The 57,482-nt window shown below is 67.5% G+C and carries 52 protein-coding genes, 1 tRNA gene and 1 pseudogene (2 of these 54 running past the window's edge); 32 read left to right on the top strand and 22 right to left on the bottom strand.

Going from position 1 to position 57,482, the window contains the following annotated elements:
- Positions 1-1,057, top strand: partial view of a dephospho-CoA kinase gene (gene coaE / locus N4S67_RS16065; RefSeq protein WP_260993945.1) — the 3' portion only. Its footprint begins 155 nt before the window's first position; the window shows 1,057 of its 1,212 coding nt (coding positions 156-1,212); the start codon falls outside the window, past its left edge; the stop codon is at positions 1,055-1,057.
- Between the two features lie 3 nt (positions 1,058-1,060).
- Here the strand turns inward: coaE and N4S67_RS16070 are convergent, their stop codons facing one another.
- The 3 genes from N4S67_RS16070 to N4S67_RS16080 form a co-directional block, all read right to left on the bottom strand.
- Positions 1,061-1,624 carry a hypothetical protein gene (locus tag N4S67_RS16070; protein WP_260993946.1) on the bottom strand — a complete coding sequence of 188 codons (564 nt, stop codon included), beginning with the start codon at positions 1,622-1,624 and terminating at the stop codon, positions 1,061-1,063.
- 86 nt (positions 1,625-1,710) lie between these two features.
- A complete protein-coding gene (locus tag N4S67_RS16075; protein ID WP_260994066.1) occupies positions 1,711-2,214 on the bottom strand; it encodes a DUF402 domain-containing protein in 504 nt (167 codons plus the stop codon).
- A gap of 26 nt (positions 2,215-2,240) precedes the next feature.
- Positions 2,241-2,543, bottom strand: a complete 303-nt coding sequence (locus tag N4S67_RS16080) for a hypothetical protein (RefSeq protein ID WP_260993947.1) — start codon at positions 2,541-2,543, stop codon at positions 2,241-2,243.
- A 71-nt stretch (positions 2,544-2,614) separates the two neighbouring features.
- Here N4S67_RS16080 and uvrB point away from each other — a divergent pair, with 71 nt between their 5' ends.
- Both uvrB and N4S67_RS16090 read left to right on the top strand, forming a co-directional pair.
- On the top strand, positions 2,615-4,765 hold the full coding sequence (uvrB, locus tag N4S67_RS16085; RefSeq protein WP_260993948.1) for an excinuclease ABC subunit UvrB: 2,151 nt from the start codon (positions 2,615-2,617) through the stop codon (positions 4,763-4,765).
- A 43-nt stretch (positions 4,766-4,808) separates the two neighbouring features.
- Positions 4,809-6,212 carry an MFS transporter gene (locus N4S67_RS16090; protein WP_260993949.1) on the top strand — a complete coding sequence of 468 codons (1,404 nt, stop codon included), beginning with the start codon at positions 4,809-4,811 and terminating at the stop codon, positions 6,210-6,212.
- Here the strand turns inward: N4S67_RS16090 and N4S67_RS16095 are convergent.
- Complete coding sequence (locus tag N4S67_RS16095; RefSeq protein ID WP_260993950.1) at positions 6,209-6,940, bottom strand: MgtC/SapB family protein; 732 nt, start codon at positions 6,938-6,940, stop codon at positions 6,209-6,211. The genes N4S67_RS16090 and N4S67_RS16095 overlap by 4 nt on opposite strands.
- Positions 6,941-7,043: 103 nt before the next feature.
- Between N4S67_RS16095 and N4S67_RS16100 the strand changes: the two genes are divergently transcribed.
- The 3 genes from N4S67_RS16100 to N4S67_RS16110 all read left to right on the top strand — a co-directional run bounded on the left by N4S67_RS16100 (position 7,044) and on the right by N4S67_RS16110 (position 8,483).
- On the top strand, positions 7,044-7,802 hold the full coding sequence (locus N4S67_RS16100; RefSeq protein ID WP_260993951.1) for a DUF899 domain-containing protein: 759 nt from the start codon (positions 7,044-7,046) through the stop codon (positions 7,800-7,802).
- A 69-nt stretch (positions 7,803-7,871) separates the two neighbouring features.
- Positions 7,872-7,942, top strand: a tRNA-Cys gene (locus tag N4S67_RS16105).
- A 268-nt stretch (positions 7,943-8,210) separates the two neighbouring features.
- The gene (locus N4S67_RS16110) at positions 8,211-8,483 is read left to right on the top strand and encodes a hypothetical protein (RefSeq protein ID WP_260993952.1); all 273 of its coding nucleotides are present in this window, start codon (positions 8,211-8,213) and stop codon (positions 8,481-8,483) included.
- Here the strand turns inward: N4S67_RS16110 and N4S67_RS16115 are convergent.
- A complete protein-coding gene (locus N4S67_RS16115; RefSeq protein ID WP_260993953.1) occupies positions 8,480-9,133 on the bottom strand; it encodes a UdgX family uracil-DNA binding protein in 654 nt (217 codons plus the stop codon). The two genes, N4S67_RS16110 and N4S67_RS16115, sit on opposite strands and share 4 nt — an antisense overlap.
- 297 nt (positions 9,134-9,430) lie before the next feature.
- On the opposite strand from N4S67_RS16115, the gene N4S67_RS16120 reads away from it, so the two are divergent.
- Positions 9,431-9,874 carry a universal stress protein gene (locus tag N4S67_RS16120; RefSeq protein ID WP_260993954.1) on the top strand — a complete coding sequence of 148 codons (444 nt, stop codon included), beginning with the start codon at positions 9,431-9,433 and terminating at the stop codon, positions 9,872-9,874.
- Here the strand turns inward: N4S67_RS16120 and lnt are convergent.
- The 4 genes and pseudogenes from lnt to N4S67_RS16140 all read right to left on the bottom strand — a co-directional run.
- A pseudogene (gene lnt / locus N4S67_RS16125) lies at positions 9,843-11,279 on the bottom strand (apolipoprotein N-acyltransferase); the annotation flags it as partial. The gene N4S67_RS16120 and the pseudogene lnt overlap by 32 nt on opposite strands.
- The gene (locus N4S67_RS16130; protein WP_260993955.1) at positions 11,276-12,160 is read right to left on the bottom strand and encodes a fructose bisphosphate aldolase; all 885 of its coding nucleotides are present in this window, start codon (positions 12,158-12,160) and stop codon (positions 11,276-11,278) included. The gene N4S67_RS16130 and the pseudogene lnt, both read right to left, overlap by 4 nt.
- An 88-nt stretch (positions 12,161-12,248) precedes the next feature.
- Positions 12,249-13,118, bottom strand: coding sequence for an SDR family NAD(P)-dependent oxidoreductase (locus N4S67_RS16135; protein ID WP_260993956.1), 870 nt, complete (start codon positions 13,116-13,118; stop codon positions 12,249-12,251).
- Positions 13,112-13,783, bottom strand: coding sequence for an MBL fold metallo-hydrolase (locus N4S67_RS16140; RefSeq protein WP_260993957.1), 672 nt, complete (start codon positions 13,781-13,783; stop codon positions 13,112-13,114). The genes N4S67_RS16135 and N4S67_RS16140 overlap by 7 nt, the downstream gene beginning before the upstream one ends.
- An 87-nt stretch (positions 13,784-13,870) precedes the next feature.
- Here N4S67_RS16140 and uvrA point away from each other — a divergent pair, with 87 nt between their 5' ends.
- Positions 13,871-16,780: an excinuclease ABC subunit UvrA gene (uvrA, locus tag N4S67_RS16145; RefSeq protein ID WP_260993958.1), complete on the top strand. Its 2,910-nt coding sequence runs from the start codon at positions 13,871-13,873 to the stop codon at positions 16,778-16,780.
- Here uvrA and N4S67_RS16150 read toward each other — a convergent pair.
- Positions 16,777-17,637 carry a GNAT family N-acetyltransferase gene (locus N4S67_RS16150; RefSeq protein ID WP_260993959.1) on the bottom strand — a complete coding sequence of 287 codons (861 nt, stop codon included), beginning with the start codon at positions 17,635-17,637 and terminating at the stop codon, positions 16,777-16,779. The genes uvrA and N4S67_RS16150 overlap by 4 nt on opposite strands.
- A gap of 25 nt (positions 17,638-17,662) precedes the next feature.
- Positions 17,663-18,835, bottom strand: coding sequence for a winged helix DNA-binding domain-containing protein (locus tag N4S67_RS16155; protein ID WP_260993960.1), 1,173 nt, complete (start codon positions 18,833-18,835; stop codon positions 17,663-17,665).
- 115 nt (positions 18,836-18,950) lie between these two features.
- Between N4S67_RS16155 and N4S67_RS16160 the strand changes: the two genes are divergently transcribed.
- The 3 genes from N4S67_RS16160 (at position 18,951) to N4S67_RS16170 (ending at position 22,304) form a co-directional block, all read left to right on the top strand.
- A complete protein-coding gene (locus N4S67_RS16160; RefSeq protein WP_260993961.1) occupies positions 18,951-19,433 on the top strand; it encodes a lipoprotein LpqH in 483 nt (160 codons plus the stop codon).
- A 61-nt stretch (positions 19,434-19,494) separates the two neighbouring features.
- Entirely contained in the window at positions 19,495-21,114 is a 1,620-nt protein-coding gene (locus N4S67_RS16165; RefSeq protein WP_260993962.1) for a hypothetical protein, read from the top strand.
- Complete coding sequence (locus N4S67_RS16170) at positions 21,096-22,304, top strand: CHAT domain-containing protein (RefSeq protein ID WP_260993963.1); 1,209 nt, start codon at positions 21,096-21,098, stop codon at positions 22,302-22,304. The genes N4S67_RS16165 and N4S67_RS16170 overlap by 19 nt, the downstream gene beginning before the upstream one ends.
- A gap of 4 nt (positions 22,305-22,308) precedes the next feature.
- Here the strand turns inward: N4S67_RS16170 and N4S67_RS16175 are convergent, their stop codons facing one another.
- Complete coding sequence (locus tag N4S67_RS16175; protein WP_260993964.1) at positions 22,309-22,767, bottom strand: hypothetical protein; 459 nt, start codon at positions 22,765-22,767, stop codon at positions 22,309-22,311.
- 84 nt (positions 22,768-22,851) lie between these two features.
- On the opposite strand from N4S67_RS16175, the gene N4S67_RS16180 reads away from it, so the two are divergent.
- Complete coding sequence (locus N4S67_RS16180) at positions 22,852-24,159, top strand: hypothetical protein (RefSeq protein ID WP_260993965.1); 1,308 nt, start codon at positions 22,852-22,854, stop codon at positions 24,157-24,159.
- Positions 24,156-25,244, top strand: a complete 1,089-nt coding sequence (locus tag N4S67_RS16185; protein ID WP_260993966.1) for a hypothetical protein — start codon at positions 24,156-24,158, stop codon at positions 25,242-25,244. Before N4S67_RS16180 ends, N4S67_RS16185 begins: the two co-directional genes overlap by 4 nt.
- On the opposite strand, the gene N4S67_RS16190 is transcribed toward N4S67_RS16185, so the two are convergent.
- The 4 genes from N4S67_RS16190 to N4S67_RS16205 all read right to left on the bottom strand — a co-directional run bounded on the left by N4S67_RS16190 (position 25,238) and on the right by N4S67_RS16205 (position 30,734).
- A complete protein-coding gene (locus N4S67_RS16190; protein ID WP_260993967.1) occupies positions 25,238-25,549 on the bottom strand; it encodes a hypothetical protein in 312 nt (103 codons plus the stop codon). The genes N4S67_RS16185 and N4S67_RS16190 overlap by 7 nt on opposite strands.
- A gap of 5 nt (positions 25,550-25,554) precedes the next feature.
- Positions 25,555-26,832 (bottom strand): alpha/beta hydrolase, encoded by a 1,278-nt coding sequence (locus N4S67_RS16195; protein WP_260994067.1) that lies wholly within the window; start codon positions 26,830-26,832, stop codon positions 25,555-25,557.
- A 167-nt stretch (positions 26,833-26,999) separates the two neighbouring features.
- The gene (gene lysX, locus N4S67_RS16200) at positions 27,000-30,329 is read right to left on the bottom strand and encodes a bifunctional lysylphosphatidylglycerol synthetase/lysine--tRNA ligase LysX (RefSeq protein WP_260993968.1); all 3,330 of its coding nucleotides are present in this window, start codon (positions 30,327-30,329) and stop codon (positions 27,000-27,002) included.
- Between the two features lie 42 nt (positions 30,330-30,371).
- Positions 30,372-30,734, bottom strand: a complete 363-nt coding sequence (locus N4S67_RS16205) for a DUF1844 domain-containing protein (RefSeq protein WP_260993969.1) — start codon at positions 30,732-30,734, stop codon at positions 30,372-30,374.
- A gap of 218 nt (positions 30,735-30,952) precedes the next feature.
- Here N4S67_RS16205 and infC point away from each other — a divergent pair, with 218 nt between their 5' ends.
- From infC to N4S67_RS16225, 4 genes are read left to right on the top strand one after another with little or no spacing between them, the layout of a single operon-like run.
- Positions 30,953-31,564, top strand: a complete 612-nt coding sequence (gene infC / locus N4S67_RS16210) for a translation initiation factor IF-3 (RefSeq protein WP_260994068.1) — start codon at positions 30,953-30,955, stop codon at positions 31,562-31,564.
- Positions 31,565-31,572: 8 nt separating this feature from the next.
- A complete protein-coding gene (gene rpmI / locus N4S67_RS16215; protein ID WP_260993970.1) occupies positions 31,573-31,767 on the top strand; it encodes a 50S ribosomal protein L35 in 195 nt (64 codons plus the stop codon).
- A gap of 43 nt (positions 31,768-31,810) precedes the next feature.
- A complete protein-coding gene (rplT, locus tag N4S67_RS16220; protein WP_260993971.1) occupies positions 31,811-32,200 on the top strand; it encodes a 50S ribosomal protein L20 in 390 nt (129 codons plus the stop codon).
- Between the two features lie 23 nt (positions 32,201-32,223).
- Entirely contained in the window at positions 32,224-32,973 is a 750-nt protein-coding gene (locus tag N4S67_RS16225) for a TrmH family RNA methyltransferase (protein ID WP_260993972.1), read from the top strand.
- 78 nt (positions 32,974-33,051) lie between these two features.
- Here N4S67_RS16225 and N4S67_RS16230 read toward each other — a convergent pair whose 3' ends face one another.
- Together N4S67_RS16230 and N4S67_RS16235 are read right to left on the bottom strand one after the other, a co-directional pair.
- Positions 33,052-34,287, bottom strand: coding sequence for an acyl-CoA dehydrogenase family protein (locus N4S67_RS16230; protein WP_260993973.1), 1,236 nt, complete (start codon positions 34,285-34,287; stop codon positions 33,052-33,054).
- 4 nt (positions 34,288-34,291) lie between these two features.
- Positions 34,292-35,320 (bottom strand): oxygenase MpaB family protein, encoded by a 1,029-nt coding sequence (locus tag N4S67_RS16235; protein ID WP_260993974.1) that lies wholly within the window; start codon positions 35,318-35,320, stop codon positions 34,292-34,294.
- Positions 35,321-35,592: 272 nt separating this feature from the next.
- Between N4S67_RS16235 and N4S67_RS16240 the strand changes: the two genes are divergently transcribed.
- The 12 genes from N4S67_RS16240 to N4S67_RS16295 all read left to right on the top strand — a co-directional run bounded on the left by N4S67_RS16240 (position 35,593) and on the right by N4S67_RS16295 (position 49,715).
- The gene (locus N4S67_RS16240; protein ID WP_313959951.1) at positions 35,593-36,504 is read left to right on the top strand and encodes an adenylate/guanylate cyclase domain-containing protein; all 912 of its coding nucleotides are present in this window, start codon (positions 35,593-35,595) and stop codon (positions 36,502-36,504) included.
- Positions 36,505-36,527: 23 nt separating this feature from the next.
- On the top strand, positions 36,528-37,571 hold the full coding sequence (gene pheS / locus N4S67_RS16245) for a phenylalanine--tRNA ligase subunit alpha (RefSeq protein ID WP_260993975.1): 1,044 nt from the start codon (positions 36,528-36,530) through the stop codon (positions 37,569-37,571).
- The gene (gene pheT, locus N4S67_RS16250; protein WP_260993976.1) at positions 37,571-40,057 is read left to right on the top strand and encodes a phenylalanine--tRNA ligase subunit beta; all 2,487 of its coding nucleotides are present in this window, start codon (positions 37,571-37,573) and stop codon (positions 40,055-40,057) included. Before pheS ends, pheT begins: the two co-directional genes overlap by 1 nt.
- 36 nt (positions 40,058-40,093) lie before the next feature.
- Positions 40,094-41,143: an N-acetyl-gamma-glutamyl-phosphate reductase gene (gene argC / locus N4S67_RS16255; RefSeq protein ID WP_260993977.1), complete on the top strand. Its 1,050-nt coding sequence runs from the start codon at positions 40,094-40,096 to the stop codon at positions 41,141-41,143.
- On the top strand, positions 41,140-42,354 hold the full coding sequence (argJ, locus tag N4S67_RS16260; protein WP_260993978.1) for a bifunctional glutamate N-acetyltransferase/amino-acid acetyltransferase ArgJ: 1,215 nt from the start codon (positions 41,140-41,142) through the stop codon (positions 42,352-42,354). Before argC ends, argJ begins: the two co-directional genes overlap by 4 nt.
- Positions 42,351-43,283, top strand: a complete 933-nt coding sequence (argB, locus tag N4S67_RS16265) for an acetylglutamate kinase (protein ID WP_260993979.1) — start codon at positions 42,351-42,353, stop codon at positions 43,281-43,283. The genes argJ and argB overlap by 4 nt, the downstream gene beginning before the upstream one ends.
- 26 nt (positions 43,284-43,309) lie before the next feature.
- Positions 43,310-44,470 (top strand): acetylornithine transaminase, encoded by a 1,161-nt coding sequence (locus tag N4S67_RS16270; protein WP_260994070.1) that lies wholly within the window; start codon positions 43,310-43,312, stop codon positions 44,468-44,470.
- Positions 44,467-45,390: an ornithine carbamoyltransferase gene (gene argF / locus N4S67_RS16275; RefSeq protein WP_260993980.1), complete on the top strand. Its 924-nt coding sequence runs from the start codon at positions 44,467-44,469 to the stop codon at positions 45,388-45,390. The genes N4S67_RS16270 and argF overlap by 4 nt, the downstream gene beginning before the upstream one ends.
- Complete coding sequence (locus N4S67_RS16280) at positions 45,387-45,881, top strand: arginine repressor (protein WP_260993981.1); 495 nt, start codon at positions 45,387-45,389, stop codon at positions 45,879-45,881. Before argF ends, N4S67_RS16280 begins: the two co-directional genes overlap by 4 nt.
- A complete protein-coding gene (locus N4S67_RS16285; protein ID WP_260993982.1) occupies positions 45,882-47,084 on the top strand; it encodes an argininosuccinate synthase in 1,203 nt (400 codons plus the stop codon). It abuts the gene before it with no gap.
- A complete protein-coding gene (gene argH / locus N4S67_RS16290; RefSeq protein ID WP_260993983.1) occupies positions 47,081-48,493 on the top strand; it encodes an argininosuccinate lyase in 1,413 nt (470 codons plus the stop codon). Before N4S67_RS16285 ends, argH begins: the two co-directional genes overlap by 4 nt.
- Before the next feature lie 625 nt (positions 48,494-49,118).
- Positions 49,119-49,715, top strand: coding sequence for a TetR/AcrR family transcriptional regulator (locus N4S67_RS16295; protein WP_260993984.1), 597 nt, complete (start codon positions 49,119-49,121; stop codon positions 49,713-49,715).
- Here N4S67_RS16295 and N4S67_RS16300 read toward each other — a convergent pair.
- Positions 49,712-51,457 carry an ABC-F family ATP-binding cassette domain-containing protein gene (locus N4S67_RS16300; protein ID WP_260993985.1) on the bottom strand — a complete coding sequence of 582 codons (1,746 nt, stop codon included), beginning with the start codon at positions 51,455-51,457 and terminating at the stop codon, positions 49,712-49,714. The genes N4S67_RS16295 and N4S67_RS16300 overlap by 4 nt on opposite strands.
- A gap of 83 nt (positions 51,458-51,540) precedes the next feature.
- Here N4S67_RS16300 and N4S67_RS16305 point away from each other — a divergent pair, with 83 nt between their 5' ends.
- From N4S67_RS16305 to N4S67_RS16315, 3 genes are all read left to right on the top strand, one after another.
- Complete coding sequence (locus tag N4S67_RS16305; protein WP_390893379.1) at positions 51,541-54,513, top strand: acyl-CoA synthetase; 2,973 nt, start codon at positions 51,541-51,543, stop codon at positions 54,511-54,513.
- Positions 54,514-54,614: 101 nt separating this feature from the next.
- Positions 54,615-55,205, top strand: coding sequence for a hypothetical protein (locus N4S67_RS16310; protein WP_260993986.1), 591 nt, complete (start codon positions 54,615-54,617; stop codon positions 55,203-55,205).
- Between the two features lie 5 nt (positions 55,206-55,210).
- Entirely contained in the window at positions 55,211-55,426 is a 216-nt protein-coding gene (locus tag N4S67_RS16315; RefSeq protein WP_260993987.1) for a Trm112 family protein, read from the top strand.
- On the opposite strand, the gene N4S67_RS16320 is transcribed toward N4S67_RS16315, so the two are convergent.
- The 3 genes in view from N4S67_RS16320 to N4S67_RS16330 are tightly spaced (at most 5 nt apart) and all read right to left on the bottom strand, a layout consistent with a single transcriptional unit that may run on beyond the window.
- Positions 55,409-56,023 (bottom strand): TetR/AcrR family transcriptional regulator, encoded by a 615-nt coding sequence (locus tag N4S67_RS16320; protein WP_260993988.1) that lies wholly within the window; start codon positions 56,021-56,023, stop codon positions 55,409-55,411. The genes N4S67_RS16315 and N4S67_RS16320 overlap by 18 nt on opposite strands.
- A 5-nt stretch (positions 56,024-56,028) precedes the next feature.
- Entirely contained in the window at positions 56,029-56,847 is an 819-nt protein-coding gene (locus N4S67_RS16325; RefSeq protein ID WP_260993989.1) for an ABC transporter permease, read from the bottom strand.
- Positions 56,781-57,482: the 3' portion of an ABC transporter ATP-binding protein gene (locus N4S67_RS16330; protein WP_260993990.1), read on the bottom strand. 63 nt of this gene lie beyond the right edge of the window; 702 of the gene's 765 nt are visible here — the last part of the coding sequence; its start codon lies beyond the right edge, outside the window — the gene reads right to left on this strand; it ends in the stop codon at positions 56,781-56,783. The genes N4S67_RS16325 and N4S67_RS16330 overlap by 67 nt, the downstream gene beginning before the upstream one ends.

Here is a 57,482-nt window from a genome sequence, read left to right on the forward strand (position 1 = left end):
GTTCGGCAAGGACATTCTGCAGGACGACGGGACGCTCAACCGGCCTGCGCTGGCCGCGATCGCTTTCAGCGACGAGGAAAAGCGAAAGACGTTGAACGGCATCGTGCACCCGCTGGTCGGCAGGCGGCGCGAGGAACTGATCGCCGCGGCCGCCGCCGACGCCGTGATCGTCGAGGACATCCCTCTGCTCGTCGAATCCGGTATGGCGCCGATGTTCCCATTGGTGGTGATCGTCCACGCCGAGGAAGACTTGCGGGTACAGCGTCTGATCGAGTACCGCGGGTTCAGCGAGGAAGACGCCCGTGCCCGGATCGCGACGCAAGCCACCGAGGAGCAGCGGCGCGCCGTCGCCGACGTGTGGCTGGACAATGCAGGCAGCCCGGAGGAACTCGTCGAGAAGGCTCGCGAGTTGTGGCACGAGCGGATCCTGCCCTTTGCGCACAACGTGCACGACGGGCGGCCCGCGCGCCCGGAACCGGTTCTGGTGCCTTATGACTCGACGTGGCCCGACCAGGCTCGGCGCGCCGTCGCACGGCTCAACACGGCGTGCCGGCACCGCGCCAAGCGCATCGACCACATCGGATCGACTGCGGTGCCGGGCATGGACGCCAAGGACGTCATCGACATCCAGGTGACGGTCGGCTCACTGGAGGTGGCCGACGAACTCCGCGATGCGTTGACCGGCGCCGGTTATGTGCACCGGCAGCACACCGCTGACGTGGGTAAGTCCGACGCGCGCAGCACCGTCGCGGAGTTCGACCGCACCAACGGTGAACACATGTGGCACAAGCGGCTTCACTGCTCGGCTGATCCCGGACGGCCGACGAATGTGCATCTTCGGGTCGAGGGCCGGCCGAACCAGCAGTTCGCGTTGCTGTTCGTCGACTGGCTCCGCGCCAACCCGTCCGCGCACAGCGACTACCTGGCTTTGAAGCGCCGGGTCGCGCAGCAGGGCCACGAGTCGACGGACAGTTACGCGGAGGCGAAGGAGCCCTGGTTCCTGGACAACTACCGGCGCGCCTGGGAGTGGGCCGACGAGACCGACTGGGCCCCCTAGACCTCAGGCTTGCGGAGGCGCCGGCTCCACCGGCGGCGCATTCGGATCGGCCGGCGGCACCACGTTCGGGTCCTCGGCCGGAATCAGACCGGCACTTGTGTCCAACGGCGCCCCGCACTGCAGCGTCCCGTACCTCGGATCGTCCTTGACGCGGAAGAATCTCGGAGCGATGAACTGGTCGGCCTGCGCGACGATCTGGTCGTCGACGAGGATCTCGCAGTGCAGGTTCGACCCGTACGGCCATTGGATGGTCACTTCCATCCCCGCCAGCTTGGGATCGTCGATGACCGTGTTGACCTCGAACGTTTGTCCGGGCAGCAGCGTGGGTTGCTCGCTGTTGACGTTCGTGTCGTCGATCTTGTACGCGACCACCGCTCCTCTGGACGTCCCGTCCGCGCGGGCGCGGTAGATCACGTTGTGCAGCACGTCGGACTCAGGCGCAGGCTGCTGCTCGATCTGTGGCTCGGCCGCCGGATCCGCGACGGCCGGCGCCGGAACCGCCGAGGAACCCGCAAGCACAGCCACGGTGGCCGCTACGGCGGTCCACCCGCGCTTGCTGGGACTCATGGAACCAGAGAGTACCGCCACCGGCGCGCGCCTCAAACTCACTATTGTTCTCATCACAATCAAGATCGATGGCGAACGGACGGCCGTTACGCGCGCCAGGTGAGGGTCATTCCTTCGGTGTCCAGCCACCGTTGGAGGTCATATCCGTGCCGCGACAGGCCGTCAATGGCCGAGACCGCCGTCTGAACCGCTTGTTCGCCGGTTTCGGGGGTGAGCAGACCGTGCCGGACGGCGGTGAGTAACTCGTCGACATCGCAGATCTCGACCTCGACGCCCGTGCGGATCACGAGGTCGAGGTAGTGGTCCTCGGCATGCCACTCGGTCGGACCCGGCGTGAAGCGTCCGACGTCGAGGTAGAAGTCCTGGTCCCGTTCGTGGCCCGGGTTGAAATGAAACACCGTCGCGCGCAACCCCAGTGATGGCAGCAGCCACGACTCTAGATAGTGGAACTGGGCGCGTCCGGGCGTCGGCCGAGCCATGTAGAGGCCCCACGGCTCGACGGAGTAGACGTCGACGGCCCGCACGATGCCTTTGGGGTCGGTGTTGGTGCGGGCGACCAGGTCGAATGTTTCGTGCTTGGGAGCGTGAATGGCCCCAGGATAGGCCGCGTCACGGTTCACCGCTGGCGGCGACGGCGCAGGTCGATGGTGAGCGGGCCCCGGCCCCTGGGGCGGGTGACGACCCGCAGGACCGCACCGACGATCAGCGACACCCAGACGCCGCTCCACAGCAGGCTCGCCGCGTCCCACCACGTGCACTGCTCGCTGGGCCCGAGACCGCTGTTATGCGCGCATGCGGCGCCCATGGCCTCGGCGACGGCCTGGGGACCCGGCTTGATCAGCAGCACCAGGCAGACGGCGCCGAGAACCAGCAGAACGAGGCCGAGCAGTCGCAGCGCGATCCGGAGAACTTCGGGCACCGCGCCAAGGTAACGCGCTCATCGTTCCGACGGGAATGAACTTGTCGGTGTCCGCGCTTAACCTGGTGAATATGGCTTTCGCTACCGAACACCCCGTACTGGCGCACTCGGAGTACCGCCCTGTCGACGCCATGGTGCGGACCGGGAACCGCTTCGAGGTGGTCAGCCCGTACGACCCCGCGGGTGATCAGCCGGCCGCCATCGACGAACTCGAGCGACGCATCCGGGCGGGAAAGCGCGACGTGGTGCTGCTCGGCGCCACCGGCACCGGCAAGTCCGCGACCACGGCGTGGCTGATCGAGCGGGTGCAGCGGCCCACTCTGATCATGGAGCCGAACAAGACGCTGGCCGCTCAGATGGCCAACGAGTTGCGAGAGATGTTGCCGCACAACTCGGTTGAATACTTCGTCTCCTACTACGACTACTACCAGCCCGAGGCGTACATCGCGCAGACCGACACCTATATCGAGAAGGACAGCTCGATCAACGACGACGTCGAGCGGCTGCGGCACTCGGCGACCTCGAGCCTGCTGTCGCGCCGTGACGTGGTCGTGGTCGCGTCGGTGTCGTGCATCTACGGCCTCGGCACGCCGCAGTCGTACCTGGACCGCTCGGTCGAGTTGAAGATCGGGGACGAGGTGCCGCGCGATGCGCTGCTGCGACTGCTGGTCGACGTGCAGTACACCCGCAACGACATGGCCTTCACCCGCGGCTCGTTCCGGGTGCGGGGCGACACCGTGGAGATCATTCCCTCCTATGAAGAGCTGGCGGTGCGTATCGAGTTCTTCGGCGACGAGATCGAGGAGTTGTACTACCTGCACCCGTTGACCGGCGACGTGGTCCGCAAGGTGGACTCGCTGCGGATCTTCCCGGCCACCCATTACGTGGCCGGTCCGGAGCGCATGGCGCAGGCGATCTCGAGCATCGAGAAGGAACTCGAGGAGCGGCTGGCCGAGCTCGAGGGGCAGGGCAAGTTGCTCGAAGCGCAACGGCTGCGGATGCGGACCAACTACGACGTCGAGATGATGCGTCAGGTCGGGTTCTGCTCGGGCATCGAGAACTACTCGCGGCACATCGACGGCCGGGGGCCCGGAACCGCACCTGCGACGCTCATCGATTACTTCCCGGAGGACTTCCTGCTCGTCATCGACGAGTCACACGTGACGGTGCCGCAGATCGGCGGCATGTACGAGGGCGACATGTCGCGTAAGCGCAACCTGGTGGACTTCGGCTTCAGGCTGCCCTCGGCGGTCGACAACCGACCACTGACCTGGGAAGAGTTCGCCGACCGGATCGGTCAGACGGTGTACCTGTCGGCGACCCCGGGCCCCTACGAGCTCAGCCAGTCCAGCGGCGAGTTCGTCGAGCAGGTCATCCGCCCGACCGGTCTGCTCGACCCGCACGTCGTGGTGAAACCGACGAAGGGCCAGATCGACGACCTGATCGGCGAGATCCGCAAACGCACCGAGCGCGACGAACGGGTGCTGGTCACGACACTCACCAAGAAGATGTCCGAGGACCTGACCGACTATCTGCTCGAGATGGGTATCCGGGTGCGGTACCTGCATTCGGAGGTCGACACGCTGCGGCGGGTGGAGCTGCTGCGGCAGCTGCGGCTGGGGGAGTACGACGTCCTGGTCGGCATCAACCTGCTGAGGGAGGGCCTCGACCTGCCCGAGGTCTCGCTGGTGGCCATTCTCGACGCCGACAAGGAAGGCTTCCTGCGGTCGCCCCGCAGCCTCATCCAGACCATCGGCCGCGCCGCCCGCAACGTGTCCGGTGAGGTGCACATGTACGCCGACACAATCACCGACTCGATGAAGGAAGCCATCGACGAAACCGAACGGCGCCGGGCCAAGCAGATCGCCTACAACGAGGCCCACGGCCTCGATCCGCAACCGCTGCGCAAGAAGATCGCCGACATCCTCGACCAGGTGTACCGGGAAGCCGACGATGTCGAGGTGGGTGGATCCGGCCGCAACGCGTCGCGCGGTCGGCGCGCCCAAGGCGAACCGGGGCGGGCGGTCAGCGCGGGGATCATCGAAGGGCGCGACACGTCCAACATGCCGCGCGCCGAGCTGGCCGACCTGATCAAGGACCTGACCGAGCAGATGATGACTGCGGCGCGGGATCTGCAGTTCGAGCTGGCGGCCCGGATCCGAGACGAGATCCACGATCTCAAGAAGGAACTTCGCGGCATGGACGCCGCCGGGCTGAAGTAAGCGGGCTTGACCTCAACGGAGGTTGAGCTCCTACCGTGACTGCGTGACCGACACCGTGACGACGCGCGCGGGCAGCTGGCGCGAACTGTTGGGCCCGAAGAACCTCGGCGCCTGCACCGTTCTGGCGGGCGGTGTCGCGCTGTATGCGACCAACGAGTTCCTCACCATCAGCCTGATGCCCAGCGCCGTCGCCGAGATCGGTGGCCAACGGCTGTATGTGTGGGTGACGTCGGTGTACCTGGTCGCGTCGGTGATGGCCGCGACGACGGTGCACTCCACACTGATGCGGCTCGGCCCGCGCATCGCCTATCTGTTGGGGCTCAGCGTGTTCGGCCTCGGAAGCCTGGTATGCGCGCTCGCGCCGACGATGGAGGCGCTGCTGATCGGTCGCACAGTCCAGGGCCTGGCGGGTGGACTGTTGGCGGGGCTGGGTTATGCGGTCATCAACACCGCTCTGCCGAACACGTTGTGGACCAAGGCATCCGCGCTGGTTTCCGCAATGTGGGGAGTCGGCACCCTGATCGGTCCGGCCGCGGGCGGCTTGTTCTCCCAATACAGTTCGTGGCGTTGGGCTTTCGGCATGCTCGTCATCCTCACCGTGGTGATGGTGGTAATGGTGCCGATCGCGCTGCCCGGACGCGGCGATGCCGGAGTCGACGTCGCCAGGACGCCGATCCCGGGGTGGTCCCTGGTTCTGCTGGGGTCAGCGGCGCTGGCCGTCAGCATGGCGGGGGTACCCCACGATGCCCGCTTCACCGCCGCACTGCTCGTGCTGGGCGCCGTGCTTGTCGCTCTGTTCCTTTTCGCTGACCGGCGACTGCCGACAACGGTGTTGCCGCCCACCGCGTTTCGGCCCGGCCCGTTGAAGTGGATCTACCTGAGCATCGGCGTGCTGATGGTCGCCACGATGGTCGAGATGTATGTGCCGTTGTTCGGTCAGCGGCTGGCCCACCTCACTCCGGTGGCAGCCGGCTTCCTGGGTGCGGGGCTCGCCATCGGTTGGACGGCCAGCGAGATCAGCAGTGCGTCACTGCGCGGGAATCGGGCGATCACGCGCACGGTGGCGGTGGCCCCGCTGGTGATGGCCACCGGCCTGGCGTTGGCTGCAGCGACGCAATTCAGCGATGCGCCAGTTGGTCTGGTCGCCGTATGGGCCGCCGGGCTCTTCCTTACCGGGACGGGAGTCGGATTGGCATGGCCGCACCTCTCGGCGTGGGCGATGAGCCGCGTCGACGACCCGGCGGAGGGTCCGGCCGCTGCCGCAGCCATCAACACGGTGCAACTGATCTGCGGGGCGTTCGGCGCCGGTCTTGCCGGCGTGGTCGTCAATCTCACGGAAACCGGCGGTGCGTCACCGGCGCGCTGGCTGTACGCCACCTTCGCCACCCTGGCCGCGGTCGGCGCCATCGCGTCGTTTCGCGCGCGGGCGGCGGGCGAACCGGGTTAGTCGGGGTCGTCGTCGAGCTGGCGGATGGCGGTGACGCCATCGATGCCGGCGATCACCGTTGGCGCGGTGAGGACGGCTCGACCCGCCAGGGTCAGCAGAACACCCGAGACGCCGGAGCCGGCGTGCTCACCGGGCGCGTCAACGGCCAGATCGGTGAGCTGCCACTGCCGTCGGTCACACGCCTGCAGAAGCCGACTCATCACGCCGCGGCCTTCTTCGTAGGTGACGTGCATGGTGACCGACCCACTGAGCCGTGACGCCAACCACTTCGCCAGCGGCATGAACCCGACGACGATGATGAAGTGCATCGCGGTCACCGTGACGGCGAGCAGGAGCAGGCCAGAGCCAGCGGCCATCCCGATGGCGGCCGATTCCCATACGGCAGCTGCTGTGGTCAGCCCGTGCACGGAACCGCGGCGGAAGATAATGATTCCGGCGCCGAGAAACCCGATGCCCGAGACGATTTGGGCCGCGACGCGAGACGGGTCGACAACGACGAGACCGTCCTGCAGTACGTCGGTGAAGCCGTACTTGCTGACCAGGAGTATCAGCGCAGCCGCCGTTCCGACAATGGTCTGGGTGCGCAGCCCCGCGCTCTTGCCCTGGATTTCCCGCTCGAGTCCGATCAGTGCCGTCAGCCCGAAGGCGACGAACAGCTCAACGAGTTGACGGGTGCCTTGCCCAGGCCCGCCGAAGAACGGCGGGTCGGCGGCCAGCCAGACGACCATGGCAACAAATTATCCCGGGACGACACGACGATGACTTTCGCCGCGCCGCGTGGTCCATACCTACGAGGCCATAATCCCGATCGAGTACGAGGAGTGACACCCAATGACCACGACTCTAGGCGCGTACCCCCCGGTCGCCACGCGCGACGACTGGCTGGCGGCCCGCAAGAAACTGCTTGCCCGCGAACGGGAAGCCACGCATCTGAAAGACGCCGTGAACGCCGAGCGGCGCCGGCTGCCGATGGTGAAGGTGGAGAAGGACTACGTCTTCGAGGGGCCGGGCGGCGAGCTGCGGTTGATCGACATGTTCGAAGGTCGACCGCAGCTCTACATCCACCACTTCATGTGGGTCGACTCGACCGACGAGGGTTGCCCGAGCTGCACGATGGCAGCCGATCTCTGCTTCACAGAAAGGGACCGTGCGCTGTTGCACGCCAAGGGTGTGACGTTCGCTGCCGTCTCGCGAGCGCCGTACGCCAGCATCGCGCGCTACAAAGGCAAGCATCCGGCGTGGACGTTCCCGTGGTACTCGTCGCGCGACAACGACTTCACCTACGACTACCACGTGACGTTGGATCCTCAGCGCGCGCCGGTCGAGTACAACTACATGACACTCGAGGAGTTGCATGCGGCCGGATTCGCCGACGACGTTCTGCGCGGTGACTGGCCGGGCGCCAGCGTCTTCGTACGACGCGGTGACGAGGTGTTCCACACCTATTCGACCTATGCACGCGGCCTCGACCACTCGTCGCCGGGATATCCATTTCTGGACCTGACGCCGTTCGGCCGTCAGGAGCCGTGGGAGGACTCACCGGCGGGATGGCCGCAGGGCAGCGATGCCGTCGGCGTACCGATGGAGTAGCGAGACCAGCGATCACGACGATTCGAAGGCTGGACCGGTGTCGGCCCCTGCGGCATAGTCGGCCGTGTCGCGGGTGTGGCTGAATGGCTAGGCACCGGCCTGCAAAGCCGTCTACGCGGGTTCGATTCCCGCCACTCGCTCGCTTTTCGTGGCGACTGGGGCGTCGTGCCTTTGCGCGACTGGACCACTGGGGCGACGGCGATGTCGGTTCGCAAATCGCGATACGCCGATTACGCTGCAAGGCAAAGCTATTCAGCGCATCTGGGCGCAATCGAGCGCGACGTTTGCCGGGCTGCACGGCGGCACGCCGACGATGGCGCTCCTCGAATCAACCTTGCGCTCGGAGATAAGATCTACTCGGGTCGGATGATTGAAATTGCTGCATTAGTAGGGGTTTTCATCGTGAACATGAAGAAGATCGGCGAAGCGGCGATCGTCGGCGCGTTAGCCGTGACGGCACTGGGCGTGGGCGCGGGTGTTGCCAATGCAGATGAGGCGATCGCCAGTTCTGCGGGTAACGCGTGGGCAATCGACCGCCCGGACTGGGACGACGACTGGCGCGGCCCGAAGTGGGACGACCGGCGTTGGGACGGTCCGCGGTACTGGAACGGGCCGCAGTACGGCAACTGCGCGTGGGTGCCGCCCGCGGTGTCGATGTGGGTCCCGCCGGCCGTCTGCTAGCGGCTCACCAGGCCCGCGGCGAAGCGTAAATCCGCGACCAGCCCGTCGAACGCCTTCTCTCGATCCTCCGGCGGACCGCGGAGAACCGACGACGGGTGGACGGTGACCGCGACCGCGGGATCGACGTCGAGGTCGGTGAAGTCGGACGGGATTCGGAGCGCCTCGCCGCGGTGGGCGGTGAGCCGGAATGTGCCGCCCATCAGAGCCTGTGCCGCGGTCGCGCCCATCAACACCACGACATCCGGTCGCACGGAGTCCAATTCGGACAACAGCCACGGCCTGCAGGCCACGACCTCGGTACGGCCGGGCGTCTTGTGGATGCGGCGCGTTCCGCGCTCGGGCAGGGTGAACTTGAAGTGCTTCACCGCGTTGGTGACGTAGGCGCGGCTGCGGTCGATTTCCGCGGCGGCGAGTGCCTTGTCGAGCAGCTTGCCCGCAGGGCCTACGAATGGCTTTCCGGCCTTGTCCTCCTGATCGCCGGGTTGCTCACCCACGAGCATGATGTCGGCCTTCGGTGTGCCCTCGCCGAACACGGTCTGGGTCGCGTTGAGGTACAGGTCGCAGCCCTTGCAGGACTGCGCGGCGTCCGCCAACGCGGCGAGATCTGCTGTGTCGGGGACGTGCTCCGCGGCGCTGCTTTTCGCGGCCATGACGAGCGAGTACCCGCCTCAGCCGCGCTCACGCATCGGGCGTTTAATTGACGTCCTTTGAATTTCACCGCGGGCCCGCTGAACGGTGACGCGGCATACCTTCTGCGCCAACGATTTTGTCGCCGGATCGCCGCGCCGCCACAATCCGGAATTCGTCGTGCGCCGCCCGGTGTAGGCGAGGTCACGTACTGCGGGTCCAGGTGACGTTGCCTGTAGAAGTCCACGAAATAGCAGGCAAATGGGGTCTGACGGGTTACTGTCTCGGGTGGTGTTGAAAAAGACTCTGGGAGGATATGAATGAGTGCCTACAAGACCGTCTTGGTTGGCACGGACGGATCGGATTCATCGCTGCGCGCGGTGGAAAAGGCTGGTCATATCGCCGGAGAGGACGCCACGCTGATCGTTGCGACGGCCTACTTCCCCCAGTCCGAAGACCAGCGAGCCGCTGACGTGCTCAAGGACGAGGGCTACAAGATGGCCGGCAACGCCCCCATTTACGCGATCCTTCGCGAGGCCAGGGATCGCGCGCACCAGGCGGGTGCCAAGAACGTGGAGGAGAAGGCGATCGTCGGGGCGCCGGTCGACGCGCTTGTGGAACTGGCCGAGGAAGTCAAGGCCGACCTTCTGGTGGTCGGAAACGTCGGGCTGTCCACCATCGCAGGGCGCCTGCTCGGTTCGGTGCCGGCGAATGTGGCGCGGCGGTCCAAGTCCGATGTGCTGATCGTGCACACCACGCCGTAAAGCTCAGCACCGCCGCCAGGACCACCCAGTCGCCGAGGCGCTGATAGACGGTTGCTTGCGACCCCAACGGGATGTCGACGATCATCACGCCGCGCTGCGCGGCGGGCAGCCACCCGAGTTCGCGTCCGCGCGCGTCGAAAGCCGAACTGACGCCGGATATCCCGGCATGTACCACCGGGCGGCCGACTTCGACCGCGTGCACCGCTGTCATGCCGGCCAATTGCGGCTGCGCCCAACTGCCCTGGTACGACGACGTCGCACTCTGGTAGGCCAGCAGGGCGGCGCCGCGGTCCACGACGCGGCGAGGGAGGTCCGAGAACGTCGCCTCGAAGCTGATCAGGGGTCCCACGGCCCCCGCGTCGGTGTCCAGCACGACCGGTCCGTCACCACGACGGCGGTCCTCGCCGGCGGCCGGAGTGTGCCGGGTGACCCAGCCGAGCAGCCTCCGCAACGGCACATATTCGCCGAACGGCACCAACCGGCTCTTCGCATACGCGCCGCGCGCACCGTTCTCACCGATGAGCACCGACGACTTGTAGATACCGCCGTCAGCGGCCCGCGCGTCGACGTTGACCAGTAAGTCGGCGCCGACCCGTCGTCGCAGGGCCACCAGGTCGGTCATCACGTCCGGCCGGGTGGCCAGGTCGACGCCCACGCTGCTCTCGCCCCAAACCACCAGGTCGACCCGGTTGCCGGTCAACCCGGCAGTGAGCGCCTCGCCGGCGGCTTGACGAGCGGTCGCGTCGACGATGTCACCCGGTTGCACCAGCGCGACCCGCACGGTCGGGCCGGCCGACGGCGCTGGCCCGATCCAGTACCAGAGCGGACCGATCGCGGCCAGCACGACGGGTAGCGCGATCGCCAGCGCCGAGCGCAGCAGAAGGGCGCCGACGACGGCGGTGTTGACTGCGACGACCAGGAAACTGACCAACCACACCCCGCCGATCGACGCCGGCGACAGCGTCGCCGACTGGTTCCACTGCGACGCACCGAGCAGCGCCCACGGCCCGCCGAGGCGGTGCCACGACCGCACGGTTTCGGCGATCACCCAGGCCGACGGAAGGACCAGCACCGCGACCGATACCCGGGCCGGCGTGAGGTTCCCGGCAAGCAACCGCTGCGCCGCCCAACCCCACGGCAGCCAGAGCACCCCGACCGCGAACGCGAACACGACCAGCAGCGGACCCGCGCTCGGCCACAGCCAGTATTGGGTGACCAGGACGAAACCGGCCATCCCGGCCCACGCCCGGACCGCACCCTGCGCACCGGTCGGCGCGGCGCGGACCACGAACAACAGCGGGACGAGCCCGGCCCACGCCAGCCACCACCACGATGGCGCGGGAAAGGCCAGCGCGGGCAGCGTGCCAGCAGCGGCTGCCGCCGCGACGCCCCGGAAGGAGATCAGGTAGCCGACGCCTTGGCGATGCCGGCGATCGCCGCATCGAGGGTCGCGTTGAACTCCTCGTCGCTCTGCTGCGCGGTGAGACCCTCCGTCAGCGCACGGGAGAAGCTCGCGATCACGCCGTTGTTGCGCGAAAGCTTCTCGTTGGCGTCGTCGCGGCTGTAGCCGCCGGAAAGCGCGACCACACGCAGCACCTTCGGGTGATCGACGAGCTGCTTGTAGAGGTTGTCGGTGTCGGGCAGCGTCAGCTTGAGCATGACGACCTGGTCGTCCGGAAGGTTGTTGACGCCCTCGAGCAGTGCGTCGTTCAGCTGGTCTTCGGCCTCGGCCTTCTTGGGGCTCTTGATGTCGACCTCGGGCTCGATGATCGGCACGAGGCCTTTGGCGAGCACCTGCTGCGCGATCTCGAACTGCTGCGCCACCACTGCGTCCAGGCCGGCGCCGGGCAACTTGATGACCGACCGCTCCTTGGTGCCGAAGATGCCCTTGGCGACCGCACGGTCCAACAGGTCATCGAGGCCGGGCATCGGCTTCATCACCTGCGCGCCGTCCTTCTCCTCGGCGAGGCCCTTGTCGATCTTCAGGAAGGGCACGACGTTCTTGACGTTCCACAGGTACTCGGCGGCTGGACGGCCGTCGAACTCACGGTCCATGGTCATCTCGAAAAGGATCGCGCCGAGGATGCGGTCGCCGTCGAAGGCGGGGCTCGTCACGATGCGGGTGCGCATCTCGTGCACGAGATCGAACATCTTGTCGTCGCCGGAGTACGCGTCCTCTTCGATGCCGTACAGCTTGAGCGCCTTAGGGGTGCTTCCACCGCTCTGATCGAGCGCCGCGATGAAGCCTGCGCCGCTCTTGGCCTTCTTTAACTGGTCCTCATTCATCCCTGTCTCCTCAACGACTTCCCGCGATCAGATTAGGACAGTGAAGTCATGGCGTTGCCCGTGCCCACTGCATATGTCACTGGAGAACCTAGCGAAGTACTCGGGTGAACTGCCTGATCGGGTGGACGCCGTGCAAGTCGCGGTAGGACGGCGGCTGACGGTCCCCGTCGTCCTTGATGCCGTACTCGACCGCCAATTCCGCCCCGATCAGCGTCTGTCCGCTCTTGTCCATCAACCCGGGGTCGTTGAACAGCGCCCAGATGAGGTGTCCGGTCAACTCCGGGGTCTCGGAGTTCGCCAGCAGGTGGTCGAACTTCTCCGGGGCGGCGGCGACGAGATTCTTGAATCGCTCGGTCAGAAGCACGCCCATCCAGATTGACAGCGCCGCGATGCCGTGGTCCCTGAAGTCGACGGCCATGTCCGCGGCCATCTTGTCCATACCGGCCTTGTGCACGCCGTACGCCGGGCCGAAGACGTAATGCGCTGCGCCGGGTGCCGAGGTGAAGACGACGAGTCCGCGGCGTTGCGGAACCATCAGCGGAGCGGCGTGCACCGTCGCGACGTATCCGCTGCGCAGACCGACGTCGAGCGTGTCGATGACGTTGACCGGCTTCTCCCAGAACGGCCTTCGAGCCATCACCTCGTCGCGGATGATCGCGGCGTTGTTCACCAGGATGTCGAGCCGGCCCTGTTCGCGCCCTACCCGTTCGAACAGCGCTTTGGTCTGGGCGTCGTCAGAGTGGTCGACGCGCACGGCGATGCCGGTGCCACCGGCCGATGTCACCAGCTCCGCGGTCTCGTGGATGGTGCCGCCCAGCGGCGACTCACCGGCGCTCTGCGTGCGGCCGGTGACGTACACCGTGCACCCGTGGCTGCCGAGGGCGTGCGCGATCCCGAGCCCCGCGCCGCGGCTGGCGCCCGTGACAACGGCGACCGGGGTGCCGGTGTCGTCTACCAACCGCGTTCTCTCCACTCGCTCAGATGCGGACGTTCGGCGCCCAGCGTCGTGTCGTCGCCGTGGCCCGGGTACACCGCCGTCGCGTCCCCGTAGACGTCGAACACCCGGCTGGTCACGTCGTCGAGCAGCTTGTCGAAGTCGCCCTCTTCCCACGTCTTGCCGACGCCGCCGGGAAACAGGCAGTCGCCGGTGAACAGGTGGGTCGTGTCGTCCGCGCCGTCGAGCGCCAGCGCCACCGACCCGGGGGTGTGGCCCCGCAGGTGGATGACGTCCAACGACAGCTCGCCGATCTCGACGGTGTCGCCGTGGGCGAGCGTGCGGTCCGGTTTCACCGGCAACGGATCGCTATCCAACTGATGTGCGGCGGTCGGGACGCCGGTGGCCTTGGCCACCTGCTCCAACGCCAGCCAGTGGTCGGGGTGCTGGTGACTGGTGACGATCAACGACAGCGTGGGCGCGTACTTGTCGATCAGCTCGAGGAGGATCTCGGCGTCGTTGGCGGCGTCGATGAGTAGCGTCTGGCCGGTCTGGGAACACGTGACCAGGTAGGCGTTGTTGTCCATCGGGCCCACTGAAGCCTTGACGATCGACGCGCCGGGAAGGGTTCGCCGAGCTGCGTTTCCGGGTTCGACGTGGCCGGTGTAGTTGTCGTCGACGACGGTCATGGTCCTCACCGTATCGGGCTTGGCTGAGGCTTGTCGGTGGGTCGACATAGCATGGGCCTCAACTATGTCTTCGGAGGGAATTACCGGGTGGCTGACCGCCTGATCGTCAAAGGTGCGCGCGAGCACAACCTGCGTGGAGTTGATCTTGACCTGCCCCGCGATGCGCTGATCGTCTTCACCGGCTTGTCCGGTTCGGGTAAGTCGTCGCTGGCGTTCGACACGATCTTCGCCGAGGGGCAACGTCGCTACGTCGAGTCGCTGTCGGCCTACGCCCGCCAGTTCCTGGGGCAGATGGACAAACCCGACGTCGACTTCATCGAAGGCCTCTCGCCGGCGGTCTCCATCGACCAGAAGTCGACCAACCGCAACCCGCGGTCGACGGTGGGCACCATCACCGAGGTCTACGACTACCTGCGTCTGCTGTACGCCCGCGCGGGCACCCCGCACTGCCCGGTGTGCGGTGAGCGCATCGCTCGCCAGACCCCGCAGCAGATCGTCGACCAGGTGCTCGCCATGGACGAGGGGCTGCGTTTCCAGGTGCTCGCACCGGTCGTGCGAACCCGCAAGGGCGAATTCGTGGACCTGTTCGACAAGCTCAACACGCAGGGCTACAGCCGCGTGCGGGTCGACGGCGTGGTCTATCCGCTGACCGAACCGCCGGTTCTGAAGAAGCAGGAGAAGCACGACATCGAGGTGGTCGTCGACCGGCTCACCGTCAAGGCCAGCGCCAAGCAGCGGCTGACCGACTCGGTCGAGACCGCGTTGAATCTCGCCGACGGCATCGTCGTGCTGGAATTCGTCGACCGCGAAGACGACCATCCGCACCGCGAACAGCGGTTCTCCGAGAAGCTGGCCTGCCCCAACGGCCATCCCCTGGCGGTCGACGACCTCGAACCGCGCTCGTTCTCGTTCAACTCGCCCTACGGCGCCTGCCCGGAGTGCACCGGGTTGGGCATCCGCAAGGAGGTCGACCCCGAACTCGTCGTCCCGGATCCCGATCTGACGCTTGCCGAGGGCGCGATCGCGCCGTGGTCGATGGGACAGACGGCCGAGTACTTCACCCGGATGCTGTCGGGGCTGGGCGATGCGCTCGGTTTCGACGTCGACACCCCATGGCGGAAGCTGCCCGCGAAGGCGCGCAGGGCGATCCTCGAGGGCTGCGACGAGCAGGTGCACGTGCGGTACAAGAACCGCTACGGCCGAACTCGTTCGTACTACGCCGATTTCGAAGGCGTGATGGCGTTCCTGCAGCGCCGTATGGATCAGACCGACTCGGAGCAGATGAAGGAGCGCTACGAGGGCTTCATGCGCGACGTGCCGTGCCCCGAATGCGAGGGCACGCGGCTCAAGCCGGAGATCCTCGCGGTCTCGCTGACGGCAGGCAAGTTCGGTCCGAAGTCCATCGCGGACGTCTCCGAGTTGTCGATCGCCGACTGCTCGGAGTTCCTGAACGCCCTGACGTTGGGTACCCGCGAGCAGGCCATCGCGGGGCAGGTGCTCAAGGAGATCCAGTCACGGCTGGGCTTCCTGCTCGACGTCGGTCTCGACTACCTGTCGCTGTCGCGCGCGGCGGCGACGCTGTCCGGCGGTGAGGCACAACGTATTCGACTGGCGACGCAAATCGGGTCGGGCCTCGTCGGCGTGCTCTACGTGCTTGACGAGCCGTCGATCGGACTGCACCAACGCGACAACCGCCGACTGATCGACACGCTGGTCCGGCTGCGGGACCTGGGCAACACGCTGATCGTCGTCGAACACGACCTCGACACCATCGCGCACGCCGACTGGGTGGTCGACATCGGCCCGGCGGCGGGCGAGCACGGCGGCCAGATCGTGCACAGCGGACCGTACGACGAACTGCTGAAAAACCCGGAATCGTTGACCGGCGCCTATCTTTCGGGCAAGGAGGAGATCGAGGTCCCGGCGATCCGCCGGCCCGTCGACAAGAAGCGCCAGCTCACCGTGGTCGGCGCGCGCGAGCACAACCTGCACGAGATCGACGTGTCATTCCCGCTCGGGGTGCTGACGTCGGTCACCGGGGTATCCGGATCCGGGAAGTCGACGCTGGTGAACGACATCCTGGCGTCCGTGTTGGCCAACAAGCTCAACGGGGCTCGCCAGGTGCCAGGGCGGCACACCCGGGTGACGGGCCTGGACAAGCTCGACAAGCTGGTTCGGGTCGACCAGTCGCCGATCGGCAGGACACCGCGCTCGAACCCGGCGACCTACACCGGGGTGTTCGACAAGATCCGCACGCTGTTCGCGGCCACCACCGAGGCGAAGGTGCGCGGCTACCAGCCGGGCCGATTCTCGTTCAACGTCAAGGGCGGCCGCTGCGAGGCGTGCTCGGGCGACGGCACGATCAAGATCGAGATGAACTTCCTGCCCGACGTGTACGTGCCGTGCGAGGTCTGCCAAGGCGCCCGGTACAACCGCGAAACGCTCGAGGTGCACTACAAGGGCAAGACCATCGCCGAGGTGCTGGACATGTCGATCGAGGAGGCCGCGGAGTTCTTCGCGCCGATCACCTCGATCTACCGCTACCTGCAGACCCTCGTCGACGTCGGACTCGGTTACGTCCGGCTCGGGCAGCCCGCGCCGACGCTGTCGGGCGGCGAGGCGCAGCGCGTGAAGCTGGCGTCGGAACTGCAGAAGCGGTCGACGGGTCGCACCATCTACATTCTCGACGAACCCACCACCGGCCTGCACTTCGAGGACATCCGCAAGCTGCTCAAGGTGATCAACGGCCTTGTGGACAAAGGCAATACGGTGATCGTCATCGAACACAACCTCGATGTGATCAAGACGTCGGACTGGATCGTCGACATGGGTCCCGAGGGTGGGGCCGGCGGTGGCACCGTGGTCGCGACGGGGACGCCGGAAGAGGTCGCGACGAACGTCGAGAGCTACACCGGGCACTTCCTCGCGCAGTCACTGGGTGTGGCGCGGCCCACGCGCAACGGACGTAAACGCAACGGGCGCAAGGTTAGCGCCTAATAGCCGATCGACGGCAACCAGGCGCCCTGCGGCTCGTTGTACAGGCCGAGCGTCATCAGCGTCGACTGCTGAACGATAGTGAGCCCTGCCTCGAAGCACCACGTCATGAGGGCGGTATTGCGCGACGGTACGAGGAAGCCGAGGCCCATGAAGGCGTCGGCGGAGTTGAGCAGAGCGATGAGGGCGTCGTTGGTGGTGCCGACGGCGTGTCCGGTATAGCCGAATCCGGTTGCATACCCGACGATTTCGTTGTCGCGTTCTACCACCCGCGCGGTGCCGGCGTGGATCCAGTACAGCAGTTCGCCGTGCCGGTCGTGACCGTGGACCAGCCGGCAGATCCCGTCGCAGGCGTCGACATCGTCGGGCGTCGCGGCCCGCACCGTTGTGGCCGCCACCGACGCGGCCGGTGTCGAACCCGCAAATACCGACAGCGGCTCGCGCACCGCGAAGCCGAGCTTGGCGTACAGCGACAATGACCGGTAGTTGTAGGCCGTCTGGACCAGCCGGACGCCGGCCACCCGACGCTTGTGCGACCGCCGCAGAAGGCCCTCCATCAGGGCACGGCCGGCCCCGGCGTCCGGAACAGCCGGGTCGACGCTGACGGGGCCGACGCCGACGATCGTGCCGCGCTCATCCTGCAGCGCACTGCCGACGATCCCGTCGTCCTGCTCGGCGACCAGGCCGAAGATTCCTGGGGTGCCCAACATCGATTTCATCTGGAAGTCGGTTGACTCCGGCGTGCCCGGTTCGACAGGGAACGCATGACGGCTGGCGAGGCACTCGAACGCGTCGAACATGATGCGTGCGCAAGTGGCCGCGTCACCTACGGTGGCCTGGCGAAGGTGAACATCCGTCATCTGCCAATCGTGCGCCCGGCTCGACTCAGCCGCTGCCTTTTGACAGCGGCGACGGGAACCGCGGGCTGACCCGCACACCGTTCAGCCAGTCGGTCAACTCGTCGGCGCGACGCTGCAGGGCTTGCTGCGCCGAGCGGCCGACGCTCTCGAGCAGGCGAACCTCGACGCGGCCGTCGTCGTCCTGACCCCACCCCCCGACGATCCTGCCGTCACACCATGCCGTGGGCCCGCCGTTGCCGTTGGTGTCGAACACCTGGGCGCGATGGCCGCCGAGATACCAGTCGCGGTCGAACCAGCCCATCGTCGTCACGTCGAGACCGGGCAGTAGCGCGCACCACGGTCCGGGATCCGGTTCGGCGTCCAGTTCGTCGGGCAGCACATAGCCCGGGGCGCCGTCGAGATCGACCTCGACGGCGTCGACATCGCGCAGCGCGTGGCGCGCCCACGTCAGGGTGTTGCCGAACCACCACTTGACGTCGGTGAGCGTGGCGGGACCGAACGCCCGCAACCACCTGCGCACCATGTCGGCGCGGGCCGTCTCGGGATCGACAGCGTCGGCAGCGGGCACCCAGTGCGACGCGGAGACCCAGCGGGGTCGCGACGTCGTCCACCTGCCCTCGTTCGGTCCCCGCATGATGTCGCCCCGTGCCGACAGGACAGTCAAAATCCTTGGCCCCAAGGGGGTTTGTCCGCCCCACCGCTTTCCGGGCGCAGGATCGTAGGTGCCTGACAACTGGGGCAGCGCGGCCCGAAGGTCCCGTGCGTTGGTGGGCCCGTTCTCTGAGAGGTGCCGCAGCACCGCGGCGCAGGCGGTATCCAGCCACCCGTCCCCGTCGCTGCACACTCCCGCTTTGAGCGCATCGGCGATGAGCCTTCGGCGCTCGTTGTCTGCCACCCGGTCGCTCGCAGCGGACTGAATCAGCGGCAGGTCGCCGACGCGCACCATCCACAGAGTGCGCCGCATCGCCAGGTGTTTGACCAGCACACGCTGCTCATACAAGGCCGCATCGAGGTCGGCGACCGTGAAGCCGGGCCGCCGCGCCCATAGCGACAGATAGGGCGTCGCCGGGTCGGTGGCGTGCAGTCCGACGAGGCTGCCGGCGATGTCGGCGATGGACGGGGCCGGCTCAGCGAAGTCAGCAAGGAAGTGGCGCCGCGCCAGGCGGGCCCGCCGCTCGGCAATGGTGAAAGAGCGCATCGCCTGCGAACCGTACCTGCGCGGCCCGACAAAGTTTGGGATCGGTAGCGCTGCGGCATGGCTTGACTGCTCACAACGACGCCAGCGGGGCGGCGTTCGAACGAAAGGGAAACACATGAATCGAGTTGTCGCGGGTGTGGTCGGGCTGACGGTCGGCGTCGCAGTGCTGGTCGGCTGTTCCGATGACAAGGGCGAGCCGGCGCCGAGCCCGGCCGCTGGGCAGTCGCAGGTCAGCACGAGCGGCTCGACCGAGGTCAAGGTCGGCGGCTCGGATCTGCCCGGACTGGATCTGAATTCGGTGACCTGCGTCAAGCAGGGCGGAAAGATCAACGTCGCGAGCGCGGCGATCAACGGGCAGGCGGGCCTCGCCGTCGTCATGAGCGACGCGAACCCTCCGGCGGTCGAGTCGCTCGGCCTGACCGTCGACGGCAACGCACTCGCCGTCACCAACACCATGGGCGCGAAGGTCGGCTCCGCCGAGGTCAAGGTTGACGGCAGCACCTACACAATCACCGGCGAGGCCTCCGGCGCCGACATCAAGAACCCGATGGCGGGGATGATCAACAAGCCATTCAGCATCACGGTGACGTGCAACTGACCGGCCAACAACCGAAGTGGCGGACGTGCCAGGCGCGTCCGCCACTTCCTATGATTGCGCCGTGACGATCTCCGGCGACCTGGAGCGCGCCCGTCACCTGGCCTTCAGGGCCGACGAGGACGCGGCCAAGGATCTGCTGCTGTCACTGGTCCCGCGCATCGAGCAGGAGGACCGCGACGACCTGCTGATGGAGGTGTACGCGCAACTCGGCGAGATCTACCTCGTGCGCACCGCGTACGACGGCGTCGAGGAGTGCATGCGCCGAATCCGCGACTGCCTGGCCATCTACTCGGCGATACTCGCCGGCCTGATGCCCGAAGCGGCCGAGCAGGTCACGATGTCGGACGCCGAGGTCCGTCACATGGTGTGCCGGTATACCCGTCGCGCCCAGTTCCTCGAGACCGGTCTTGCCGCGGCGCACGGTGATCACGAGGCCGCCGAGGCGGCACTGCTGCGCCTGACCGACGACACCGCCGCGTTCCCGGACCTTTCCGAAGAGCACCGGTACCTCATTGTCCATGCCCAGATCCTCTGCGCGATCGCGCTGTGCGACGACGACCTGCACGTGCGCTCGGTTCCGTTGTGGGAGCGAGTGATCGATGCGATTCAGCGGGTGCGCAGCGACAGCGAGTCCGACGACTATCTGCTGGTCACCGGCGCCACCTGCTACGGCCGGTTCTGCGTCGAGACCGGCAGGCTGTCAGAGGCCGAGCCATGGCTGCGGCGTGCGGGAGCGCGCGCGCAAGTCCGCGGCTGGGACCTGGCGACGTCGAGAACCCAACTCGAACGCGCCACCGCGGCGTGGACCGCCGGTGATCGGCCCCAGGCGCAGACCCTCGTCCACGAGGCCTACCCGGCGATCGCCGAACACGCCCGCGCTCACGACGTGTCGCGGTGCTGGCTGTATTTCGGCCTGATCGCGATCTCCGTCGGCGCGCTCGACGATGCCGACGAGCGACTCAGCCATGCCGAGCGGCATTGGCGTGAGATCTCCAAGCCCCTGCACATCCACCGGATTCTGTTGCAGCGCAGCTGGGTGGACATCTTTCGGGGTGACTTCGCGGCCGCCGTCGAGCGGGTCGCGCAGGCGCGTGAACTCCTGGACTCATGGCCACGGCACAGTTGGCTGCAGTACGCCCGCCTCGACGACCACCTCGGCAACATCTGGCGGGCCGACGCACTCGCCGACCCCGACCGCGCGGCCACGAAACTGGAACAGGCAGCCGAACTGAAGGTGCCCGCCGCTCTCGCGGTCGACTCGGTGCGGCACACGATCGCCGACGCGGACGCGCGGATGCGGTGGGCCACCTACGTGTCGGCCCCCATCCTGGCCGGCGCGTTCGCCGTGGCGTGGGAATGGGGCAACACCGAACTTGTCAGTGAGCTCGTTGAATACCACAGTGCGCGAGGGAGTTTCAGTACCGAGCCACACGCGCAGCCGGCGGACTGGAGCGCGACGGCCACCGCTGCGGTGCCGGTGGACACAGCCGACGACTACGCGCTGGTGGCCGCTGGCCCGCCGTTGGAAGGCGGTGGCGCCCTGACGCGCCTCGGGCCGCTGCCACCACTGCGAATGGATCCCACGGCACCGCCGATCATCAGCCGGTACCGCACGCTGGCGTTCGAGCGCTACGGGCGTGATGTCACGGCGGACGAGAGCCCGTGGTCCACGTGGCCCTGACCCTGGTCCTGCGGTTCGCCGACGTCGGTGTCGCCACTTACGTCAGCCTGCGAGTGGTCGGGGAGCCGTCGCGAACCGTCACGTGGGTGGTCGAGGAGCCGGCGCTGGTGTCGACCCTCGGCCAGCTCACGAGCGCGCTGCCCGACACGCAGGGAACCGAGACGCAGCGCGACGCCGTCGAGCGTGCGGTGAGCAGCGGCCCGTTCGCCGAGCCTGACACCGAACGGGCAGTGGCGCGTGCGCTGGGGGAGAAGCTCATCGCCGCCGACGCCTGGCGACTGCTGACCGAATGCGCGACCTCGCCGCGCGCCACGTTGTTCGTCTCGCCGAGCGCGCGATTGGCCCGGGTGCCGTGGAGTCTGGTGGCGCAGCCCGGCGACAGCGACGATCGCCTGATCGATCTGGTCGACGTGCTGATGGCAGCGCCGCCGAACATCGTGCACGCGCCACGGGCGTCCGTCGGATGGGACGAGCGGCGCGACGCCCCACGACTGCTGGTCGTCGACCCGAGGGTGCCCGGGCAACGTCCCGACTCGGCGCTCGGATCGGTGCTCGGCAGACCGTCCGCGGAGACGCCGTTGGCGCGCCACCTCGCCGAGCTCATGGCGCGGCAGCCGGTCCTGCCGCCCGTGAACGCCGCGGTCGAGTTGTTTCGTCGCACCGACGCCGACCGGTTGTGGCTCGCCGACCTGCTGGCGGAGGCGCCGAGCCGGCTCTTGTACATCGGTCACGCAACCGCGGCCGACGGCGATGTCGGTCATGCTGCGCGCTCAGCGCTGCACCTGGCGGACCCGCACCCGCTGAGCGCCGCGGATCTGATCGCAATGCGGCTGCCGATGCCGCCGAGGGTCGCGATGCTGGCCTGCGCATCCGGCGCCGACTACCGGTTCGACGAGGCCACGGGCCTGGTGGCCGCGATGATCCTGGGCGGCGCTCAACTGGTCACCGCAACCCTGTGGTCGCTGCCGACCGCGGCCGGCTACCGGCAATTCGCCCCCGGTGCGGGCGACTTCGACCCGATGGCCGACGCGATCATCGCCGTCGACCGCGCACACGAGGCGCCCGACGCCGGACGCGAGCTGAACCGTTGGCAGCGCGAGCGAATCGGGCAGTGGCGCGACGGCGATCCGCAGGCCACCCCGCTGTATTGGGCGGCGCTGGTCAGCTTCGCTGTCGACGGCGCCCGCTGAGGGGTCAGCCCGGCGGGACGCACACGACGACCGCGGACTCGTCGTCGGTCCGGTAGTACGTGTCGATGACGCTGCCCGGCAGCACCTTGGTCAGCGACGACGCCGGAATCAAGGCCCTCTCGTGCGCGGGGAACTGCCCACCTTCGGGCCGTTTCACCATCACGTCGAGCTCCACCTCGCGATGGTCCTCACGAGCGGTTCCCGTCGGCCGCATGCCGGTGACCACGGCGTGCGACTTTGTGCCGAGGCGAATCACCTTCACGTGCTCGCCGGTGAGCAACCCCTTGCTCACCAACATCCGGTCGAAATCCATGCACGCGGCCAGGATGTCTTCGGCAGTGGCCAGGCGCTCGCCGGCCTCGTCGGCAGTCGACGCAGATTCGGTGCGAGTCGGATGTAACAGAGTCGACGCCGTGGCGATGAAGAGTGTGAACAGGAACGCGTACAACACCGCTGTGAACATGACTCAAGGGTCGGACGGCCAATTGCCTACCGAACCCAAGTTTGTGGCTGTCTCCACGCCGTCTGAACTCCTATCCTGTTCCACGTGAGCACCGAGGCGGTAGTCGCCGTCACCCATCCGCGCCGCGCAGTGATCGATCGCGCCTGGCGCGCGATCGGGCCGGGTGTCGAGGTTCTCAGCAGCGACGACGGTGGGCCCTTGCGCCGCACCGTCAAACGGATCATCGACCCATTGGTCTTGCGTCTGCGATCGAACAACCAATTCTCCGCGCCGTTCGTCGGCGCCGATGTCGCCGACGCGATGCATCGGCTGATCGTCGGCCATGGTGACCAGTTACGGGCCGCAGCAGCGTGGTTCACCCTGCTGAAGACCCAACGGCGACGCTTGCGCATCACCACCGGCAACGCCCAGGAATTGTACTTTCCCGTCTGCTTCGAGTTGGCGGTGACGAAAGGCGCTCCGGGACAACAGGATCACGACTCGGCCGAGGCGGTGCTGCGGGATATCCACGCCGATCGCGACCGCACGGCGATCGAGGTGCTCAACCAGTACATCGCGGATGGGCGCATCGTTGAGGCGTTGACGGCGCAGCTGCGGCGTAGTTGGAGCGACATCCGGGCCGGCACCGAGATCACCGGTCCGTTCCTGGCCGGACTCACCACGGTCCTCGGGCCGGCCGACACGCACAGCGCCGCGGCGGCGCGGCAGCGGGTGTGGAGGGCACTCATCGCCGACGCGGCGCCGTACAACATGGGCGCGAAAGCGCACCACGACGTGTCGGACCTGCCATGGTCGATCGTCGGCGTAGGCCTCAGTTCCGTTGAACCGCAACAACCTCCTGCTGTGCTGTCCGAAGCCGATGGTGATCGCCCGCTGAACCGCACCGTCATCGAGCGGGTGCGAGCGACCCTGCGCCGCGGCTTGGACCGCGAGGACCTGCCCGACATCCCCACGCTCTGCGCCGAGGAGGTCGACCGATCGTGCGCGCCGTGGGGTCTACTGGCCGAGGACAAGCAGGCGGCGTTGATCGCGGGCATCGAGGTCGCCGTCGACCTCGCCCCCCTGACCGATACCGTCCGACCGCGGTACACACTGGCGTCTGCGCTGCAGGCCCGGCTGCGCAAGGAGGCCTACGTGCTGCACGCGCGCCGCTACCTGGCCGACGGCGGGCCCATTCATCCGCGGCAGCAGCAGGTGATCGACGACCTCGCGGCGTTCTCCCGGCCGTATCTGAACCGGCTGTGGGCGCGACTGCACGGCCGCGACGTCTGGCAGGAGCCGTGCGACGACGTCGATGACGTCCGGTCGCTGCTGGAAGGGGTGGCCCGGTCGGTGAGTCTGGATCACCGCCAGCGGATCAAGTCGATGCTGGAATTGCAGGTGGCCGGATGAAGCTCGTCGCCGACGCCGGTCTATGGAGCACCGGTGCGACGGTCGAACCGGCACCGTTGGTGGCCGTGCTGGAAGTCAGCGGCGCCGTCCTGGCCTGGACGGTCGATGAACCGGACCGTGCCGCAGGGATCACGTTCACGGATCCGACTCGCGCCGACTGGCTTTGGCGGGTCTTCGGCGAAGCCGGGCACACCGCCGTGGCCGCCGCGGTCGACGGGCGCTCGCCCGACCCCGCCCAGACCGTGGACCTGACCGGAGTGAGCGTGTCCTCGGACGCGCTGCGTCCCCTTCGTCGTCTGGCGCTGGGGCACTGGCTTCGTCGTTGGTGGCCTGCCAGCGAGCGCGACGGTATCGCGGCCCTGGACACGGCGCTTCTCGACGCGGAGATCGCGGTGCTGACGGCCGCCGCCCAGGATTTCTTCACCGACGACACCTTTGATTCGGAGGTCACTTCTCTGCTGGCCCCGCATGCGGCGGCGCTGGCCGCACACGCCCGCGACGGCGATCCGCGGGTGGCCGACCTCGTGGAGCGCTGCGGCGATCTCGCCGACGACGTCGGCATCGCCATGGACGCGGACGCGGTATCTGCGACTCGGCGCGACGATTACGCGCTGGCGGCCGGTCCCCGCGCCGGAGGAGCCGGTTCCGGTGCCATCGCAAGTGGCGTCGATTCGGTCAACTGGGCCGGGGTGCCTCCCGGGATCTTCGACGCGGCCGAGCAGACGGTCGAATGGCGAATCGAGGCGCGAAGCTCTGTGGAATCCGTTGTGCGCGTTGCACTGTCAGGATTAGGTTCACCCAACGGCATCGCCGTGAATCTGAGCTCCGGAACCGTCACCGGGACGGGCGTTCTCGACGCCGACGGCCGCGCGACGTTCCCGATCGTCGACGCGCAGCACCGCCCGTTGACGGAAACGGCCGCCTGGGGACATGACTGGCAGGACACCACAGTCGTAGTGGGCGCCAGGGTCGACGAGTCACCGCAAACGCGTGAGCGCATCCGCACCTTTGCGCGGGCCAGGCTCAGTGCGCCCCCGGGTGATGCGTTCCTGGCGGAGATCCTGGCCGCCGAGTCCGACTACTGAGACTCGCCGGACTGCTTGCGCATCTGCTCGCGGATCTGGTCAAGTCGTTCAGCGGCGGCGCGCTGCCTCTCGTCGTACTGCTCGGCGACGCTGCGGCCTTCCGGGGTTTCCGCATCGAGTTCTGCGGCGCCGATCGAGGCGCCGTAGCGGGTCTCGATCTTCTCGCGCACGGACTCGAATGTCGGCACCCCACCGGGGGTGTAGCCGGTGTCGACCGGCTCGACGGGCACGGTGGACTCGGGCTTCGGTTCGACGATCTCGGCGTCGACGGCGGGTTCCGGCTCGGGGATGGATTCGTCCGGCATGCCGCTCACCGTACCCGGCGATCGGCGGCCTCCAGCGTGTTCGGCGTTTCGAGTTGCGCCGCCATCCACGGCAAGGCCGTCGCGAAGGCGTGTGCCGCATATGGCCAGTCGTGCTTGCCGGGCGAAACCACGACCGTGCAGCTGACACCGTTGGCGGTGCCCAGCGCACACAGCGAGTTCGCCGCCGAGTTCTGGGTGGCCGGGGCCTGGCTGTTGATGTCGAAGCGGCCCGTCACACCTGTGTACCTGCCGTGCCGGGTCATCACGGTGGTGGGGTCGAATGCGGCGTAGGCGGCCGCGTTGCCGCCGAACAACCTGTCGATGGTCTGCGCCCTGGTGCCCGAGTTCGGGCTCAGGTCACCGGCGATGTCGTCGAAGACGCTGAACATGTCGGGGTGCATGGCGGCCAGGTCGACTGCACATGTGCCGCCCATCGACCAGCCCACGACGCCCCAGTGCGCGCGACCGGCGCTGACGCCGAAATGCGAGACCATATATGGGACAACGTCTTTAGTGAGATGATCGGCGGCGTTGCCCCGGGTGCCGTTGACGCATTCGGTGTCGTTGTTGAACGTTCCACCCGCATCGACGAACACCAGGACCGGAGCGTTGCCCCCGTGGGAAGTGGCGTAGTCGTCGGCCGTCGACACGGCGTTACCGACACGCACCCAGTCGGCGGGCGTGTTGAACTCGCCGCCGATCATCATCACCGTGGACAACCGCGGCGGCGGGTTCGTCGCGTACCAGGACGGCGGCAGGTAGACCAACTCGCCGCGGTGTTTGAACCCCGACGCCGCATCGCTGATGGTCACCGGCACGACAGTGCCCTTCGCCGGAATCAGATGCCGCCTCTGCATCGCGGCGACGGTCACCGCGTCGGTCTGATCGGGCAACGGGCCCGCGGTCAACTGGTTCCACGCGGTCTGCACGGTGGGGAAGTAGCCGACCCACAGGTTCAGCGTCAACGCCGCGCACAACACGCATAGCGGCACCGCCACCAGCGAGACACCCCGCCGCCACCACCGGGCGCCACGCCAGCCCGCGATGAGCACCGCGGCGGCGACGCCGGTCAGTCCGACCCACAGCCACAACGTCGGCGGCGCGGGGTTGCCCGCCAGACCCTCGGCCGCGATATAGGAAAAGGTCGCGAACGCCAGGGCGCTGCCGCACAGCAGCGACCACGGCAGCCACACCAGCCGCCACCGGCGGGTCCGCCACCCGACGGCGGTGAGCACCGCGACCGCGGCGACGATCTGCACTGTCACCGGAATCCAGCCGTGCATCAACGAGAGGTGCTGAGGGAACCAGTCGGACACGACGTCATGGTGACCGCAGAAGCTGGTAGCCGGCTGTGAGTTACCCGTCGTCCAGCGCTCGCTTCCGCGAACGTTCCGTACCACTCGACATTTCGGACACTGGTCGAGCGGTAAGGAACGTTCGCGCGGCGGAGCTAGCGGGGCTTGGCCAGCGGGAAGGGCAGCGTCTCACGGATGCTGCGTCCGGTGATCAACATGACGACCCGGTCCACCCCCATGCCGAGGCCGCCCGTCGGCGGCATCGCGTACTCCATCGCCTGCAGGAAGTCCTCGTCGAGTTCCATGGCCTCCGGATCACCGCCTGCGGCCAGCATCGACTGCTCCTGCAGGCGTCTGCGCTGCTCGACCGGGTCGGTCAATTCGCTGTAGGCCGTCCCGAGTTCGACGCCCCACGCCACCAGGTCCCAGCGTTCGGCGACACCGGCGATGCTGCGGTGCGGCCGGGTCAGCGGCGACACCGAGGTAGGGAAGTCCTTGTAGAACGTGGGCTCTTCGGTCCGGTCCTCGACGAGATGCTCGTAGAGTTCGAGCACCACCGCGCCGGTGTCCCAGTGCGTCAGATACGGAATGTTCGCACCGTCGCACAACTTGCGCAGCGTCGCCAGGTCCGTGTCGGGGCCGATCTGCTCACCCAGCGCCTGCGACACGGCCTCGTGCACGGTCTTGACCGTCCACGTCCCCGAGATGTCAACGGGTTCCAGCGTGCCGTCCGGGCGCGGACGCATGAACACGTGCGCCCCGTTCGCGGCCTGCGCTGCGTTCTGAATCAACTCCCGGCAGCCGTCGATCCAGACGTTGTAGTCGGCGTGTGCCTGATAAGCCTCCAGGAGCGTGAATTCCGGGTTGTGGCTGAAGTCGACGCCCTCGTTGCGGAAGGCGCGGCCCAGCTCGAAGACCCGCTCGACGCCGCCGACACACAATCTTTTGAGGTAGAGCTCGGGTGCGATCCGCAGGTACAGATCGAGGTCGTAGGCGTTGATGTGGGTGAGGAACGGCCTGGCGTTGGCGCCGCCGTGGATCTGCTGCAGGATCGGCGTCTCGACCTCAAGAAACCCCTTGCCCACCAAGGTTTCGCGGATCGCGTGCAGCACGCCGCTGCGGGCCCGGATCAGCTCGCGGGCCTCGGTGTTGATCGCCAGGTCGACGTAGCGGGCACGTACCCGTGCCTCCTGGTCGGTCAAACCCTTCCACTTGTCGGGCAGCGGCCGCAGGCACTTTCCGATCAGCCGCCAGTTGAGCACCAGCAGTGACCGCACGCCCTTCTTGCTGTAGCCCATCGTGCCGGACACCGCGATCAGGTCGCCGAGGTCGATAGCTTGGGTGAAGTCCGCCGTCGTACCCGCATCGAGCAGCGAATTGTCAAGCAGGAGTTGCACTTCTCCCGACCAGTCGCGCAGCTGGGCGAACAGCACTCCGCCGTAGTCGCGGATCCGCAGCACACGGCCTGCGACGGTCAGGGTTGCCGCCCCTTCGGAGTCAACCGCCTGCGCGACGGTGTGGCTGGGCTGTTCGCCGACGGGGTAGGCGTCGATTCCGTTGTCTTGCAGAGCCTTCAACTTGGCCATGCGGACCCGCACCTGCTCGGGCAGCCGCTGCCGCTCCTCGTCGGGCAGGTCACCCTCCAGTGCGCCGACGTCGGGGGCGCTGCCGTCATGGTGCAACACGCCGCTGGACACCAGGTTCTGCGGTGCCGCGATGTGCTGGCCGGTGTGCTGCTTGTTGCGTCGCGAGAAAGGCAGCACGAGAAACCCTTCGGCGATCACCGACGCGACACCGACGCGGGGGAGCAGCCGGGCGTCCTCGTAACACGCGTAGCGCGGAACCCATTCCGGCTGGTATTTCATGTTCGACCGGTACAACGTCTCGAGCTGCCACCATCGCGAGAAGAACACGAGCAGGCCGCGCCACAGCCGCGCCACGGGACCGGCGCCCAGCTGCGCACCCTGCTCGAACGCCGACCGGAACATCGCGAAGTTGAGCGAGATGCGGCTCACGCCGATGCCTTCGGACTGCATGCACAACTCGCTGACCATCAGCTCGATAGTGCCGTTGGGCGACTGCGGTGAGCGCCGCATCAAATCCAGCGACACCCCGTTGGTGCCCCACGGAACCAGCGACAGCATCGCGACGACTTCACCATCCCCGGCGCCGGCTTGTACCGCCTCCACCAGGACGCAGTCGCCGTCGGCCGGATCGCCGAGCCGGCCCAGCGCCATCGAGAAGCCGCGCTCGTCGTCGGTGTCGCGCCACGCGTCCGCTCGTGCGATCACGTCGGCCATCTCGTCGCTGTCGATGTCCCGATGCCGGCGGATACGCACCGAGGTGCCCGCCCGCCGGGCCCGGGTGACCGCTTGGCGCACCGCGCGCATGTCCGGTCCGGACAGCCGGAAGTTGTCGGGGTGCAGTATCGCCTCGTCGCCGAGTTGCAGCGCGCTGAGACCTGCGGCCTGGAACGCCTGTGCGGCCGAGAAACTCGCGCCCATCACGCCGGGTGCCCATCCGTAGGTCTCGCACAGCGCAAGCCACGCCTCGATGGCCTGAGGCCAAGCTTTCGGATCACCGACAGGGTCGCCGCTGGCGAGACACACACCGACCTCGACGCGATAGGTGATTGCGGCGCGGCCGGTGGGCGCGAACACCACGGCCTTGTCGCGCCGGGTGGCGAAGTAGCCCAGGGAGTCGTTCTTGCCGAAGATCTCAAGCAGACCGCGGATCGCCGACTCGTCCTCTCCGGTGAGTGCGTTATCGGCGCGCTGCGACCGGAACAATACGATCGCCGCAGCCATCAGCGCGAGCGCACCGAACAGGCCCAGCAGTGCGTTGACGAACACGTGGGGGTGCCCGGAGAACGAGTCCGACGACGCGCCCGCGAATGCGCTCACCCGGTTCAACGCGTAGAGGAAGCGGTCGTCGCGCGCCAACGACCCGGGGAAGAGTTCGAGCAGCCCCCAGCCGACGAGCGTGCCGACTGCCATCGCGGCGACCAGCGTCGCGGCGGCCTTGACCAGAGCACCGCGGCGCACCTTGGCCCAGAACTCTTTACGGGCCAGGACCAAGAATGCAATCGCGGCGACGTGGAACACCAGGCCGATGGACTCGCCGCTCTCTTGCATCCAGGTCTCGTCGCCGGTGGCGAGGTCGCCGACGTTCCAGCCGATCGCCGCGACCATGTACACCAGCAGGATCAACCAGGCGATGCGTTTGCGCGCCGCCAGCGCGGCGGCCAACAACGCCAGAACGAACGCCCAGGCGAAGCTGGTGTCAGGAAAGTTGAAGATGTAGTCGTTGACGAACTCCCTCGGCACCCTGATGACCGAGCGCACCAACGGCGAGACACTCGCGATCAACGACAGGGTGGCGATGACGCCGACGGTCCATCCGGCTGCGGCGGGAACCCACGCGTGGGTGGCTCTTCGGCCTGCCCTCGAAGCATTGCTGGTACCCGCCGGGCTAGTGACCGTCATAGGGCGCGAGGATATGCGCTCAACCCCCGAAATACGTGCTACTCACGACCAGACGGGGCCTGTGTACTTCTCACCGGGGCCGTGGCCGGGTTCCTCCGGTTGCGCGCTGGCTTCACGGAACGCCAACTGCAGGGTCTTCAGTCCGTCGCGCAGCGGACCGGCGTGCGGTCCCAGGTACTCTGCGGAGGCGGTCACCAGACCGGCAAGCGCGGTGATGAGCCGGCGTGCCTCGTCGAGATCTCTGCGCGGGCTGTTGTCGGGATCGGACTCGGAGAGGCCGAGTTTCTCGGCCGCGGCACTCATCAGCATCACGGCCGACCGGCTGATCACCTCGACCGCCGGGATGTCGGCCAGGTCGCGCACGGCCGAGCCGGGCAGGTCGGGTGTGTTCGGATCCTCGGTCATGGCTGCTAGACTGGCATGCGCGACCGTCCCGGCGTACGCCAGGGACAGCAAGTGGAGTCCCACTCCCACCGCTGACCATACCGGTACAGCGGTCCGGTCACAGGCATCTGATGCCTGTCCTGGTCGGCATTGGGCCCTGCTTCCAGCAGGGCTTTTCCGTTCGGAAGAGCGGATTGCTGGTGGGTGTTGGACTCCTGGAGGACAACATAGGAGGCCCCATCAGCACTGAGACCCGCGTCAACGAGCGCATTCGAGTACCTGAAGTCCGCCTGATCGGACCGGGTGGCGAGCAGGTAGGCATCGTGCGCATCGAAGACGCCCTCCGCGTCGCCGCGGACGCCGATCTCGACCTTGTCGAAGTAGCGCCGGACGCCAAGCCGCCGGTCTGCAAGATCATGGACTACGGCAAGTTCAAGTACGAGACGGCTCAGAAGGCACGCGAGTCTCGCAAGAATCAGCAGCAGACCGTCGTCAAGGAACAGAAGCTCCGGCCGAAGATCGACCCACATGACTACGAGACCAAGAAGGGTCACGTCGTTCGCTTCCTGCAAGCGGGGTCGAAGGTCAAGGTCACGATCATGTTCCGTGGACGCGAGCAGTCGCGGCCCGAACTGGGCTACCGACTCCTGCAACGGCTGGGCGCCGACGTCGCCGACTACGGCTTCGTCGAGACGTCGGCCAAGCAGGATGGCCGCAACATGACGATGGTGCTGGCTCCGCACCGCGGCGCGAAGACTCGCGCCAAAGCGGCGCACGACGCGGACGCACCGCCCGCGCAGCGCGCAGGTGCGCAGCCCAGCGAAGCACAGACCGAAACACCACAGAACTGAGGACAGATATGCCCAAGGCGAAGACCCACAGCGGCGCTTCAAAGCGGTTCCGTCGCACCGGAACCGGAAAGATCGTGCGCGAGAAGGCCAACCGTCGGCACCTCTTGGAGCACAAGCCGAGCACCCGTACCCGTCGGCTGGAAGGACGCACTGACGTCTCTGCCGCCGACACCGCCCGCGTCAAGAAGCTGCTGAACGGGTAATTCGGCCCGAGCACGTACGACCTGAATGGAATAGGACACTCTCATGGCACGCGTGAAGCGCGCAGTCAACGCCCAGAAAAAGCGGCGCACAGTACTCAAGGCCTCCAAGGGCTATCGCGGTCAGCGGTCGCGGCTGTATCGCAAAGCAAAAGAGCAGCAGCTGCATTCACTGAACTACGCCTACCGGGACCGGCGTGCCCGCAAGGGCGAGTTCCGCAAGCTGTGGATCTCCCGCATCAATGCCGCGGCTCGCGCCAACGACATCACCTACAACCGGTTGATCCAGGGCCTGAAGGCCGCCGGTGTCGAGGTGGACCGCAAGAACCTGGCCGAGATCGCCGTCAGCGATCCTGCCGCCTTCACTGCGCTGGTGGAGATCGCACGGGGTGCGCTGCCCGAGGACGTCAACGCACCGTCGGGCGAGGCTGCCTGACGTTCACCGAACGCTCTGCCCGGGTGGTGGCTGCGGTCAAGCTGCACCGCCACGTAGGACGACGCCGCGCCGGACGCTTCCTCGCCGAGGGACCCAACCTCGTCGAGGCGGCGTTGCGGCGCGGACTCGTCTGCGAAGTGTTCGTCACCGAAGCGGCGGCTGACCGTTTCGGCGAAATGCTCACCGATGTGCCGTTGCAGCTGGTGAGCGACCGCGCGGCAAAGGCGCTGTCGGACACCGTGACCCCAGTGGGTCTCGTCGCGGTGTGCAACGTGCCCGAGACATCCCTGGCGGACCTGCTGGCCGGCACTCCCCAGCTGGTGGCCGTTGGCGTGGAGACTTCTGAACCCGGCAATGCGGGCACCTTGATCCGCCTCGCCGACGCCATGGGTGCGGACGCGGTTGTGCTGGCCGGGCACAGCGTCGATCCGTACAACGGCAAATGCCTTCGGGCCTCGGCAGGCAGCATCTTCTCGATACCTGTTATCTCCCAATCGGATTCGGCTGCAGCGGTGTCAGCGCTCGCCTCAGCGGGATTGCAGACACTGGCCACAACGGTGGACGGGGAGCTTCTGCTCGACGATGCCGATCTCGCAGCGCCGACGGCGTGGTTGTTCGGCCCCGAGGCGCACGGCTTGTCCGCGGAGCTGGCGTCGGCCGCGACACATCGGGTGCGGATCCCCATGCCGGGCAACGCCGAAAGCCTCAACGTGGCGTCTGCCGCGGCGATATGCCTCTACCAGAGCGCGCGGGCAGCGCGTCGCGCCTCCTAGCGCGAGCAGACGCAAAACTGCCGTGAATCCACCGAAATCAGGCAGGTTTACGTCTGCTCGCGAGAAAAAGGTGGCCCCTCAGCCGCTGAGCAGACCTCGTGCGACGTGGGTGATCTGAACCTCATTGCTGCCGGCGTAGATCATCAGCGACTTGGCGTCGCGGGCCAACTGCTCGACGCGATACTCGGTCATGTATCCGTTGCCGCCGAACAGCTGAACGGCGTCCATCGCCACCTCCGTCGCGGCCTGCGAGCAGTACCACTTGATCGCCGAAGCCTCGGGCAGCGGGATCGGCTTACCCTGCTCCGCAGACTCGATGACGCGAAACAGGATGTTGCGCACGTTCATTCGAGCGACTTCCATGTTGGCCAGCTTCAGCTGAATCAGCTGGAACTGGCCGATCTCCTGGCCCCACAGCGTGCGGCTCTTGGCATAGTCGACACACAGCCGCAGGCATTCCTCGATCACGCCCAACGACATGGCTGCAACCCCGATGCGCTCGGCGGAGAAGTTCGATCGCGCGCTGTCGCGCCCGTCGCCCCCTGAGCTGTCCTCGGTCTCGCCGAGCAGCCGGTCGCGGCCGAGTCGGACATTGCTGAAGAACAACTCACCGGTGCGCGAACTGTGAATGCCCATCTTGCGGAACGGCTTCGACTGGACGAAGCCCTCCATGCCACGGTCGAGAACGAAGGTCAGCACCTTGCGGTCGCGTTTGTCGACCCCGGGTTCATCGAGCTTGGCGTACACCACCACCACATCGGCGTCCGGTCCGTTGGTGATGAACGTCTTCTGGCCGTTGAGCAGGTAATCCTCCCCGTCGCGCACGACGTAGGACTTCATGCCGCCGAACGCGTCCGAGCCGGAGTCGGGTTCGGTGATCGCCCACGCGCCGATCTTGTCGTAGGTCACCAGATCAGGGAGCCAACGCTCCTGCTGGGCGAGGGTGCCGCGGCCCATGATCGTCGGGACGGTGAGGCCCAGGCTGACCCCCATGCCGGTGACGATGCCCATCGACACCCGGCACAACTCGCTGACCACCACGAAACCCATACCGCCGGAACCGTCGCCGAACATCCCGCCGCCCCCCGACGCCGAGCCCGATGACGAGGTTCCGTCGCGCAGCTTGGCGAGCCTCTTGTTGAGCGAGTCCCGGGCCATGTCGGTGATGCCGAACGTCGCGAAGAGCTTGCGGATGATGGGATAGGGCTCCATCTCGCCGCTTTCCAGCGCGTCGACGTGCGGACGTATTTCCTTGTCGACGAACTCGCGCACGGCATCACGCACGGCGATATCGACGTCGGACCATTCGAGCATGCGTTCAGGCTGCCTTATCGCGTCCGCGCGCCGGCCGCAGGCCCGCCAACGAGAACGTCGTGTGCACCAGCGACCCGGCGCGGTCGAGCAGCGTCTTACGCGTCGGCTGGTAATGCATCGGCAGGCCGCGGCGGTCGCGCGGCGGCGCCACGAACGACGGCGCCTCGATCAGCGGAGCATCGGCGGGAATCCGACCCTCGGCGCGCCGATAGGCGGCCAACGCCCGTGGGTGCAGGCGTATTTCGTCGGGCACCGCGACGAAAGCCAGTTCCACGATCTTGCCGAACAAACGCAGCAACACCTCGTCGCCCGGCGTCCACCGCATGCCGGCCTTCTCACGCACCGCGTCGTCGAACAACCCCGCCGCGATCCAGCGCTGCGCGCCGATCATCGGCCGGAACAGCTGGTCCCACACCGGTGTCGGCATCAATACGAACCACGGCTTGGGAATGCGGATCTTGAAGATGTCCAACGTGGCGCGGTTGATCTCCAGCTCCTCGCGGCACTTGCGGTCCCAGTACGCGCAGAAGTCTTCCCAGCTGTCGGGCACCGGCCGCATGCTCATGCCGTACATCCGGTACCACTGGACGTGTTCTGAGAACAACTGGCGCTTCTCGGCGTCGGTGAGGCCGCCACAGAAGTATTCGGCCGTCTTGATGATCAGCATGAAGAACGTCGCGTGCGCCCAATAGAACGTCTCGGGGTTGAGCGCGTGATAGCGACGGCCCGCGCTGTCGGTGCCCTTGATCGTCTTGTGGAAACCCTTGATCTGCGCGCCCGTCTGCGCCGCCCGGTCGCCGTCGTAGACCACGCCCATGATCGGGTACACCGAGCGCGCCACCCGCTGCAGCGGTTCACGTAGCAGTATCGAGTGGTCTTCGACGCCTGCACCGAGCTCGGGATACATGTTCTGGATCGCGCCGATCCATACGCCGAGCATCCCGGTTCGCAGGTCGCCGAAGTACTTCCAGGTCAACGAGTCGGGTCCGAGCGGGCGACCGGCGTGGGCGGTGCCTGCGGTCGAAGCGGTCATCGGTTCGCCATGTTCTGCTCCTCGTGCGCGGATTGCGGGCCGCGGCTGTCTCTCCACGATAATGTTGACAACGTGTGTTGTCTATGATTCGGCGGGCGCGTCGCGACAGGCATCGCGTACGCAACGCACGCGACCGGCAAATCGACAGCAGGATGACCGGCCGCGGCAGAAGCCGACTGTGAGCAGCGCCTGGATCAAAGGGTCGCTGTCACGACCAGCGGCTTCGCAAAGCTCGATTGCTGCCCGCCCGGCCCATTCCCTAGGCTTGAGCCGTGAATGCCGAGCCGTTCGACGAACGCGCCCGCAGCATCGGAGAAATCGACGAGGTCCCCGACGGTTCTCACCGGCCTGCGGGTCCTCGACCGGTGAAGTGGCTGAAAAAGCCCAACCACAACCGCGACGTCGTCGCCCTCCTGCGGCGGATGCGCCGTGCCCTTCCCGGCGATCCCGAGTTCGGGGATCCGCTGTCGGCGACCGGTGTCGGCGGTCCGAGTGCCGCGGCGCGCGCGGCCAACCAGCTGCTGGAGCGTGACGCGGTGTCGCGGGAGGTCAGCCTCGGCGCCCTTCAGGTCTGGCAGGCACTGACCGAACGGGTGTCGGGTAAGCCTGCCAACCCGGAGGTCACATTGGTCTTCACCGACCTGGTCGGGTTCTCGGCGTGGTCGCTGAGCGCGGGTGACGACGCGACGCTCAAACTGCTGCGTCGGGTGGCCCAGGTCGTCGAGCCCCCGCTGCTGCAGGCCGGCGGGCAGATCGTCAAGCGCATGGGCGACGGGCTGATGGCGGCATTCGCCGAGCCGGCGACGGCGGTGCGGGCGGCGATCGCCGCCCGCGAGGCTGTGAAGGCGACCCAGGTGGACGGTTACCAGCCCCGGATGCGGGTCGGCATTCACACCGGAAGGCCGCAGCGGATCGGTTCGGACTGGCTCGGGGTCGACGTCAACATCGCGGCGCGGGTAATGGCGCGAGCCACCCGCGGCGAGCTGATCGTGTCGCACGCCACACTGGAGCGCATCACCGACGAAGAGTTCGACACGCTCGGTGTCACCGCCAAACGGCTTCGCAGGCAAGTCTTTACCGCCAAGCAGGAAGGCGTGCCCGCCGATCTGATCATGTACCGGCTGCGAACGAACCGGCATCCAGTGTCCGACGACGACGAACCCGGGGACGAACCGGACGAGTAACGGCCATCGCGTACGATCGCCGGGTGGCTGAGCAGCCCATAGACCTGTCAGACGAGGCGTTGACCAAAGCCGTCAGCGCGGCCCGGCATGCCTTCGATCTGGCGGGGGACCTCGACGCGCTGGCGCGCGCGAAGACCGAACACCTCGGTGACCGCGCGCCGATCGCATTAGCGCGGCAGGCCCTGGGGGCGCTGCCGAAAGCTGACCGAGCGGATGCGGGCAAGCGCGTCAACGTGGCGCGCACCGAGGCGCAGCAGGCCTACGACGAGCGCCTCGCGGCGCTGCGCGCCGAACGCGACGCCGCGGTCCTGGTCGCCGAGCGCATCGACGTGACGTTGCCGTCGACCAGACAGCCGGTCGGCGCGCGGCACCCGATCACGATCCTTGCCGAGCGCATCGCCGACACGTTCGTCGCGATGGGGTGGGAACTCGCGGAAGGACCGGAGGTCGAGACCGAGCAATTCAACTTCGACGCACTGAACTTCCCGCCGGATCACCCCGCACGCAGCGAGCAGGACACCTTCCACGTCGCGCCCGACGGCTCGCGGCAGGTGCTGCGTACGCACACCTCGCCGGTGCAGATCCGGGCGCTGCTCGAGCGTGACCTGCCGGTCTACATCATCTCGATCGGGCGCACCTTCCGCACGGACGAACTCGACGCCACGCACACTCCGGTGTTCCATCAGGTGGAGGGTTTGGCGGTGGACAAAGGCCTGACGATGGCGCACCTGCGCGGCACCCTCGACGCGTTCGCCCGTTCCGAGTTCGGCCCGGAGGGCCGCACCCGTTTCCGTCCGCACTTCTTCCCGTTCACCGAGCCGTCCGCCGAGGTCGATGTCTGGTTCGCCAACAAGAAGGGCGGACCCGGCTGGGTGGAGTGGGGCGGCTGCGGCATGGTCAACCCGAATGTGTTGCGGGCGTGCGGCATCGACCCCGAGATCTACTCCGGTTTCGCGTTCGGTATGGGACTGGAGCGAACCCTGCAGTTCCGCAACGGGATTCCCGACATGCGCGACATGGTCGAGGGCGACGTGCGGTTCTCGCTGCCATTCGGAGTGGGAGCCTGATGCGGGTTCCGTACAGCTGGCTGCGCGACGTCGTCCAGGCCGGCGCACCAGGCTGGGACGTCTCTGCCGCCGAGCTCGAGCAGACGCTCATCCGGATCGGTCACGAGGTCGAAGAGATCATTTCGGTCGGTCCGGTCACCGGTCCGTTGACCGTAGGCAGGGTCGTCGAGATCGAGGAACTCACCGAATTCAAGAAGCCCATCAGGGCCGTCAAGGTCGACGTCGGCGAATCTGACCCCCGCGACATCGTCTGCGGGGCAACCAACTTCGTGGTCGACGATCTGGTCGCGGTGGCGCTGCCAGGCACCGTCCTGCCGGGCGGGTTCACAATCGGCAGCCGCAAAACCTACGGGCGTGTTTCCGACGGAATGATCTGCTCGGCATCGGAGATGAACCTGGGCGTCGACCATTCCGGCATCCTGGTGCTGCCGCCGGGCACGGCCGAGCCGGGCGCCGCGGCCGTCGACGTCCTCGGCCTCGACGACGTCGTGTTCCACCTCGCAGTCACCCCGGACCGCGGTTACTGCCTGTCGATGCGCGGAATGGCGCGAGAGATCGCGAACGCCTACGACCTCGACTTCGTCGATCCGGCCGACGTGCCCGCGCTGCCCGTCGACGGCGAGGCGCTGCCGTTGACCATCCAGCCCGGCACCGGCGTGCTCCGGTTCGGTCTGCGACCCGTCACCGGTATCGATCCGAAAGCAGTGTCGCCGTGGTGGATGCAGCGACGGCTGCTGCTGTCGGGCATCCGCGCCATCTCGCCGGCGGTCGACGTCACCAATTACGTGATGCTCGAGATCGGCCACCCGATGCACGCCCACGATCGCAGCCTGATCACCGGCGGTTTCGAGGTTCGCTTCGCCGAGGCCGGGGAGACCGTGGTCACCCTCGACGACATCGAGCGCCGCCTCGACCCCGGTGACGTCCTGATCGTCGACGACATCGCCACAGCCGCCATCGGTGGCGTGATGGGAGCGGGCACCACCGAGGTGCGCGACAGCACCACCGACGTCCTACTCGAGGCTGCAGTCTGGGACCCGGCCGCGGTGTCGCGCACTCAGCGCCGGCTTCGCCTCTACAGCGAGGCGGGCCGGCGATACGAGCGGACAGTCGACCCGGCCATCTCGGTGGCAGCGCTCGATCGTTGCGCGGCGCTGTTGGCCGAGATAACGGGTGGCACAGTCGAACCAACGTTGACCGACTGGCGCGGTGACCCGCCGCGCGAGGACTGGTCGCCGCCGCCGGTCACGATGGCCGTGGATCTGCCTGACCGCATCGCGGGTGTCGACTACGCGAAGGGCACGACAGAGAAGCGGCTGACCCAGATCGGCGCAAACGTCGTGGTCACCGACGGTCAAGCGACCGCCACACCGCCGAGCTGGCGGACCGACCTGCGCCAGCCCGCCGACCTGGTGGAAGAGGTGCTGCGGCTCGAGGGGCTCGAGGTCATCCCCTCGGTGTTGCCGCTCGCCCCGCCGGGACGCGGGTTGAGTCCGATCCAAAAGCGTCGTCGGGCTATCGGAAAGTCCTTGGCGCTCAACGGATATGTGGAGATCCTTCCGACGCCGTTCCTGCCTGCGGGAGTGTTCGACCGGTGGGGCCTCGAAGCGGACGACCCGCGCCGGTCGACCACAGAGGTGCTCAACCCGCTGGAGTCGGACCGTCCCGCGCTCGCCACCACGCTCTTGCCCGGGCTGCTGGAAGCTCTGACCCGCAACGTATCTCGCGGAGCGGTCGATGTAGCGCTGTTCGCGATCGCCCAGGTGGTCGAACCGACGGCGGATACCCGTGCCGTCGAACGCATCCCGACCGATCGCCGGCCCACTGACGATGAGATTGCGGTTCTCGACGCATCGCTGCCGCACCAACCCCAGCACGTCGGTGTGGTGCTGGCCGGTCTGCGTGAGCCCGCGGGGCCGTGGGGGCCCGGCAGGCCGGTGCACGCCAGCGACGCGTTCGAGGCGGTCCGGGTGATCGGTCGGGCCGCCGGTGTCGAACTCACGCTGCGGCCGGCGCAGGTTCTGCCGTGGCATCCCGGCCGGTGCGCCGAGGTCGTGCTCGGCGATACGGTCGTCGGCCATGCCGGTCAGCTGCATCCCGCGGTGGTGGAGCGGTCCGGACTGCCCAAGGGCGCCTGCGCCGCGGAACTGGACCTCGACGCCATTCCAATCACCGACGCGGCGCCCGCTCCCTCGGTGTCGCCGTTCCCGGCGGTCTTCCAGGACGTCAGCCTGATCGTCGAAGAAGACGTCGCCGCCCAGCGCATCGTCGATGCAGTCCGCGACGGCGCCGGCCCCCTGCTCGAGGACGTGCGGTTGTTCGACGTGTACACGGGCCCGCAGATCGGCGAGGGCCGGAAGTCGGTGACGCTCGCGCTGCGCTTCCGGGCCGAGGACCGCACGCTGACCGAGGATGAGGCGAGCGCCGCCCGCGACGCCGCCGTCGTCACGGCCGCCGAACGTGTAGGGGCCGAGCAGCGCCGCTGACCGTAAGATAATGGATTTGCATCGAGTTGCATAACCATGCAGACTTCATGCATGGTTTCCATCGCGGTGGCCGGTGCCAGCGGGTATGCCGGGGGAGAGATCCTCCGGTTACTCCTCGGGCATCCCGCCTATGCCGACGGTCGACTGACGATTGGTGCGCTGACGGCCGCGGCGAGCGCCGGCTCCACGCTGGCCGAACACCATCCACATCTGCTGCCGATTGCCGGGCGGGTGCTGGAGGCCACCGATGCCGCAACACTTGCCGGCCACGACGTCGTGTTCCTCGGGTTGCCGCACGGCCACTCCGCGGCGCTGGCCGACCAACTCGGTCCTGACACTCTCATCGTCGACTGCGGCGCCGACTTCCGGCTCACCGACCCGGTCGCGTGGGAACGGTTCTACGGCTCCGCGCATGCGGGCAGTTGGCCGTACGGCCTGCCCGAACTCCCAGGCAACCGCGACCGGTTGCGAGGCGCCAAGCGCATCGCCGTGCCGGGCTGCTACCCGACGGCCGCGTTGCTCGCGCTGTGGCCCGCGCTCGCGGAGGACCTCGTCGAGCCCTTGGTCACCGTCGTCGCCGTCAGCGGCACGTCGGGGGCGGGCAGGTCGCTCAAGGCCGACCTGCTGGGCGCGGAGGTCATCGGATCGGCGCGGGCCTACAGCGTCGGCGGCAAGCACCGGCACACCCCGGAGATCGCTCAGGGCTTGACGGCCGTCGCCGACAAGAGCGTCACGGTCTCGTTTACGCCCGTCCTCATTCCGACGTCGCGAGGCATTCTTGCCACCTGTACCGCACGTACCAGTGCGCCGGTGTCTGAACTGCGCGCTGCTTACGAGAAGGCCTACGACGCCGAACCATTCGTCTATCTGTTGCCAGAAGGTCAGCTGCCGAAGACCGGTGCGGTGGTAGGCAGCAACGCCGCACAGCTCGCGGTCGCGGTCGACGAGGATGCACAGACGTTCGTCGCGATCGCCGCCATCGACAACCTCGTCAAGGGCACGGCAGGCGCGGCGGTGCAATCGATGAACCTGGCGCTGGGCTGGCCCGAGACCGAGGGCCTGTCGACGGTCGGAGTGGCGCCGTGACCGGGGTCTCGGAGGGCACCCGCTTGGTGCGCACGCAAGGCGTCACCGCGCCGGCCGGCTTTCGGGCGTCCGGAATCGCGGCGGGTATCAAGGCTTCTGGTGCGCTGGATCTGGCGTTGGTGTTCAACGAGGGCCCCGACTACGCCGCCGCGGGTGTGTTCACCCGTAACCAGGTCAAGGCGGCGCCGGTGCTGTGGTCTCAGCAGGTGCTCACCACCGCCCGCCTGCGCGCAGTCGTTCTGAACTCGGGCGGGGCCAACGCGTGCACCGGCCCGCAGGGCTTTCAGGACACGCACGCCACCGCGGAAGCCGTTGCGGCGGCGCTATCGAACTGGGGCACCGACACCGGCGCGATCGAGGTGGCCGTCTGCTCGACCGGGCTGATCGGCGATCGGCTGCCGATGGACAAAGTGCTGCCGGGCGCGCAAGAGCTGGTGCACGAGATGGCAGGCGGTCTCAGCGGCGGCGAGGAAGCCGCCCGCGCCATCATGACTACCGACACGGTGCCCAAACAGGTTGCGCTGCACCACAGCGACAATTGGACGATCGGAGGGATGGCCAAGGGCGCGGGCATGCTCGCACCGTCACTGGCCACCATGCTGTGCGTCATCACCACCGACGCCGTCGCGGATGCCGCCGCGCTCGACCAGGCGCTGCGCAGAGCGACGGCGCGGACCTTCGACCGTCTCGATGTCGACGGCAGCTGCTCGACCAATGACACCGTGCTGCTGTTGGCGTCCGGAGCCAGCGAAACCGCGCCCAGCCAAGGCGATCTCGACGACGCGGTGCTGCGGGTGTGCGACGACCTGTGCGCACAACTGCAGGCCGACGCAGAAGGCGTCACCAAACGCGTCTGCGTCACGGTGACAGGCGCCGCGACCGAGGACGACGCGGTGACCATCGCCCGGTTCGTCGCGCGCGACAGCCTCGTCAAGACCGCACTGTTCGGCTCCGACCCCAACTGGGGCCGTGTGCTGGCCGCCGTAGGCATGGCGCCGGTGCGGCTGGAACCTGACCGGATCACCGTGTCGTTCAACGGTTCTGCGGTCTGTGTCAACGGCGTCGGGACTGCCGGGGCACGCGAGGTCGACCTGTCCGGCGCGGACATCGACGTAACCGTCGACCTGGGGATCGGTGGCGAGCGCGCGTCGATCCGGACCACGGACCTGTCCCACGGCTACGTCGAAGAGAACTCGGCCTACAGCTCATGACCCTCGCCGCGCCGAAGAAGGCGCAGATTCTGGCCGCGGCCCTGCCGTGGCTCAAACAAATGCACGGCAAGATCGTGGTGGTCAAATACGGCGGCAACGCGATGACCGACGACGTACTCAAGGCCGCGTTCGCCGCTGACATGGTGTTCCTGCGCAACTGCGGCATCCATCCGGTCGTCGTGCACGGCGGCGGACCGCAGATCAGCGCGATGCTCAAACGGCTCGGTATCGCAGGCGATTTCAAGGGCGGCTTCCGGGTGACCACGCCCGAGGTGCTCGACGTGGTGCGGATGGTGCTGTTCGGTCAGGTCGGCCGCGAGTTGGTCAATCTGATCAATGCGCACGGACCGTATGCCGTCGGCGTCACCGGCGAGGACGCGCATCTGTTCACCGCGGTGCGTCGCAGCGTTCTGGTCGACGGGGTGGCCACCGACATCGGCCTGGTCGGCGACGTCGAGCGCGTCGACGCCGACGCGCTGCGCGATCTCATTGCGGCAGGACGCATTCCGGTCGTTTCGACCATCGCCCCCGACGTCGACGGGGTGGTGCACAACATCAACGCCGACACCGCCGCCGCGGCGCTCGCCGAAGCCCTCGGCGCCGACAAGTTGGTGGTGCTCACCGACGTCGCCGGCCTCTACACCCGGTGGCCGGACCGCGACTCGCTGGTCAGCGAGATCGACACCGCGTCGCTGACACAGCTACTGCCGTCGCTGGATACCGGCATGGTGCCCAAGATGGAGGCATGCTTGCGTGCCGTGATGAGCGGGGTGTCGAGCGCGCATGTGATCGACGGCCGCGTCGAGCACTGCGTGCTGGTCGAACTGTTCACCGACGAAGGGACGGGCACGAAGGTGGTGCGTCCGACAACGACGCCGGAGCGAGGTTCGAACTCCGTTGAGGCGTCGGACCGGAAGGGCGAAGCGTGACACTGCAGAAGCGCTGGGAAGCCGTCATGATGAACAACTACGGCACCCCGCCACTGGCGCTGGCCAGCGGTGACGGCGCCGTGGTCACCGACACCGACGGCAAGACCTATCTCGACCTGCTCGGCGGAATCGCGGTCAACATCCTCGGCCATCGCCATCCCGCGGTCATCGAGGCGGTCACCCGTCAGATGAACACGCTCGGACACACGTCCAACCTGTACGCCACTGAGCCGGGCGTCGCCCTGGCCGAGGCGCTCGTGGGGCTGCTCGGCGCACACGCCCGAGTGTTCTTCTGCAACTCCGGGGCGGAGGCCAACGAGGTCGCGTTCAAGATCACTCGCCTGACCGGGCGCACGAAACTCGTTGCTGCACAGGGCGCTTTCCACGGCCGCACCATGGGATCGCTTGCGCTGACCGGGCAGCCGGCCAAACAGGAGCCGTTCGCGCCGCTACCCGGCGACGTCACGCACATTCCCTACGGTGACGTCGGCGCGTTGACCGCCGCTGTCGACGACCGGACCGCGGCGGTGTTCCTCGAGCCCATCATGGGGGAGGGCGGCGTCGTGGTCCCGCCCGCGGGTTATCTCGCGGCCGCGCGCGAGATCACCGCGCGCCACGGTGCGCTGCTGGTGCTCGACGAGGTGCAGACCGGGATGGGCCGCACCGGAGTGTTTTTCGCCCACCAGCACGACGGGATCACCCCCGACATCGTGACGTTGGCCAAGGGACTCGGCGGCGGTCTGCCTATCGGCGCGTGCCTGGCGGTCGGCGCGACCGGCGACCTGCTGACTCCGGGACTGCACGGCAGCACGTTCGGCGGCAATCCGGTCTGCACGGCCGCAGCACTGGCGGTGCTGGGCGTGCTCGCCGACGAGGACCTGATCAGCCGCGCCGATCTGCTCGGCAAGGCGCTGCACGACGGGATCGAATCGCTGGGCCATCCTCTAATCGACCACGTGCGCGGTCGCGGTCTGCTGTGCGGGGTCGTCCTCAACCGTGATGCGGCGAAGCAGGCCGAAGCCGCCGCTCGCGAGGCGGGATTCCTCATCAACGCGGCGGCACCTGATGTCATCCGATTGGCGCCGCCACTAGTGATCACCGAAGCGCAGATCGAGGACTTCCTCGGTGCGCTGCCCGACGTCTTGAACACCGCTGCCGGCGGGGGCAATGGCGTGGTCGGCTCATGACGCGCCACTTTCTGCGCGACGACGACCTGACTCCCGACGAGCAGGCCGAAGTGCTCGCGCTCGCCGCCGAACTCAAGAAGGCACCGGTCAGCCGTCGTCCGCTCGACGGTCCGCGCGGTGTGGCGGTCATCTTCGACAAGAACTCGACGCGCACCCGGTTCTCGTTCGAGATCGGCATCGCGCAACTGGGCGGGCACGCCGTGGTGGTGGACGGCCGCAACACCCAACTGGGCCGCGAGGAGACGCTCGAGGACACCGGACGGGTGCTGTCCCGCTACGTCGACGCCATCGTGTGGCGAACGTTCGCCCAGGAACGCCTCACCGCCATGGCGTCCACGGCTACGGTGCCGGTGGTCAACGCCCTGTCCGACGAGTTCCACCCGTGCCAGGTGCTCGCCGACCTGCAGACACTCGACGAACGCCGTGGCACGCTGAACGGCTTGCGGCTCTCCTATTTCGGCGACGGCGCCAACAACATGGCGCACTCACTGATGTTGGGAGGGGTGACGGCGGGAATACATGTCACGGTCGCCGCTCCCGCCGGTTTCGAGCCGGCCCCGCAGTTTGTCGCTGCCGCCCGAGAGCGTGCGGCAGACACCGGTGCCTCGGTGACCGTGACCGGCGACGCGCAGGCGGCCGCCGACGGCGCCGACGTGCTCGTCACCGACACCTGGACGTCGATGGGACAAGAGGACGACGGGCTGGACCGAGTCGGACCGTTCCGGCCCTTCCAGCTCAATACGCAGCTTCTTGCCAGGGCTCAACCGAACGCCGTTGTGCTGCACTGCCTTCCTGCGCATCGCGGTGATGAGATCACCGACGAGGTGATCGACGGTCCGCACAGCGCCGTGTTGGACGAGGCCGAGAACCGGCTGCATGCGCAGAAAGCGCTGCTGGTGTGGCTGTTGGAGCATCAATGACCTCGGCGGCCACCAGGGCCGGGCGGCAGGCGCGCATCGTGGCGATCCTGTCGTCACAGTCCGTGCACAGCCAGACCGAACTGGCGACCATGCTCGGCGCCGAAGGCATCGAGGTCACCCAGGCCACGCTGTCACGCGACCTCGAAGAACTCGGCGCCGTCAAGCTGCGGGGCGCCGACGGTGGCGTCGGCGTATACGTTGTCCCCGAGGACGGCAGCCCCGTGCGGGGAGTATCTGGTGGCACCGAACGCGTGGCGCGCCTGCTGGCCGACCTGCTCGTATCCACCGACGCCAGCGGCAATCTCGCGGTGCTGCGGACACCGCCGGGCGCGGCGCACTACCTGGCCAGCGCGATGGACCGCGCCGCACTGCCCTATGTGGTCGGCACGATCGCGGGCGACGACACCATCCTGGTGATCGCACGCGAGCCGATGACCGGCGCCGAACTGGCGGCCAAACTCGAAAGCATTCAACTAAAGGAGATCAGCTAAATGTCCGAGCGCGTCATCCTGGCGTATTCCGGTGGTTTGGACACCTCGGTGGCGATCAGCTGGATCGGCAAGGAAACCGGCCACGAGGTGGTGGCCGTCGCCATCGACCTCGGTCAGGGCGGCGAAGACATGGAGGTGGTCCGCAAGCGCGCCCTCGACTGCGGCGCGGTCGAAGCCGTTGTGGTCGACGCCAAGGACGAATTCGCCGAGCAGTACTGCCTGCCCGCCATCCAGTCCAACGCCCTCTACATGGACCGCTATCCGTTGGTGTCGGCGCTGAGCAGGCCGTTGATCGTCAAGCACCTGGTGGCGGCGGCGCGTGAACACGGCGGCGGTATCGTCGCACACGGCTGCACCGGCAAGGGCAACGACCAGGTCCGCTTCGAAGTCGGGTTCGCCTCGCTGGCACCAGATCTCGAAGTCCTCGCACCGGTGCGCGACTACGCGTGGACACGGGAGAAGGCGATCGCCTTCGCCGAGGAGAATGCAATTCCGATCAACGTCACCAAGCGCTCGCCGTTCTCGATCGATCAGAACGTGTGGGGCCGGGCCGTCGAGACGGGATTCCTCGAGCATCTGTGGAACGCGCCGACCAAGGACGTCTACGACTACACCGAGGACCCGACGGTCAACTGGAGCACGCCCGACGAGGTGATCGTCGGATTCGAACGCGGCGTTCCGGTGTCGATCGACGGGCGGCAGGTGACTGTGCTGCAGGCCATCGAGGAACTCAACCGTCGCGCAGGCGAGCAGGGCGTCGGCCGGCTCGACGTCGTCGAAGACCGGCTGGTGGGCATCAAGAGCCGCGAGATCTACGAGGCTCCCGGCGCCATGGTGCTCATCACCGCGCACACCGAACTCGAACACGTCACGCTGGAACGCGAACTCGGGCGCTTCAAGCGCACCACCGACCAGAAGTGGGGCGAGCTGGTGTACGACGGGTTGTGGTACTCGCCGCTGAAGACCGCGCTCGAGGCATTCGTCGCACACACTCAGCAGCACGTGTCCGGTGAGATCCGAATGGTGTTGCACGGCGGGCACATCGCGGTCAATGGCCGCCGCAGCCAGGAATCGCTCTACGATTTCAACCTTGCCACCTACGACGAAGGCGACACGTTCGATCAGTCGGCCGCCAAAGGATTCGTCCACGTGCACGGTTTGTCGTCCAAGATCTCGGCGCAGCGGGACCTCGCCGGCCAGTGAGCACCAACGAGGGTTCGTTGTGGGGTGGACGGTTCTCTGAGGGGCCGTCGCCCTCGCTCGCGGCGTTGTCGAAGTCGACCCACTTCGACTGGGTGCTCGCGCCTTACGACGTTCGTGCCTCCAAAGCCCATGCGCGAGTGCTGTTTCGGGCTGGGCTGCTGACCGAGGAGCAACGCGACGGACTGCTGGTGGGGCTGGACAGTCTGGCGAACGACGTCGCCGACGGCACCTTCGCTCCGCTGGTGACCGACGAGGACGTGCACGGTGCGCTCGAGCGCGGTCTGATCGACCGCGTCGGAGAGGATCTCGGCGGTCGCCTGCGGGCGGGGCGGTCGCGTAACGATCAGGTGGCCACCCTGCTGCGGCTCTGGCTTCGCGACGCGGTCCGCCGTGTCGCCGATGGCGTGCTGTCGGTCGTCGACGCATTGGCGACTCAGGCCGCAGCACATCCGACCGCGATCATGCCCGGCAAGACCCACCTCCAATCGGCCCAGCCGGTGCTGCTGGCACACCACCTGCTGGCACATGCGCACCCGCTGCTGCGCGACGTCGATCGCCTAGCCGACTTCGACGGGCGGGCCGCGGTGTCGCCGTACGGGTCCGGTGCGCTGGCCGGGTCGTCCCTCGGCCTCGATCCGGACGCCATCGCGCAGGAGCTGGGCTTCGACGCGGCGGCCGACAACTCCATCGACGCCACCGCGTCGCGGGACTTCGCCGCCGAGGCGGCCTTCGTGCTCGGATTGATCGGCGTCGACCTTTCTCGACTGGCTGAGGACATCATCCTCTGGAGCACAACCGAATTCGGATACGTCATCCTGCACGACTCCTGGTCGACAGGCAGCTCGATCATGCCGCAGAAGAAGAACCCCGACATACCCGAACTGGCCCGCGGAAAGGCGGGCCGGCTGATCGGCAACCTGACCGGCCTGCTGGCCACGCTCAAGGCCCAGCCGCTGGCCTACAACCGCGACCTGCAGGAGGACAAGGAACCGGTCTTCGACTCCGTGGCCCAACTGGAGCTGCTGCTGCCCGCCATGGCGGGCCTGGTCGCCACATTGCGCTTCGACGTCGAGCGCATGGCCGAATTGGCGCCGCTCGGCTACACCCTGGCCACCGATATCGCCGAATGGCTGGTTCGCGGGGGAGTGCCGTTCCGCGTCGCGCATGAGGCGGCAGGCGCTGCGGTGCGCGCGGCGGAAGCCCGCGGTATCGGTCTCGAGGAACTCGACGATGCCGAGCTCGCGGGCATTCACCCGCAACTAACGCCGCGGGTGCGTGACGTGCTCACCATCGACGGCTCGGTGAACTCTCGGGACGCCCGCGGGGGCACGGCCCCCATCCAGGTCGCCAAGCAACTCGGGGTCGTGCGCGACACCGCCGATCGGTTGCGGCTGCGCCTGCGGCGATAACCGCGACGTGCCGCTCTCCCACAGCGGGCCGAACAGGTACCACAGTCCGACAACCGCCCATGCGCGGCCGATCCACGTCCACAGGCGACTCTGATCCTCCGGCGCGGCGAAGAACAGGATCATCACGACGAGTACCGCTGAGGCGATCGCGACCGTGCCCAGCACGCGGTACCACTCGCGCATCAGGTGTGTCACGCGTTCCGGCCCGTGCTTGGGGGCTTTTCGTGGCGCGGGGCCGCCGGCGAATCGGTGGGCGAACCGCACGTCGGCCCACCGCACGATCGCGGGACCGAACGCGAGGCTCGAACCGAGGTAGAAGCCTGCGAGCACATGTACCAGTCCGACGTCGGCGCCCAGGTGAAGGTCGATGGCCGTGGCGATGACCAGGACAACGTCCAGGAGGGGTATGCCCGCAAGGACCACCGTGCTGGTGCGGCGTAGCCGCACGATGTAGCGCAGCACCATACCGAGGCCCAACAGCACCCATAAACCCACTTCGCAGCCGATTATCACTGCCGCAACGGGGTTTTCGGCAAAGTAGGCGGGCATCGAACCTCAACTCCTGACTGTTCGTAGCACGATTGTGCTAATACACAAAGTAGCACAGTCGTGCTAACATCGCCACGTGCCCAAGCTGATCGACCACGACACCCGCAGGCATGAGATCGCCGAGGCGGTATGGCGGATCGTGGTGCGCGACGGGGTGTCGGCCGTGTCGATTCGCGACGTCGCCGCCGAAGCCGGCCTAGCCGTCGGATCGGTACGGCATGTCTTCGCCACCAAGGCCGAGTTGCTCGAATACTCCATGGCGCTGATCTACGAGCGGGGCGGTGAGCGGGTCCGACGCCACTTCGGCATGAAGGACCCGCGCAAGCTCGCCATGGCGGTCCTGAGCGAAATGCTCCCGCTCGACGAGCAGCGCCGCATGGAGATGGCGGTCAACATGGCGGTGGTGACGGAGAGCCCGTCCGACCTGTCACTGCGACGGGTCGCCCTCACCGCCCAGCGGGGGCTCGCCGAGGCGTGCGCCTCGGTGCTGCAGATGCTGCAGACCAACGAACTCGTCCGTGCCGAAGCCGATCTCGCGTACGAAACTCAACGACTGCACGCGCTGGTCGACGGCCTGGCACTGCACGCGCTGACGGCGGATCCCCAGGACCTGCGGCCCACGTCGATCCTTCGCGTGGTGCGCAATCACCTGGCCGAGCTGGAGCCTGCCTAGTCGTCGGCCGCGGCCAGCCAGGCCTCTTCGAGCGACTCCTTGCGGGCCGTGAGCTCGCCCAGCTCGCGGCTGAGCTCGCCGAGGCGGACGTGGTCGGCCGCCGCTTCGGCCATCGACTCGTGCAGCGCCGCGATCCGGTCGTCGAGCTTGGCGAGCTGCCCTTCGATGCGCGCCATCTCCTTGCCCGCACGCCGCTCCCGCGCCGACGCCGTCTCACCTCGCTCGGGCTCGGTCTTGGCGGTCGAACGGGACGGTGCCGCGCGGTCGGCCAGGTACTGATCGATCCCGCCGGGCAGCAGATCGCAGCGCCCGCCGCCGGTCAGCGCGTACGTGACATCGCTAACGCGCTCGAGAAAGTAGCGGTCGTGCGTGACCACGATCAAGGTGCCGGGCCAGCCGTCCAGATAGTCCTCGATGACGGTCAGCGTGTCGATGTCGAGGTCGTTGGTAGGCTCGTCGAGCAGCAGCACATTGGGCTCGTCGAGCAGCAGGCGCAGGAACTGCAGGCGTCGCTTCTCGCCGCCGGACAGGTCGGCCACCCGCGCCGTCAGCTTGTCGCCGGTGAACCCGAAATCCTTGAGCAACGTGTCGGCGGTGAGTTCGCGCCCGCCCGCCAGTTCGGTGACGCGACGCCGGTTCTCGACCGCGTCGAGCACCCGGTCAGCGCCGCCCAGTTCGATCAACGCCTGGCTGAGGTAGCCGATCTTCAATGTCTTGCCCCGCTTGATGGTCCCTGCAGTCGGCTGCAGGGCACCGGTCAGCAGCTTCAACACCGACGTCTTGCCGGTGCCGTTGACCCCGACCAGTCCGATCCGCGCGCCGGGCCCGATGGACCAGTCGACGCCGTCGAGCACGACGTTCGGGCCGACCTCCAGCCGCACCCGATGCAGGTCGAACACGTCCTTGCCCAAGCGGGTAGTCGCGAAGCGTTGCAGCACAAGCGAATCGCGTGCGGGCGGCTCATTGGCGATCAACTCGTTGGCGGCCTGGATGCGAAACTTCGGCTTCGACGTGCGTGCGGGTGGACCTCGACGCAGCCATGCCAGCTCCTTGCGCATCAGGTTCTGCCTGCGTGCCTCGGACCCGGCCGCCAATCGGGCGCGCTCGGCGCGGGCCAGCACGTAGGCCGCGTAACCGCCGTCGTAGCCGTCGACTGCTCCGCCGTGGACCTCCCACGTCCTTGTGCACACCGCATCGAGGAACCACCGGTCGTGGCTGACCACCACCAGCGCCTTGGCCCGCCTGGCGGTCAGATGGCCGGCCAGCCAGCCGATCACCTCGACGTCGAGATGGTTCGTCGGTTCGTCGAGCACCAGCACGTCGTGGCCGGCGATGAGCACCGCGGCCAGCGCCACGCGCCGCCGCTCGCCGCCGGACAGCGCCGAGACCCCGCGGTCGAGATCGACGTCGGCCAACAGATTCGACACGACGTCGCGGGTGTCCGGTTCTGCCGCCCAGACGTGGTCAGCTCGTCCGCCGACGATCACCTCGCGCACGGTCGCCCCGGCGAAGTCGTCGCTTTGTCTGAGGTATCCGACTGACAAGCCCGAGGTGTGGGTCACCCGGCCCGAGTCCGGCTCGCGCATACCGGTCAGCACCTGCAGCAGGGTGGTTTTGCCGTCACCGTTGCGGCCGACCACGCCGATCGCGTCACCCTCGTCCACACCGAGGCTGACCGCGTCGAGCAAAGTGCGGGTTCCGTAGCCGACCGTCGCGCGCTCGACGTTGATCAGGTTCGCCATCAGCACCCGATGGTAGGTGGGCGCTATGCCATGATGACGACGGCATTCGGCGGAGCGGACGTCGCGACAAAGGGGAGCGTGCGGTGGTGGACTTGTCGGCGATAACCCGGCCTGTGGGCCGGCTGATGGCCACCGCGCAGAACGGGCTCGAGGTGTTGCGCTACGGCGGCCTGGAGACCGGTGCGGTGCCGTCGCCGTTCCAGATCATCGAGAGCGTCCGGATGTACCGGCTGCGCCGCTACTTCCCGCCCGACACCCGTCCCGGCACCAAACAGCCCGGGCCGCCGGTGCTGATGGTGCACCCCATGATGATGTCGGCCGACATGTGGGACGTCACCCGCGACGAAGGCGCCGTCGGCATCCTGCACAAGGCGGGCGTCGACCCGTGGGTGATCGATTTCGGGTCGCCAGACAAAGTCGAGGGCGGCATGGATCGCAACCTCGCCGACCACGTCGTCGCGCTCAGCGAAGCGATCGACACCGTCAAAGAGGTCACCGGCCGCGACGTGCACCTGGCCGGCTACTCCCAGGGCGGCATGTTCGCCTACCAGGCCGCGGCCTACCGCCGGTCGAAAGACCTCGCCAGCATCATCGCGTTCGGGTCGCCGGTCGACACGCTCGCCGCGCTGCCGATGAACCTGCCCGCCAGCATGGCGCCCGCCGCGGCCGACTTCATGGCCGACCACGTGTTCAGCCGCATCGACATCCCAGGATGGTTGGCGCGCACCGGATTTCAAATGCTCGATCCGATCAAGACCGCGCAGTCGCGGTTGGACTTCCTGCGCCAACTGCACGACCGCGAAGCGCTGCTGCCGCGCGAGCAGCAGCGCCGGTTCCTGGCGTCCGAGGGTTGGATCGCCTGGTCCGGTCCGGCGATCGCCGAACTGCTCAAGCAGTTCATCGCCCACAACCGGATGATGAGCGGCGGCTTCTCCATTCACGGCGACCTCGTCACGTTGTCCGACATCGACTGCCCCGTGCTGGCGGTGGTGGGGGAGGTCGACGACATCGGCCAGCCGGCGTCGGTGCGGGGTATCAAACGCGCCGCCCCGAAGGCCGATGTGTACGAATACCTCATTCGCACGGGTCACTTCGGACTCGTTGTCGGCTCCAAAGCTTCGTCGCAGACGTGGCCGACCGTCGCGCAGTGGGTGAAGTGGATCGACAGCACCGGCGAGCTGCCCGAGGGCGTCGACCCGATGCCGCTGCAGCCCGAGGAGACCAGCGAAAGCGGAGTGTCGATCACCTCGCGGCTCGTCCACGGCGCCACCGCGGCGACCGAGATGGCGTTCAGTGTGGCCCGCTCGACGGCAGGCGCGGTGGTCTCCGCGAACAAGTCGGCGCGGGCACTGGCCGTGGAAACGGCCCGGACCCTCCCGCGACTGGCGCGACTGGGGCAGGTCAACGAGCACACCCGGATTTCACTGGGCCGCATCATGAGTGAGCAGGCCCGAGATGTGCCCAACGGCGAAGCCCTGCTGTTCGATGGCCGCGTCCACACCTACGAGGCGGTCGACCGCCGCATCAACAACGTCGTGCGCGGCCTCATCGCGGTCGGGGTACGCCAGGGCGTGCACGTGGGCGTGCTGATGGAGACGCGACCCAGCGCGCTCGTCGCCATCGCCGCGCTGTCGCGGCTCGGCGCGGTCGCGGTGCTGATGCCGCCCGACGTCGACCTGGCCACTGCAGCGCGCCTCGGCGCGGTGGCCGAGATCATCGCCGACCCGACCCATCTCGACGCCGCGCGCCAACTCGACATGCGCGTACTGGTCCTCGGCGGCGGCGAGTCGCGCGATCTCGACCAGCCCGAGGACGCCGATGTCGTCGACATGGAGAAGATCGACCCGGACGTGGTCGACCTGCCGGGCTGGTACCGGCCCAACCCGGGCCTCGCGCGCGACCTGGCGTTCATCGCGTTCAGCACGATGGGCGGCGACCTGATCGCCCGTCAGATCACCAACGCCCGGTGGGCCATCTCGGCGTTCGGCACCGCGTCTGCGGCGAACCTGAGCCGCAGCGACACCGTGTACTGCCTGACGCCGCTGCACCACCAATCCGGCCTCCTGGTCGCGCTGGGCGGCGCGGTGGTCGGCGGCTCCCGCATCGCGCTGTCGCGGGGACTGCGGCCCGACCGATTCGTCCAGGAGATCCGCCAGTACGGCGTCACCGTGGTCACCTACACGTGGGCGATGCTGCGCGACGTGATCAATGATCCCTCGTTCTCACTGGTCGGCAGCCACCCGGTGCGGCTGTTCATCGGATCCGGCATGCCAACCGGGCTGTGGAAGCGCGTCGTCGAGGTGTTCGCCCCCGCGCACGTCGTCGAGTTCTTCGCGACCACCGATGGCCAGGCGGTGCTGGCCAACGTGTCCGGGGCGAAGATCGGCAGCAAGGGCCGTCCATTGCCCGGAGGCAGAGAGCTCGCCCTCGGGGCCTACGACCCGGAGGAAGACCTCATCCTCGAGGACGACCGCGGGTTCGTGCGCAGGGCCGAACCCAACGAGATCGGGGTCCTGCTGGCCCGTCCACGCGGACCGGTCGACCCGACCGCGTGGGTCAAGCGCGGCGTGTTCGCCCCCGCCGACACCTGGGTGTCCACGGAGTACTTGTTCCGGCGCGACGAGGACGGCGACTACTGGTCGGTCGACAACCGCGGACTGGTCGTGCACACGTCACGCGGTCCGGTTTACGCGGCGACGGTCAACGATGCGGTCGGGCAACTCGGTGCGGTCGACCTGTCGGTGACGTACGGCGTCGACGTCAACGGCAGGCAACTCGCCGTCACGGCGCTGGCACTGTGTCCCGGTGGCAGCGTCCCCTCGGCCGATCTGTCGGAGGCGTTGACCGACCTGCCGCTGGGCTGTCCGCCCGACATCGTGCACGTGGTGCCGGAAATGACGCTCAGCGCGTCGTACCGGCCGCAGATCGCTCCCCTGCGCGACGCGGGCATTCCCAAGCCGTCGCGTAACGCCTGGTATCTCGACCCCGATACGAATCGGTACAAGCGGTTGACCGTCGCGGTCCGGACCGAGATCGCTGGTGGGCAGTCGCGATGAGCGCGCCGTGCGATGCGTTCACTGTTAGGCTCCCCGTCGGCGGCAGGTCGTCGCCGGGTCGGGCAGTCAGGGTCTACTGAAGCCACCGTGCTGGAGGATTGATGACATTGCAGACCGATAGCGGTCGCCTCGCGTGGCGCCGCTTGCTCATCGGCGGTCTGGCCAGTGGCGCTGTGGTCGCCGGTCTGTGGTCCGGCGCCGCCGCACCGGTGGTTTACGCCCAGCCCGACGGTTCGACCGCCGAGACCGAGGCGCCCACCGCCGAGGCCGATGCGCAGAAGCGACCCTGCACGGGCGATGACTGCAAGAACGCCGAAGAGTCCGCGCCGAAGGTGAATGCCGATCAGGTGCTCAACGCGATCTACAGCGAATACTCCGTCGGCGACGGCGGCGGCCAAGTCTCCAAGCTGATCGACGACGCGATGAAGTTGCGTGCGCAGGGGTTCCGCCCCTCCAACACGAACGCGGTCGCTCTCAAGGACGCTCTGGAATACCGACCCAATCAAACTCCGCTCGTGGAGGCACTCAAGGCGACCATCGCCTACCAGCGCAAGCTGCAGGCGCAGGCCGCGATGTCCACCGCGGAGGGCCCCGTTGCCGGCGCAGTGCCGAAATACACTCCGCCGACCGGCGACATCAGCGTGCCCGTGGCACCCGGCGGCGATGCCGGCATCACGATTCCCATCGGGTAGATGCTGTGACGGTTGACGAGCGACTTCTGAGCATCCTGGTGTGCCCGCAGGACCGCGGGCCGTTACTGCTCGCCGACGACTACCTGTACAACCCCCGCCTGCGACGCGCGTACCGCATCGAGGACGGCATACCGGTCCTGTTGGTCGACGAGGCCGTGGCCATCACCGACGACGCCGAGCATCAACGGCTGCTCGAGCAGGGGTCAGGCGAGCCCGGGTAGATCCCCGGTGAGGTAATGCTGCAGGTTGGGCCCGATCGTTTCGGCGATCTGCTCTACGGGCAGCGATTTGAATGGGTCCAGTTCGAGGATGTATCGGGCCATCACCACACCCACCAGTTGCGAGGCCACGAACTGCATCCGGATCTTCCCGCTGCCGGGAGGGTTGTCGACGCGTGAACCCACCTCTTTGGCGACGACCTCCTGCAGAAACGATCGCACGAGCGAGGTGTCGTTGCCGGCCAGGATCGAGCGCAGCGTGGCGATGAAACCCTTGCCCATCTCGGAATCCCAGAGCGGCAACAGAAGTGACGGCAGGGTCAGCCCGATCTCCTCGACAGGAATCTGCTGCAGCGGACCGATCACCTGCATCGGGTCGATCGGGATGTGGATGGCGGCGGCGAAAAGCTGGGTTTTGGTGCCGAAGTAGTGGTGCACGAGCGCGGGGTCGACGCCGGCTTCCGCGGCGACTGCGCGGATGGATGTCTTATCGAAACCGTTGCGCGAGAACAAATCCCGTGCGCCGACCAAGATGCGTTCCCGGGTGTCGGACGGTCCGGGCGGCCGCCCGGGGCGCTTGCGTTCCGCGTTGGTGGTCAAAGCCGTTACGGTGTCCTTCGTCGTAGTGTGGCCGCGGCCAGGCACAGCGCCAGCACCGCGAATCCGACCACGACGGCGATGTCGCGGACCGCGACGAACGTCGGTTCGGGATACGCGCCAACCTCCTGCAGTGCTTCCAAAGCGTAACTCGCGGGCAAGACGTTGCTGATCCACTGCAGCCAATCGGGCAGTAGGTCGCGCGGGACGATGATCCCGCACAGCAACAGTTGCGGCGCGATCACGACCGGCATGAACTGGACGGCCTGGAATTCGGTGCGCGCGAATGCGCTACACAGCAGGCCAAGACCGACGCCCAGCACCGCGTTGATGATGGCGATGAGGAAGACCAGAACGGGGCTGCCTTCTGTGTAGAGACCGAGGAACCAGTAGGAGACGACGCAGGCCAACGTCGCCTGCGCCGCTGCCGCAATGGAGAACGCGGTGCCGTAGGCGGCCAACAGATCCAGGCGACGAAGCGGCGTCGTCAGGATCCGCTCCAGGGTCCCCGAAACCCGCTCACGCTGCATGGTGATCGACGTGATGAGGAACATCACGATGAGCGGGAACACGCCGAGCATGATCAGGCACGCATTGTTGAACGGCGACGGAGCGCCCGGCCGGTGCGGCGCGTTCTGGAACATGAAGTACATCAACGTGATGATCAGGCTGGGCACCACCAGGATCATCGCGACGCTGCGGTGATCGGCGAGCAACTGGCGCAGGATGCGGCCGGTCGTCGCGAGGTAGGCCTGGGGGCTCAGCCGGCTGCGGCCGCGGTGCTGCGCCGGATGACGGACAGAAACGCTTCCTCCAGTGAGTGACATCCTGTTTCCTCCCGTAATTTCGTGGGTGTCGTGTGGGTGAGCAGACGGCCTTCACGCATGAGCAGCAGGTCGCCGCAGTGATCGGCCTCGTCCATCACGTGGCTAGACACCAGCAATGTTGTTCCGCGACGGGCGATCTGGTGGAACTGATCCCACAGATCGACGCGCAGCACCGGGTCGAGGCCGACGGTCGGTTCGTCGAGGACCAGGAGATCGGGATGCGATACCAGGGCACACGCCAGCGATACCCTGGTGCGTTGGCCGCCGGAGAGGTTGGCGCACAACGCCGTCCGGTGAGTGTCGAGGCCGACCGCGGAGATCGCCTCGTCGGCGGCCTGCGCATCGGCTCCGTAGAGCGCGCCGAAGTAGCGCACGTTGTCGATGATCCGCAGGTCGTTGTAGACCGTCGCATCCTGCGTGACATAACCGACCCGATGCCGTAATTCGGCCGACCCAGCGGGACGACCGAGCACGGTCACCGTTCCGCCCGCGACGATCTGCGTTCCGACGATGCTGCGCATCAGCGTGGTCTTGCCGCAGCCGGATGGCCCGAGCAGGCCGGTGATGGTTCCGCGCGGGATCTGCACGGAGACGTCGTCGAGGGCACGGCGCTTACCGCGGATCACCCGCAGCTC

Source organism: Mycobacterium deserti, assembly GCF_025345615.1.
Taxonomy (GTDB): Bacteria; Actinomycetota; Actinomycetes; order Mycobacteriales; family Mycobacteriaceae; genus Mycobacterium; species Mycobacterium deserti.

Bases quoted from the DNA above. Each gene is read 5' to 3' on its own strand.
- N4S67_RS16070 (WP_260993946.1), bottom strand. From the start codon at position 1,624: ATGAGTCCCAGCAAGCGCGGGTGGACCGCCGTAGCGGCCACCGTGGCT.
- uvrB (WP_260993948.1), top strand. From the start codon at position 2,615: ATGGCTTTCGCTACCGAACACCCCGTACTGGCGCACTCGGAGTACCGC.
- N4S67_RS16095 (WP_260993950.1), bottom strand. From the start codon at position 6,940: ATGGTCGTCTGGCTGGCCGCCGACCCGCCGTTCTTCGGCGGGCCTGGG.
- N4S67_RS16100 (WP_260993951.1), top strand. From the start codon at position 7,044: ATGACCACGACTCTAGGCGCGTACCCCCCGGTCGCCACGCGCGACGAC.
- N4S67_RS16110 (WP_260993952.1), top strand. From the start codon at position 8,211: ATGAAGAAGATCGGCGAAGCGGCGATCGTCGGCGCGTTAGCCGTGACG.
- N4S67_RS16115 (WP_260993953.1), bottom strand. From the start codon at position 9,133: ATGGCCGCGAAAAGCAGCGCCGCGGAGCACGTCCCCGACACAGCAGAT.
- N4S67_RS16120 (WP_260993954.1), top strand. From the start codon at position 9,431: ATGAGTGCCTACAAGACCGTCTTGGTTGGCACGGACGGATCGGATTCA.
- N4S67_RS16130 (WP_260993955.1), bottom strand. From the start codon at position 12,160: ATGAATGAGGACCAGTTAAAGAAGGCCAAGAGCGGCGCAGGCTTCATC.
- N4S67_RS16140 (WP_260993957.1), bottom strand. From the start codon at position 13,783: ATGACCGTCGTCGACGACAACTACACCGGCCACGTCGAACCCGGAAAC.
- N4S67_RS16150 (WP_260993959.1), bottom strand. From the start codon at position 17,637: ATGACGGATGTTCACCTTCGCCAGGCCACCGTAGGTGACGCGGCCACT.
- N4S67_RS16155 (WP_260993960.1), bottom strand. From the start codon at position 18,835: ATGCGCTCTTTCACCATTGCCGAGCGGCGGGCCCGCCTGGCGCGGCGC.
- N4S67_RS16160 (WP_260993961.1), top strand. From the start codon at position 18,951: ATGAATCGAGTTGTCGCGGGTGTGGTCGGGCTGACGGTCGGCGTCGCA.
- N4S67_RS16175 (WP_260993964.1), bottom strand. From the start codon at position 22,767: ATGTTCACAGCGGTGTTGTACGCGTTCCTGTTCACACTCTTCATCGCC.
- N4S67_RS16185 (WP_260993966.1), top strand. From the start codon at position 24,156: ATGAAGCTCGTCGCCGACGCCGGTCTATGGAGCACCGGTGCGACGGTC.
- N4S67_RS16190 (WP_260993967.1), bottom strand. From the start codon at position 25,549: ATGCCGGACGAATCCATCCCCGAGCCGGAACCCGCCGTCGACGCCGAG.
- N4S67_RS16195 (WP_260994067.1), bottom strand. From the start codon at position 26,832: ATGCACGGCTGGATTCCGGTGACAGTGCAGATCGTCGCCGCGGTCGCG.
- lysX (WP_260993968.1), bottom strand. From the start codon at position 30,329: ATGACGGTCACTAGCCCGGCGGGTACCAGCAATGCTTCGAGGGCAGGC.
- N4S67_RS16205 (WP_260993969.1), bottom strand. From the start codon at position 30,734: ATGACCGAGGATCCGAACACACCCGACCTGCCCGGCTCGGCCGTGCGC.
- rpmI (WP_260993970.1), top strand. From the start codon at position 31,573: ATGCCCAAGGCGAAGACCCACAGCGGCGCTTCAAAGCGGTTCCGTCGC.
- rplT (WP_260993971.1), top strand. From the start codon at position 31,811: ATGGCACGCGTGAAGCGCGCAGTCAACGCCCAGAAAAAGCGGCGCACA.
- N4S67_RS16230 (WP_260993973.1), bottom strand. From the start codon at position 34,287: ATGCTCGAATGGTCCGACGTCGATATCGCCGTGCGTGATGCCGTGCGC.
- N4S67_RS16235 (WP_260993974.1), bottom strand. From the start codon at position 35,320: ATGACCGCTTCGACCGCAGGCACCGCCCACGCCGGTCGCCCGCTCGGA.
- pheT (WP_260993976.1), top strand. From the start codon at position 37,571: ATGCGGGTTCCGTACAGCTGGCTGCGCGACGTCGTCCAGGCCGGCGCA.
- argC (WP_260993977.1), top strand. From the start codon at position 40,094: ATGCAGACTTCATGCATGGTTTCCATCGCGGTGGCCGGTGCCAGCGGG.
- argB (WP_260993979.1), top strand. From the start codon at position 42,351: ATGACCCTCGCCGCGCCGAAGAAGGCGCAGATTCTGGCCGCGGCCCTG.
- N4S67_RS16270 (WP_260994070.1), top strand. From the start codon at position 43,310: ATGATGAACAACTACGGCACCCCGCCACTGGCGCTGGCCAGCGGTGAC.
- argF (WP_260993980.1), top strand. From the start codon at position 44,467: ATGACGCGCCACTTTCTGCGCGACGACGACCTGACTCCCGACGAGCAG.
- N4S67_RS16280 (WP_260993981.1), top strand. From the start codon at position 45,387: ATGACCTCGGCGGCCACCAGGGCCGGGCGGCAGGCGCGCATCGTGGCG.
- N4S67_RS16285 (WP_260993982.1), top strand. From the start codon at position 45,882: ATGTCCGAGCGCGTCATCCTGGCGTATTCCGGTGGTTTGGACACCTCG.
- N4S67_RS16300 (WP_260993985.1), bottom strand. From the start codon at position 51,457: ATGGCGAACCTGATCAACGTCGAGCGCGCGACGGTCGGCTACGGAACC.
- N4S67_RS16310 (WP_260993986.1), top strand. From the start codon at position 54,615: ATGACATTGCAGACCGATAGCGGTCGCCTCGCGTGGCGCCGCTTGCTC.
- N4S67_RS16325 (WP_260993989.1), bottom strand. From the start codon at position 56,847: ATGTCACTCACTGGAGGAAGCGTTTCTGTCCGTCATCCGGCGCAGCAC.